Origin of the sequence: Vibrio sp. OPT24 (genome assembly GCF_015163545.1) — a bacterium.
In the GTDB taxonomy this organism is placed as follows: Bacteria; Pseudomonadota; Gammaproteobacteria; order Enterobacterales; family Vibrionaceae; genus Vibrio; species Vibrio cyclitrophicus.
In genome coordinates, this window is record NZ_JADDYI010000048.1 from 460,682 (window position 1) to 518,352 (window position 57,671).

Below are 57,671 nucleotides of genomic sequence, written 5' to 3' on the forward strand. Positions count from 1 at the left end.
CAAGCTTGCTGAGCAGTTGCTTGAGTCTATGGGCAGATTGTTTGGTGGGGTTCGTGGTGGTATCGCAATTTCGACGGTATTAGTAGGATCATTGCTTGCCGCTTCAACCGGTGTAGTTGGTGCTTCTGTGGTAGCGATGGGCCTGATTTCTCTGCCAGTAATGTTGAAATACAACTATGATAAAGGCTTAGCCTGCGGCACCATTTGTGCTTCTGGTACGCTTGGGCAAATCATTCCACCATCGATAGTTCTCATTCTATTGGGTGATGTGCTAGGTGTGCCAGTTGGTGACTTGTTCCAAGCGGCGATTTGGCCGGGCGTGATGTTAGTCGGTGCTTATATCGTGTACATATTGATATACGCGAAGCTAAACCCTGAAGCAGCTCAACCGATTGAACGTGATGACTCAATTAGTCGTAAGCAAGAAGTCATCAATGCTCTGAAAGCTATCGTACCGCCACTTGCGCTGATCATTGTTGTATTGGGCTCTATCTTCGCCGGTGTTGCTACGCCGACAGAGTCTGCTGCATTAGGTGGTGCGGGTGCTATGGTACTTGCTTTGCTATACGGTCAGTTTAGTTGGTCGATGGTGTATGACGCATCTAAAGAGACGGTAAAAGTAACGGCAATGGTCTTTGCTATCTTACTTGGTGCAACCGCGTTCTCAATGGCGTTCACTTACACTGGCGGTGATTATCTGGTTGAAGAGTGGATGTTACAGCTACCGGGTGAGAAGTGGGGCTTCTTGATTATCACCATGTTGGTTATTTTGATCCTCGGCTTCTTTATCGACTTCGTTGAGATCTGTTTTATCATCGTACCGATTATTGCACCTGTCGCTGAGTTGATGGGCATAAACATGACTTGGTTTGCTATCCTTATCGCGATGAACCTACAAACCTCATTCCTAACACCACCATTTGGTTTTAGTTTGTTCTATCTAAAAGGGGTGGCACCAAAAGGCGTAACCACTAAGGATATTTACCGAGGTGTAATGCCGTTCATTCTGATTCAAATCCTCGTGCTTGGATCACTTCTCGCTTTCCCATCTTTCTATGGAATGTGAGTGAAGCCAAGAATGTGAATGATATGTTTCAACGGTTAACGATAAATTGCTAAAATAAGACGGCTTATTGGTGTTCAATAAGCCGTTTTTTATGAGGAAAAGGAATGCCTCTAAAGGCTAAGCTGATTTTGCTGACGCTGCTCCCGTTGTTGCTTGTGACGGCGAGTATTAGTTGGATCTCGTTGCATCAAACCAAGACATTGGGTGCAAAAGAAGTGGAGATCTTCAGAGACAGCCTGATCAAGTCTCGTGAAAATGCCCTCAAAGACACTGTCGACCTCGCATTTGATGCCATCGAACATATCTACAATGATCCTGATATCCAAGAAGCCCAAGCTAAAAGAGAAGTTCGAATCATATTGTCTAAACTTAGGTATGGTTCAGATGGATACTTCTTCGCGTACGACCGTCACGGCACCAACCTCGTTCATCCAATACAACCTGAATTGATTGGAAAAAACCTACTTGAGTTACAAGATGAAGATGGCGACTTTCTTATCGAAGCACTGTTAAGGCAAGCGCAAACCGGAGGCGGATTTCATCAGTATTTGTGGCAAAAGCCATCGACGGGAGAAGTGGTATCTAAGTTAAGTTATGCGGCTTGGTTAGAACGTTGGGACTGGATGATTGGCACGGGTCTGTATATTGAAGATGTACACCAAGAAGTCGCTTCCATGCAGGCTGCGATTAACAAGAATATAGAGACCACGTTCTTTTCGATTGTGGTGATTCTTAGCGTGACAGTTGCGGTCATTATCGTGCTTACTTTGGCGATCAACATGCACGAGCATCGCATCGCCGATAATAACCTGAAGGAATTGGCCCACAAGACGGTGATGTTTCAAGAGGATGAAAAAAAGCATTTAGCGCGTGAGTTACATGATGGCATTAACCAGTTATTAGTATCGAGCCGTTGTCACTTAGAGTTGCTCGGAAACAAGTTACAAAGTGAAGACCTCAAAGCGCATCTAGATAAGTCACAGCATTCGCTGATGAGAGCGATTGAGGAGGTGAGGCATATCTCCCACCAACTTCGTCCAAGTTCATTGGATGATATTGGCTTAGAGGCAGCGTTGTCTTCTCTATTATTAGACTTTCAGGCGCACTCTGGTATTGAGGTGGAAACCTTGTTTAGTACGCAGCCAGGTCAGTTGAAATCAGAGGCGGCGACGACCTTGTATCGAGTGGTTCAAGAGTCATTGAATAACATTGAAAAGCACGCACAAGCGACTAAAGTTACGGTTATCGCGCAGCAAATTGGCAATGTATTGCAGCTTTTAATCCAAGATAATGGTGTGGGTTTTAATACCTACAAAGCGATGGAGAAACGAGGGATTGGGCTGCGTAATATGAGAGAGCGAGTTGAATTCATTGGTGGTGATTTTGAGCTGATGAGTGAAATTGGCTTCGGAACGGAAATTACCGTGTTGCTGACACTAGAGGGATTAATGAATGAGTGAAGTTATTCGAGTTGTGATCGCTGATGATCATCAAGTGGTACTGGATGGCTTTATGGCGAGATTGGAACTCGAGCCGGATATTAGCGTGATAGGTACTGCCAGCAATGGCTTAGAGGCGGTAGAGGTAGTAAAAACTCTGCGACCTGATGTGGTGTTGATGGACATTAGCATGCCTATCATGAACGGCATTGACGCAACCCATCTAATTAAAGAAGAAGACCCTGATGCGAAGGTGCTAATGTTGACCATGCATAACAACCGTGAATACATTATGAAAGTGATGCAGTCGGGTGCTGTTGGTTATATGTTGAAAGAGATTTCTGCTGAAAAGATGGTACAGGCGATCAAAACCGTGAATCAAGGTTCGACCTACTTCTGTGAAAAGGTAACTCAGAATTTGTTCACACAGCCTATTACTCCCACGCCATCCATCAAGAATCCGTTAAGTAGACGTGAAGAAGCAGTGTTGAAATTGGTCGCAAAAGGGGAGAGCAGTAAAGAGGTAGCTAAGGCGCTGAACATCAGTTATCGAACGGTTGAAACGCATAGACAAAACATTAAGCACAAGTTGGATATTCACTCTACGGCAGAGCTAGCTAAATATGCTGTTAATTCTGGGCTTGTGGAGTGATCTTACGCTAAATTACATTAAATGTGTAATTTAATTACTAAAACTGCCATTTGGACCTGATTTTTGACGGTTTTTTTAGTATTTTTGCGACAGGTTGATATGCTTCTTTTCGAAATTTAAGCGCCGAATGTAATGTTGCAAATAGTGCGCTGCAAATTAGAGAGGAAACATGGAGCCTGTAAAAGATAGGTATAGTATTGAAAATACCGATTATACAGTAGGACAAGATAACGTTCAGAAATGGGGTTTTGATGTTCATAATCCTGTATTTGGTATCAGTGCAGGAGCGATCATTATTTTCCTGCTTGCACTTCTGGTCGCTGAACCTGAAACAGCAAAAGCTGCGCTCGATGGTATCAAATGGAAAATCATCGGCAACTTCGATGGCTTCTTCATGTGGGCTGCTAACATTTTCGTGATTTTCTGTTTTGCCCTCATTGTCTCCCCGTATGGCAAGATACGTATTGGTGGCAATGATGCCAAAGCAGAGCACTCCAACCTATCTTGGATGTCGATGTTATTCGCCGCGGGAATGGGTATTGGTTTGATGTTCTGGGGTGTTGCTGAGCCAGTAGCTTACTTCACGGGTTGGTATCAAACGCCATTAGGTGTCGAAGCTTACTCACCTGAAGCGGCTAAGCTGGCACTTGGTGCAACCATCTATAACTGGGGTTTACACGGCTGGTCTATCTACGCTGTTGTTGCTCTAGCACTTGCCTTCTTCACTTTCAACAAAGGTCTGCCTCTTTCAATCCGCTCGATTTTCTATCCTATCTTGGGTGACAGAACTTGGGGATGGTTTGGCCATATCGTTGATATCGTTGCAGTACTGGCAACCTTGTTCGGCCTTGCAACATCGTTAGGTTTGGGCGCACAACAAGCAACCAGTGGTATTAACCATGTATTCGGTACCGATGGTGGTATTGGCATGCAGTTGGTTGTTATCGCAGTGGTCACTTTCTTAGCAACAATGTCAGTGGTTCGTGGCATCAACGGTGGCGTGAAGGTTTTAAGTAACGTCAACATGTTGGTTGCTTTGGGTCTACTTATCTTCGTAACGATCGCTGGTGGCCTGGCGGGTATTAAAGCAATCCCAACGGCACTCATGGGCTATATTGAAAACTTCATTCCTCTTAGTAATCCTCATGGTCGTGACGATGAAACTTGGATGCAAGGTTGGACGGTATTTTACTGGGCATGGTGGATGTCCTGGTCACCATTCGTGGGTATGTTTATTGCTCGCATTTCTAAAGGTCGTACGATTCGTGAATTCATTGTAGCTGTATTGTTCATTCCAACGACAATAATCATCATCTGGATGGCTATTTTTGGCGGAATCGCGATTGACCAAGTGGCGAACAAGGTGGGCGAGATCGGTGTCAATGGTCTGCAAGATATTACGCTTTCTCTATTCCATACTTATGATGCGCTGCCAATGAGTTCTGTGCTTTCAGTCGTTTCGATTGGTCTGATTATGGTGTTCTTCATCACATCTTCGGATTCAGGTTCGTTAGTTATCGATAGCATTACCTCTGGTGGTAAAGTCGATGCGCCAGTGCCACAGCGTGTATTTTGGGCGCTGATGGGTGGTGCGATTGCCGCGGTTTTACTTTGGGTTGGCGGTACTGAATCCATCCAAGCACTACAAGCCGGAACGGTATCAATGGCGTTACCATTCGCGTTCATATTATTGCTTATGTGCCTAAGCTTATTGCTAGGTTTACGAACTGAAAATAAATTAGTCCAACAGCAAAATGCTTTGAGTTAAAAGTATTTTTTAGTTAAAGGTCGACTCGGTCGGCCTTTTTTTCGTCAGTAGTTTGGGTAATTACGTATATTTTGTTTGAAAATTCGGCGAACTGATTCTGGTTTACTGAAAACAATAATTTAACCTGCTAAACTTCAGACATCCAAGTATTTGAATAATTGTGATAACAACTTGTACTGCTTGGATCGTTCGTTCGAGTTTTGACTAGGTCACAGGTAAATAAGGGATATTGAGGTTAATAGACCCTATTAATATTCCGTAGAGAGGGATAATGACTAAAGGTATAGATAAATACAGTATCGACAGTACGGATTACACTGTCGGTCAAGATAATGTCCAAAAATGGGGTTTTGATGTTCATAACCCAGTATTTGGTATCAGTGCGGGACTTATTGCTTTGTTCCTCATCGGTGTTCTGATTACAGATACCGCTTCAGCAAAGGCTGCACTAGATGGCGTTAAAGGCCAGATTATCAATTCGTTTGATTGGCTCTTCATCTGGTCGGGTAATATTTTCGTAATTTTCTGCTTAGGCTTGATTGTTTCTCCGTATGGTAAAATTCGCCTTGGTGGTGTTGATGCGACGGCAGATTACTCCTTTATGTCTTGGCTATCGATGCTGTTTGCCGCAGGTATGGGTATCGGTTTGATGTTCTGGAGTGTGGCTGAGCCTGCTGCTTATTATACAGGCTGGTACGAAACTCCGCTTAATGTTGCAGCGAATACACCAGAAGCGGCTAAGTTGGCGCTAGGTGCAACCATGTATCACTGGGGTCTGCATCCTTGGGCGATTTATGGCGTAGTAGCATTGTCACTTGCTTTCTTCTCTTACAACAAGGGGTTGCCTCTTTCTATCCGTTCTATCTTTTACCCAATTTTAGGTGATAGAGCTTGGGGTTGGGCGGGTCACATTGTTGATATTCTTGCTGTACTTGCAACCCTGTTTGGTCTGGCGACATCGCTTGGACTAGGTGCACAACAAGCAGCAAGTGGTATTCAACATGTATTCGGCATTGAAGCGGGCTTAGGGCTGCAAGTTATTGTGATTACTGCTGTGACTTTATTGGCGGTAGTATCAGTACTTCGCGGTATTGATGGCGGCGTTAAAGTTATCAGTAACATCAACATGCTGGTTGCCTTCTTACTGCTGATTTTAGTGGCATTAATTGGCTATGCTGTGACGCTGGGTTCAATCCCGACAACATTGATGGCATACATCGAGAACATCATCCCGCTGAGTAACCCACACGGTCGTGAAGATGAAGCTTGGTTGCACGGTTGGACTGTATTCTACTGGGCTTGGTGGATTTCATGGTCACCATTCGTAGGTATGTTTATCGCACGTGTTTCTAAAGGTCGTACAGTCCGTGAGTTCATTACAGCAGTACTTATTGTACCGACGACAGTGACTATCATTTGGATGTCAGTGTTCGGTGGGATGGCAATTGATCAAATCGTGAATAACGTTGGTATTCTTGGGCAAGACGGCCTAACGGATGTATCACTAGCAATGTTCCAAATGTTTGATGCTCTGCCGTTCGGTACTCTGCTATCAATTATTGCGGTTGTATTGGTTCTAGTATTCTTCATTACATCGTCTGACTCAGGCTCTCTAGTTATCGACAGCATCACCGCAGGTGGTAAAGTTGATACACCAGTTCCTCAACGTGTGTTCTGGGCATTCCTTGAAGGTGCGATTGCTGTAGCGCTATTGTGGGTTGGTGGTACTGAAGCAGTGCAAGCTCTGCAAGCGGGTGCAATCTCGACGGCATTACCATTCACCATCATTCTATTGCTGATGTGTGTTAGCTTGCTAATGGGTATGCGTACAGAAAAACGCTAGGCTCTAAAGCCGAAATCTATCGAAGCTTATATGCGGTAGAGCGGTAAATAGTATGAAGGCAGAAGAGGAAACTCTTCTGCCTTTTTTGTTTCTTCTTTATCATGTGTCCGCCTCTCTTTAACATATGAGATGTGATATAAATTCTAATAACCATATATAAAATACCGCCTTAAATTTGGCGAAATGCCAAGGAATTGGCATTAGCTAAGCTTATGGTTTACCTAAAATTATATTCCGATATTAAATTGTGAAATCGCTCGAATTTAATACTGATTTTGGGTAGTATGCGCGAGATTTCCCACCACTCGTGAAACTTTGACATGAAACTAACACTAAAGCAGAAGTTGATAGGTGCTAGCCTATCTGCTGTTGTGGTTATGGCAACAGCGTTGACCTGGCTATCAGCAAACCAACTATTCGAACAGACTCGCAATGGCGTATACCTACGAGCTGAAAGCGTATCTGAAGCAGCATCTGAAGGTATTAAAAACTGGATTGATATCCGTACAGATATCGCATCAGCATTTAATGACTTTTCACGAGAGGATGATGTTGTTCCTTTCCTTAAGCAAGCTCGTGTTGCGGGTGGCTTTGACGATATCTTTTTAGGTACTCCAGAAGGTGGAATGTACCGTTCACACCCTGAACGTAATCGTGCAGATTACGACCCTCGTCAACGCCCTTGGTACCAAGAAGCAAACGCTGCAGGTAAGCAAATCATCACAACCGCTTACCAAGATGCGATCACCAAAGCTCTTCTTGTAACGATTGCTGAACCGGTTCGTCACAACGGCCAACTTGTTGGTGTCGTGGGTGCTGACGTACTTATCGACCAATTGGTTAACGATGTAATCAGCCTTGATGTTGGTGACAACGCTTACGCCATGCTAATTGATGCCTCTGACGGTACATTCCTAGCACACCCAGATTCAGCGCTAAGCTTGAAGCCAGTAAGCCAGCTTTCAAACGATATCTCTATGCCTATTATCGAGAACGCAGTACGTACGGGTAGCATCGAGATTATTAAGCAACGTGGCGCAGAGAAGCTGCTTTATTTCACGAAGGTGCCTAACACTAACTGGATCTTCGCGGTTCAGATGGACAAGGCAACAGAAGAGGCGAACCACTCAACACTGCTTACTCAATTGATCACAACGGCTGTTATTATTACGTTAATCGTAATCGTATTAGTGTCTTGGTTAGTGAGCTTCCTATTCCGTGATTTGAACCGTGTTTCAGCGGCACTTGAAGAAATTGCTTCAGGTGAGGGTGACCTTACTCAACGCCTTGAGCCTAAGAGCGATGACGAAATTGGTAAGCTTGCTGAAAACTTCAACCGTTTTGTAGGCAATATGCACACCATGGTGATCAAGCTAAGCGAAGTATCTGCTGCGCTAGGCAACCAAGCACGTCAAACGGCTTCTCAAGCTGAAGAACGTAGTGCTCGTATCCAAATGCAACAAGACGAGATCAACATGGTAGCAACAGCCGTCAACGAAATGGCTGCAGCAACACAAGAGATCGCGGGTAACGCTGACCACACTGCACAGAACTCATCAGAAGCAGTTGGCGCGTGTGAGCACGGTACTGGTCAAGTGACACAGACGCAAAGCTCTATCCAAAACCTTGCTCAAGAAGTTCAAATCGCAACGAACGTTATCCTAGAACTTGAAGAGCACGGCAACAGCATCAACGCTATCTTGTCTAACATTCAAGGTATTGCAGAACAAACGAACCTACTTGCACTTAACGCTGCGATTGAAGCTGCACGTGCTGGTGAGCAAGGTCGTGGTTTCGCAGTAGTAGCGGATGAAGTTCGAGTTCTGAGCCAACGTACACACGGCTCAACGCAAGAAATTCAACAAACGATTGAGTTGCTACAAGGTACAACAGGCAAAGCGGTTAATATCATGAACGATAGCCGTACACTTGCTGAAACCAGTGTTGATGACGCAAACTCAGCCGCAGCGAGCCTAACGCAAATCCATGCAGCTGTTGAACGCATTAGCGACATGGCGACACAAATTGCTTCCGCTGCAGAAGAGCAAGCATCAGTAACGTCTGAGATCACTCGTAACACTGAAGGAATCCGTGACGTATCTAATGAGCTAGCAGACGAAGCGCACCAAGCTGCGGAACAAGCTGCTCAGTTATCTGAACTGTCTCACGAGCTAGAAAGCGAAATTAGCCGCTTCAAGCTTTAAGTACTAAGTTCTGAGCGAATAGCGATAACTTGATAGCTAAAACGACTAGCGAATAATTCGCGATAACGTTATCAAAAAGCCGAATGTGATTATCACATTCGGCTTTTTTGTGCGTTCTAGTTAAAGTTATGAACCCTAATTAGTTGTTTGGATAACCTGGGAACTTAGTTTTGAGGGCCGCGCTAGTAGGAAAGCAGTGCTCCATAAATTTCACCATCGCAGGGGCTCTAGCTTGTCGTTGTTAAGCTATTTTCTTTTTTACATCAAGGTCAGCCACCTATTGGAAGTGGAAGTGGAAGTGGAAGTGACGGGTTAAACTTGATTGAAGAAGGGTGTAGCTCAGAATAATTAAAGACACAAAAAAGCCCGAGCATAAACTCGGGCTTTGAACGGTTATCTTTATAACTGATGAAGGCGCTAGATTGCCTGACGCAGTTGGAAATAACGTCCTGCTTCGTTTAACAGTTTCTCATGAGAGCCGTTTTCAACAATCTCGCCTTGTTCAATCAGAACGATAGAATCCATCGATTCCAGACCAATCAAACGGTGCGTGATGAAGATAACCGTCTTGCCTTCGAAGTGCTTCTCGAAAAGAGTCATGATGCTTTGCTCGGTTTGCTTATCTAAGCCTTCTGTCGGCTCATCTAAAAGCAGGATAGGAGCATCATGAAGAATGGCACGTGCGATGCCAATGCGGCGCTTCTCACCGCCAGACAGTTGACGACCACCATCACCTAACCAGCTATCAAGCGCGTTGTTCTCAAGCAGCTTTTCTAGACCAACGTCTTTAAGGATGTTCGCTAAGTGATCATCGGTTGCTTCTGGTCTTGCAATCAACAAGTTGTCACGCAAAGTACCATTGAGAATGTCGACACGTTGGCTTACTACACTGATTGATTCACGAAGCTGTGATTCATTCCACTGCGTCAGTTCAACTCCCGCGATTGAGATGTCGCCTTTTTTAGGATCCCAGTAGCGAGTCAGCAGCTGAATCAAAGTCGACTTACCAGAACCTGTTTGGCCCACAATCGCAACCTTGTGCGTTGCAGGAATCGTTAGGTCAACAGCGTTCAGAACACTACGTTCAGAATCAGGGTAGTTGAACGTCACGTTTGAGAACGTAATATCAAGCGGCTTGTTGATGTCGAGTTTCTCTTCAGCAAACTGAACTTCAGGCTCCGACAGAATAACTTCGTTCAAGCGACGTGCTGAAGACAGAGTTTGACCTAAATGCTGGAACGCGCCTGCGATTGGCATTAATAGCTCAAAACTTGCCATGGTTGCGAATGCCATTAGCGCGATGAACGGGTCTGGTACATTACCACCCACGCCATCAGCCGCAAGCCAAAGCATAAGAACCAACGTCAAACCGTTGAACAGCATCAGTGCTGCTGACGCCATACCAGTTAGGTTAGCATTCACAAACTGATTCGCCATCAGCTTCTGCTGCGTTTCTAGAATCGCATTGCGGTAACGCTCTTCAGCACCAAACAGAGTCAGTTCGCTGTAGCCTTCAATCCAATCCAGAGTGGTAACACGAAGATCCGCTTTGTTTTGTGTCAGTTCACCGCCGTTACGTTTACCTAGCTTGTAAAACAAGATTGGCCAAACCAACAGCATGATCAGAAGGATAGAACCCAAGATCAAACCTAGTGAGCTATCGAACCACATCAAGAAAATAGTAAGGAAGAAGATCCCGAACACACCAACCGTCACTGGGCTTACTAAGCGCAAGTAAACGTGGTCCATTGCATCGACATCAGCAACCAAACGGTTGAGAAGGTCAGCATCACGAAGGTTCGAAATACGGCCTGGGATCAGCGGAGCTAGCTTCTTGAAGAAGAAGATACGTAAATCAGTTAACAATTTGAATGTGGCATTGTGGCTGACAACACGTTCACCCCAACGACCCGCAGTACGGCTCATTGCCAAACCACGTACGCCGCCGCCCGGTAGCATGTAGTTGAAGGTCTCACGTGCAATCGTAAGGCCTGCAACCGCAGAAGCTGAAATGAACCAGCCTGATAGCGTTAACAAGCCGATAGAAGCCGAAAGAGTAGCAAAAGCTAATAGCATGCCTAGCGATAGGCTAAACCAATGCTTTTTATAGAGTTTCAGGTAAGGCAGTAAATCACGCATCTAAATTACCCTTATTATCTTGTTGAGCTAAGTTCGCGTTAAGCATCTTTTCGAACAAACCACCCGCAGTCGATAGCTGAGAGTAATGACCTTGTTCAACCAGACCACCATCGCGCATAACCAGAATATTATCGACTGATTTAAGAGGGGCAAGTTGGTGCGTTACAAGCAGGGCTGTGCGGCTTTCAATATTGCTATTGATTCCTTTCATTACTAACTGTTCGCTACGAGTATCTAGGCTAGCTGTTGGTTCATCTAACAACCAGAACTGACCGTCTTGAATCATGGCGCGAGCCAGAGCCAAACGTTGAGATTGACCAACAGACAGGCCGCCAGAGCGATCAGAGATCATATAATCTAAGCCATGCTCGCTAACGAACTCGTTAGCAAAAGACTGCTCAAGCGCATTCTCGACAACTTGGTCAGTGATATCGAGCTTACCTAGAGTGACGTTGTCACGAATTGTACCGTGCAGTAGCAACGGGTTTTGACCAACCCAGCTAATCGTCTTACGCCAAGAGGCTAAGTCTAGGTCACGCAATTCAATGCCATTGATTTTCAAGCTTCCTTCATAAGGCATGAAACCAAGAATAGCGTTGATCAAACTTGTTTTACCCGCCCCACTTGGGCCAACTAACGCAGTCGACTGTCGAGTGTTAAGTGCAAACGAGATAGGGCCAACCAATTGAACACCTTCAGGGCTTAACACTTTTAGAGCTTGAGCTTCAATATTGATGCCTTGAGCCTGATCGAGTTGAGTGTCGCCTGATTTAACCTTAGTGATGTCTGTTTCTAAGAACTCGACAATACTTTCCGCAGCGCCAACCGCTTGTTGCTTCGCATGGTAGAAAGTACCTAAGTCACGCAGAGGTTGGTAAAACTCTGGCGCCAAGATAAGGATAAACAAACCAGCGAATAGCGTAATGCCGACGCCGTAGTGGCCAAAGTTAAGCTCACCGATGTAGGTGAAACCAAAGTAAACCGCTGTCATCGCGATAGAGATCGACGTGAAGAACTCAAGTACAGCAGAAGACAAGAAAGCGATTTTCAACACATCCATGGTACGCGTTCTAAACACTTCAGATGCACCTTTGAGTACTTCTGTTTCAGCGTTGGTGCGATCAAATAGACGGATGGTTGTCATTGACTGCAAACGGTCGTAAAAGTGACCAGAAAGACGCTGAAGCGCTTTGAAGTTTTTACGGTTGGCATCGGCTGCTTTCATACCAACAAGTGCCATGAACATCGGCACCAGTGGAGCCGTAAGCAAAAAGATCAATCCAGCTGCCCAGTTTACTGGAAACACCACAACCAAAATAATGAATGGAATCATTACCGACAGAGACATCTGAGGTAGATAACGAGAGAAGAAGTCTTGCATGTCTTCTACTTGTTCTAGCAACAGGGTTGCCCACGTACCCGCAGGTTTGCCTTTGATGTAGGCAGGACCAAGTTCGCGTAACTTATCGAGAATGAGCTGCCTAATGTAGATACGGATCTGCTCACCACAGCGATAGCCGGCGATTTCACGACCCCATGTACAGCCTGCACGGCCAACGACCGATAGTGCCAAGCCTGCGAAATGACCAACCAGTTCAGATTTATCGACATTCTCGATGATCAGCTGATGAAGAATAGAGGCGAGAAGAGCTGCTTGAGCAATTAAAAACACGCTTGAAAGTACGCCAAGGCCAATCGCAATCATAAGCCAGCGTTTCGCTAACTTACTCTGTTGCTTAAGCCACTTGTTCAAGCTGCGTTGTTTTTTCTTATCCATTATGAAGGCTTAATGATAATTATTATTTGTTGAGGGCGGCTAGTATACAAAAGAAAGCCCAGTGGATATACCGCTGGGCTCTAGGGATTTACAACAAAATGTGATGACGCCCTGCATCTATTGAGGTGAGGGCTTCGATATTTAAATCTGCAATCTCAGATTTACTTATCGTTAAGGCCATCTAGGAAGCGTTCAGCATCCAGTGCAGCCATACAACCTGTACCAGCAGAAGTGATTGCTTGGCGGTAGTTGTGGTCCATTACATCACCTGCAGCGAACACGCCTGGGATGCTGGTTTGTGTTGCGTTACCTTCAAGACCAGACTGTACGATGATGTAATCATCTTTCATGTCGACTTGGCCTTTGAAGATTTCAGTGTTTGGTTGGTGACCGATAGCAATGAATGCGCCCATTACTTCGATCTCTTCTGTTTTATCAGACTGAGTATCTTTAATACGAACGCCCGTTACGCCCATGTCGTCGCCTAGAACTTCGTCTAGCGTGCGATCAGTGTGAAGAACAATGTTGCCGTTCTCTACTTTGTCCATTAAACGTTTCACTAGGATCTTTTCAGCGCGGAACGTGTCACGACGGTGAACTAAGTGAACTTCAGACGCGATGTTAGATAGGTAAAGTGCTTCTTCAACAGCGGTGTTACCACCACCAACAACCGCTACTTTCTGGTTGCGGTAGAAGAAACCATCACACGTAGCACAAGCAGAAACGCCACGGCCTTTGAATGCTTCTTCAGAATCTAAACCTAGGTACTTAGCTGATGCACCCGTTGAGATGATCAACGCATCACACGTGTACTCGCCTGAATCGCCTTTAAGACGGAAAGGGCGGTTAGATAGGTCTACTTCGTTAATGTGGTCAAACAGGATCTCTGTTTCAAAGCGCTCTGCGTGCTCTTTCATGCGATCCATCAGTGCTGGACCCGTTAAACCTTCAGCATCACCCGGCCAGTTTTCCACTTCTGTTGTGGTTGTAAGCTGACCACCTTGCTGCATACCGGTAACAAGTACTGGGTTTAGGTTTGCACGAGCAGCGTAAACTGCAGCTGTATAGCCAGCAGGGCCAGAACCAAGAATCAATAAATTACAGTGCTTTACGTCGCTCATGAGGACTCCGAAATTGAATTTGTTTTTATTTATAATCGATTAGGATTGTATGGAAAATATGGAGGCAATAAAAGGTTAAACAAGGGTAGAAGTGTAATTAATCGTTATACGTTAGAACATAACCGAACTAAATGATGGTCTTGTAATCCTGTGTCTTAGATCAATAGCGATAAGTCAAGGAAAGTGCTCTTGCAAACAGCTATGCATATTGCTCACTTTTAGGGTCTTCTTGATCATGGTGTTTCTATAGCAGTATTTACTTTTTTGCGTATACATTGATGAGTAGAAAAACAAGAGAACCTGAATCCTATGTTTTATTTTAAAAAGTTTGAGTTAAAAGACGCTGTAAGAACTCATCAAAATTAGCGTGCAGATAAACGACCACAAGACGCACTTTTAGTATGAACGGCATGATTACAAACAGGTGTAATGTTGGTTAATACTTGAACTGTTGAGTGTTTCTCAGTTGTTATTTTTTTGTATGTGTTATTATTGATATTTATATATTGCGCGGAATTATTTGAACTCTATGCAGATTCTAATCCTTTTTATCAATGTGTTTATTGTGTGCCTGAATTCGGTTTTTGCTTCTCCGCTGCAGGTCAGCGGGGAACAATCTGTGTTAGCTAATGAAGCTGTAAGATGGTATGAAATGCCTTTGTTATCTGATCCAGTCGATTTTCCCATATTAAAAAAACACATTGAATCCTCTCCAAGGATTGAAACGATATTTGGTGGTGAAGGGGCGTTTGGGTTGAGAGTTGATTTGGCCAACTCCGATATCAAGTCGTCACAACAAATAGTTACACTCCGTGCAAACTATTTGGATCAAGGTTGGGGTTACTGGCAATCAACAAATGGTCAAGTAAGGCGAATACTTGATTTTGGCCAATTAAGTAACAAGAGTATCTTGCATCTGCATAGGCAAAGCTTCCCGTTAATATTGAATGCGGAGGAATCTGGAACACTTTGGCTCTACTTGGAAGCAAAGAAATTTCCAAAGGCAGTTAACTTCACTCTTCAACCTGAATATCCATTTTATATTCACGTTTTCCGCAACAATACGCTCACATTAGCTTCTATTACTGTCATGCTAACGTTGGGAGTTTTCGCTCTTTTTTGTTACTTTCAAACTAAACATCCAGTCACACTGGCTTGTGCTGGTTATGTTGGGCTACATGGCCTGGGATGGTTCGCCGCTTCAGGCGCTTGGGGGTACTTATTACCAAGCCAAAGCTGGAACCCAGTTTATTTTGGAATGGTATTGTTTCCGTTTGCGGTTGCTTTTTCTTGCTATTACACAAGATTATTGTTTGGATTTCCGCAGCATTTTATTCGTATTAATCTTACCTTTCAGGCCTTTAGTTGGCTGTGTGTCATTATCGGGTTTATTAATGTCTTTGCCCCGTTTTCGTTGACTTTTGTTATGTCCCATTTGATTGCGGCAATCTGGGTGCCGACAATGATAGTGACTGGCGTATTGATGGTTTATCAACGAAACTTTGTCGCTAAATATTATTTGATCGGTGGTCTTTGTTATGGCACGGCTTTGGTATATTACATTTTTGCGCATTTTGCACCATTGCCGACTCAGAGATCGACAGAAGTTATCGTTGTTGTTGCATTAGCAATAGATTGTGCCTGCATTTTATTGTCACTGACTGAATGGTTGCGGATTCAACAACATCAACATCAGAAAACCTATATCCAGTCGAGGGTGGATAGTTTAACGGGGCTTGGAAACCGGCTGGATTTTAATGATGCCAGTAAACAATTAGTACATCATTCCTATTGTATCGTTTTCATCGATTGTGATGGCCTTAAATCGATTAATGATACTTATGGTCATGATGAAGGGGATCGCTTTTTAGAATACACCAGCCGCATGATGCGAGAAAAATTTACAGACCTTGGAATGGTTTATCGAGCTGGTGGCGACGAATTTATCTGGTTGTTGAAAGTGGATAAAGAGAAACAAGTTGAGGCTCTCTATTCTCAGATTGAGCTTAGAGTGACTCAGGTGGAAGAGCAAATTCGCAGTGCTGATTGGCCTCAGTCTGGCCTCAGTTTTGGAAGCGCATCTAGTTTTGAATGTGTCAATTTTTCTGAGTGTTTGAGCTTAGCTGACCAGCGAATGTACCAGCAGAAGCGCTCGAAGAACGGTTTTAAAAATCAGTCCAGTGAAATTGAGTGTTAGCTAAATTCCCTATTTTCTAAGTGAATCGTTTTAAGTCTAGTTAACTTATTTTCGTTTTGACTTTTGGTGTAAATGTCACCAAAGGTGGCTTTTTTAGCAACCAACCTTTCAAGCTTGCTTACCCTCTCATCTGTTTTGTGTAGAACATTCCCAATCTTTATAGTCGCCTATTTTTAACGAATTCTAAGTTAGGACATAAAGGCAGACCATCATATTCCAAATAAACGCATCATTTATAATTGTAGGTTTTATTAGAAAGCACTCTATTTGAGGGCGGCCGAGTTCCCCCCGAACTCGACCTGTTCCAGACGCGCAAGCAAAGGCGTTTGGTTTCTGGCGTACTCATAAATTAACCAATTTCAGTTTGTTGTGTAAATAATCAATAGCTTGGTGACTGATAGGTAAGTCGTATTTCGCTGTGCAAAAGCATAGAAATGGATGGTGGCGAGCGTGATACCTGAACTTATGCAGGAGGCTGGTTTGTTGGAGCGCAAGGGCTGACACAATATGAAACACCACTTCCTAGTTAATAATGTCGTTAAATTTAAATTTATAGGGATTTATAACTAGCTAGTGGAGTGTGCTAGTTTTAAGAGTTGGTCATCTTTTATTCTGGTGTTATACACTGCTTTTTAATTTTAGCTTGGATTTAGTGTCTGAATTATTAAATCTGACGGGATAAATGATTGTTTAATGTTGATTTGACAAGATCTTCAAGTATCCTTTATGTAAATAAAACGTTAAATATTGAAAGTAAATTAACAATCATTAAGGAGTCGATGATGTTACATGCTCACGAAAATACCCTACATATTACCCATCTCAGTAACCATGCTGTTAAGGAGTTGTCTCCGTCATTCTCTCAGCTACCAAGCACAGAGCATGCGGATGGCCAGTTTCGATTGAGAAGATACTCGGTGGTTCAATTCAGTAATGGACAAGTCGTTGAGCAAGACAAACATAACTTTGTTCAGTCTGAAGACATTAATCACTTTCAAGGTGACGTCGTTCGCCAGTTCGAGCCGATTGAAGCGAAGATTCTAAGCAGTGAAGGCATGCAAGAAATGTGTGAACTGTTTATTGAGACCAATGGACTTGAAGACGGGCAAGAAATCGAAATCCATCAGATTCGCATTGCTGCTATTTTTGAAGAGACTCAAGTAGCACCAGAAGGTGTTCATCAAGATGGCTTTGACCACATCGCGATTATTGGTGTTACTCGCCATAACATCGTGGGTGGTGAAGTGATGCTTTATCAAGATAGCCACGAAGCACCATTCTTTAGAAAGGTGTTAGGCGATGGCGAGGTGGCAATGCTTGCTGATAGTAAGCTTTGGCACAACGCACAACCAATTCGTACCATAGACCACGGTAAGATGGGCTATATGGATGTGTTTGTACTAACGGCTAAGGATGCGCGTAATGTCCTTCACTCTTAATGATGTACGCCAACAGTTTAGTGCTTTAGGCCAATATCATAACGGCAGGCCTGTGACCTTTTTCGATGGTCCCGGTGGGTCTCAGGTACCTGAGAATGTTTTAGCTTCAATGACGGAATACCTAGGGCATTTCAATTCAAACCTAGGCGGGCACTACTTTTCTAGCCAAAAGACCACAAGCTTAATGCAGCAAGCGCGAGAAGCGGCCCAAGCACTACTCAATGCGGAGTCTTCTGGCAATGTGGTGTTCGGTGCGAACATGACATCGTTGACCTTCCAACTTAGCCGAGCGATCAGCCGCGATTGGAAAGAGGGCGATGAGGTTATCGTCACTGCGTTAGACCATTACTCAAATGTATCGAGCTGGCAGCAAGCGGCAGACGACAAAGGCGCGATTGTTCGCCAAGTTAGTGTCGACGAATCCGATTGCAGTTTGGATATGGCGCATTTTGAATCGCTGCTGAATAAGAAAACCAAGCTTGTCGCGGTGACGTTTGCTTCGAACACGACAGGTTCTATTGTCGATATGGCTAAAGTTATTGAGCTTGCACATCAGCATGGCGCTCAGGTATATGTCGATGCCGTTCATTACGCACCTCATCATTTGATCGATGTTCAGCAACTGAATTGTGATTTCTTAGCGTGTTCTGCTTATAAGTTCTTCGGCCCGCATGTCGGTATTGCTTATGTTGCGCCTCAATGGCTGCATACTTTAAAGCCTTACAAGGTTGAACCTGCAACCAATATCGGCCCAGGTCGATTTGAAACAGGAACACAAAGTTTTGAAGGCCTTGCCGGTGTGATTGCGGCGGTGGATTACTTGGCGCAGTTAGGCGATCCAGCCGATTCATTGCGTTCTCGTTTAGAGCAAAGTTACGCGCTGTATAATAAGCATGAGAGCCAACTCAGTGAATACTTCCTTAAACGCTTGTCCGATCTTGAAGGTGCAAAACTTTATGGTAAAACTGAGTTTGATTCGAATCTGAGAACCCCTACATTTGCGATTACCTTTGAAGATCACTCTCCAGAGTTCATCGCTAAGAAGTTAGGCGAGCATAATATCTGTGTGTGGAATGGACACTTCTATGCATTAGGGCTAGTGAAGCAGTTGGGTATTGAAGAGCAGGGCGTGGTGCGTATTGGATGTATGCATTATAACTCGATTGATGAGATTGACTTACTGTTCAATGTGCTTGAAGGGATTTTACGTAGCAATAGCTAACAATTTTGGCTGTTATAGAAATTAGAAAAGAGCATGCTTCTCTCAATAATATTGAGTAGGAAGTCTGCTCTTTTTGTTTCATGAACTTATATCTGTTTAGCAAAGTCTACTACGACTAAAACCGCTATTCGATTAAGCCCGTGATTGAACTAAGACAACAGCTTAACCAGAGCTGCACCTACTGCGTGCGCACTGGTTGGGTTCTGACCGGTAATCACTCGCTCATCAACAATCACAAGCTCATGCCAAGGTTGAACTTTGTTGAAACGCGCTGCGCTACGAGTAAGCGATTCTTCCAATAGGAATGGGATGTCATTGATGGTCCCAAAGTCGATTTCTTCTTCACGTGTAAAGCCTGTCACCGATTTAGAGCTTAATAGCTTCTCGCCGTTGCTTAGGACAATCGGAAGCAGTGCTGCAGGGCCGTGACATACTGATGAGATAACGCCACCATCTTCATAGTGCTTAGCGGCGATGGTTGCGAATTGCTCGTCGGTTGCTAGATCTGAAAGCAAACCGAATCCACCGGGGTAGAAGATAGCATCGTAGCTTTCTGCATTAATTTGGCTTACAGGAATCGTATTGTTGATGCGGTTCTGGAAGTCATCATCAGCCAAGATCTCGGCGTTTACTGAATCCCCTTCAATATCGGTTCCATACAGTGGACCTTTACCACCCTTGATAGAAGCGATGTCGTATTCAAAACCTGCAGCAATGATCTCTTTGAGAGCATGAGTTAGTTCAGGAGCGTAAGTACCGTTCGCTTGATCTGTATTGCCAAGTGTTGCGTGGTTAGTCACAGGTATTAGTATTTTTTTCATGATTCGTCCCTTTGAGCACGTTTGTTTGGTTTCAGCGTCGTTTTTTTGCTTTAGGTATCGTGGTTTTTATTTAGAAAACCAAAGTTTTCAATTTAGATACCGCTGTTTCGTTATCTGTAATACTAGTAGCAAACCATTTGAGTGATAATATACCGAATAGGCAAAACATTATTGCTATATAGCAATAGTTAGATATGAATTAGTCGATGTGAATTCGTTAGATGTAAGCAGGTGAAGTATGGATAGCTTTGAAGGTATTAATGAGTTTGTTGCGGTAGCAGAGTGTCACGGCTTTTCTGCGGCCGCAAAGCAGTTAGGTTGCAGTACCAGTCATGTCAGTCGCCAAGTTTCAAGGTTAGAAGAAAGGGTAGGTGTTGCCTTGCTTGCTCGTTCTACACGCATGGTAAGCTTAACTGAATCGGGTCACACCTATTATCAGCAGTGCAAAGATCTAGTTATTGGGCTGCAACAGGCAAATGAACAAGTGACCTCTCAACAAGCTCAGTTAAGTGGCACATTACGAGTGAGTGCCGCAGGCGCGTTTGCAGAAAATCATGTGGCTGCTGCGTTGATGGAATTTGCCAAAGACCACCCAGATCTAACTATAGAGATGAACTTTAATACCAAGATGGTTAACTTCATCGAAGATGGCATCGATTTCGCGATTCGATATGGTCGGTTGGATGATTCGGGGTTGGTGGCAAGAAAGCTCGTTGATCGCCCAATGGCGGCAGCAGCCAGCAAAGCTTATCTTGATCAATTTGGTACACCAGTTCACCCAGAACAGTTGAAATTACACAGTTGCATCATTGCCAACAGTGATCAGTGGCTATTTGAAAAAGATGGAAAACCGCTTAATGCAGTACGAGTGCATGGTCGCTGGAGAAGCAATAACTCAAGCGCAGTGATTAAAGCATGTGAACAGGGGCTTGGCATTGTCTACCTACCAAAAAGCAGTTTCAATGGCGCTCTTGCTTATGGAAAACTGGTTCCAGTACTAGAAGAGTATTGGGGAGCAGGAACCAGCAGTTGGATTGTTTACCAAAACCGTCGCTTTCTACCACAGAGAGCACGGCTTGCGATCGATTTTCTCGTCTCTTACTTTTCTGACTGGCAAGAATAGTTAGAAAGCGATTAAGGAAAAGAGTTTGATGCTTTCAGCGGCCCAGGTTTAGTAAACGAGAGCAAGGCTAAGGAAACGTTTACATTGATAGGTGTTATCTTTTTTTGTTTTTTGACACGCGTAACAAGATTGATGTTCTTGCTAGCTTTTGATGTCTCGTGTAAGCAATTGAATTGTAGAGAAGCGTGAAGCAGTACGATATACTAGTTGATATATTAATGTGTCTGGCGTGCGATAGATTGTGTTAAGTCGCTAGTAGGATATGTCGTTATACTCCAATTTACGAAGTATAGCTCTAGTGCGGAGTGGGCAATGTCGTCAATAAATTTCGAATCCACATACGGTGTAATAACTATTCAAGATATGAATGTAGTTAGCGTTGATGCTAATTATGCGCGTATTTATGGATACCAATCACCCGAAGAACTACTGCTTAATATAGATAGCTTTTTAGATCTTATATCAGAAGAATTTCATGTTTTAGCCTATCAAAACTACCTTGAAACGGTCAGCGGTCAACGAGATCCTCAGGTTCATACTTATACCAATGTTGATCGTAACGGTAGAGAGTTCACAGTGTTTTCTATCGACCATGTTACGGAGTGGCAGGGAAGACCTGCACTGCAAGTCACGGTTATCGATCTATCTCCTGCTATTCAGTTGCAAAATGCGGTGCGTGAGCAAGATAAGATGTATCACGATATGATCATGCAATCAGGACAGGGCATCTTGGTTCATCGAGATTTCAAACCGTTGATGGTCAATCAATCTTGGGTCAACATGCAAGGCGGCACGTCCATCGAGCAAGTATTAGAGCTAGAGTCGATTCTTGAATTGGTACCAAAACAGAATACGGATGGTATCAGTAAGCATTATCAAGCGATTGTGTCTGGTGAGTTGTCAGGAACTAGTACTGTGGTTGAAAATATAGGGTTCGACGAGGTTCACCGGTTCTTCAATATTTACGACAATGCGATTACTTGGAAAGGTCAGCCAGCGGTTCAGGTGGTGCTCGAAGATGTGACTCAAAAAGTAATGTTGGAGAAACAGTTACTTCATCAAGCGAATTACGATGAAATGACCAATTTGCTCAATCGAAGAGCGATTTACGATTGGCTGAAAGCGTATCTTGCTTCCGATAATCATGTTGTATGTATGCTACTTGATATCGATGACTTTAAATCGATCAATGATACTTACGGTCATATGGTAGGTGATGAAGTTATTTGTGCTTTGGCTAGTATTACCAAGCGTAATGTAGAGCAAGCTGGTGGTGTTGCAGGGCGTTGGGGTGGCGAAGAGTTTATCGTGTTTCTCCCAAATGCTTCTCCTCAAATTTCACGCGCAGTATCTGACCAAATTCGCCAGCAATTTAATCAAACTCAGTTTAACATCAGCAAACATGTTCGATTTAATGTGAGCGTCAGTATTGGAGTCAGTGACAGCCGATCGTGCGAAGGGAAAGTGTCCATTGATGCGCTCGTGAACTTAACGGATCAATCTCTGTACCAAGCTAAAGCGAGTGGAAAAAATTGTGTATGCGGAGAAGTGAGCACATCTTAATGTTGACTAAACATGGTTTAGTTAGGCGGCTAGCATAGAATCGTATTGATAATAAAATGCCCTTAAGCAATCGCTGAGGGCATTTTAGTTTCTATCGTCATGATAAGTTCAGTGTAATCTGGTCAAAGTTGTTTAGATTTCACCGCTTAAATGAACTCAGCTTTGGCTTATCAAAGTAGTGTCTAATAAAAGCAGTTGCTTATAAAACCGTTGGCTTACTAAGCAGAAACTTCTACTTCGTAAGAGCCAAATTTACGAATGTTAATCACACCAGTATCTAGGATTAGGTACTGGCCTTTAATACCTTGAAGTACACCAGTTACCTCTGGGTTCTTATCAAAGTTGTGCGATACAATTTTCACTGGGTGCTGTTCAACTGGGTAGCTCAATGAAGTGATGTTTTCGCTCAGAATCTCGATAGCATCGTCACCAAACTTCGCTCTGATCTCTTGGATTTTATCCTCAACCAATGGCAATAGTTCTTTGGCTTTTTCTATCAATTCCATATCGTCACCGTCGCCTTTGAGTAGCGTGCGCCAGTTAGTTTTGTCAGCAATGTGCTTTGCTAACTCAACTTCGATCAGGCCAGAAATCTGACGTGTTTTCACCTTCAAGATAGGCAGGCCTTGAGTTGCGCCTTGGTCAATCCAGCGAGTAGGTATTTGAGTATGACGAGTGATACCCACTTTAAGGCTTGATGTGTTCGACAGGTAAACGAAGTGATCAACCATGCAGTTCGCTTCACCCCACTCAGGCTCACGACAAGTGCCTTCATCGTAATGGCAAGTCTCTGGCTTCATGATGCACATATCGCAACTTGCCAGCTTTCTCATACACACAAAACAGTGTCCTTGCGAGTAGCTTTTCTTGGTTTTTTTGCCACACGAGCAGCAAAAAATATTACCGGTGTGAGAGAGGTTAATGGTTTTACCAATCAGAGGGTTTAGCTCTACAAATTCTTCACCGACAGGTAAACGGTAGGTAACCGCACCATCAAGCGAAGCACTCATTTTCTTGAGTGTTCCTTTTGCTAATAAAGACATGACATTACTCGTTGTATTTTGATTATTATTTCGTCGACTCGGATGCTCTTTAAGCAGGCGCTACGGTTAACGATGATTATGCGATGAGTATAACAAATAGAGTTTGTTTTTATACGCAATATTACTTGATTCTCGGCGTGAATAATTACCAGTCAACATGCACATGAAAATATAGTATGACATTTTGTTCTGGCGTGATATAACGTTTTTCAGTGAGTTGTTGGAATGAAGATCACTGATTTACTTAACTTATTTTATATCGTGAAATCCCAACTATAGGGACCTTAGCCGGAAGTTTAGACGTGAAGTGGATTCATAAGATTGTTATCTTTCTCGTTATCACAACGCTTGCCATTGTGCAGTATTACCGTGTGAGCGGGAGTCGTGTGATAACTGCTATTACTCCTGATAAATATGAATTTGTCGCAACTAGCGATAAAGTTGACAGGGGTATCAGTACCTCTCAAATATCTTTTAAAAATGGCCAGTATATTCTCGACTGTGAATTGAAAGAGTCTGAGTATCCGTGGCCTTATTGTGGCCTGTCAATTCGTATCAATCCAGACATTACCGCTGGCCTTGATCTTTCCCAATACCATACCTTCAGAGTCAATATTGATTATCATGCGGAAGCGGATTCTAGCGGTCGTTTGAGAACCTATCTACGCAATTATAATCCTGCTTACTCTGTATCTGATGACGAATACACGCATAAGTATAATGGTATGGAGTTTTCACCTGGTGTAGATGGCGGTGTGATTGAGATTCCTATTGCTAACCTGCAGGTGATGACATGGTGGCTTGCCGATAACGATATTGCGCTAGAACATTCGGCTCCAGAATATTCAAATGTCAATATGGTTGAATTTGCGACCGCCTCTGGAGCAAAATTAGGTCATCATCGAATTGTTATTCGCAGTATTGAATTTGAAGGATCCTATATATCAGCAGAAAGTTTGTTCTTAATCTTGCTGTTCATTTGGGTAGGCACAGGTACTGTATTTTTACTTTCTGAATTGCATCACTCACGCAAGCGTATGGTGATTGCAGAAAAAAGGCACCACCACCTTAAGAGTGTTAACCGTGCATTACGAGAGCAAAACTTTGAGTTTTCAGAGATGGCTCACCGAGATGAGTTAACAGGCATACTTAACCGACACGCGATCCGTGATTGGTTGAAGATGCAGTCTCAACAGGTGAAGCAAGGGCATGGGAAGCTAAGTATGTTGTACCTCGATATTGACTACTTCAAAAGTGTGAACGATAAGTACGGACATCAGATGGGCGACCATATTTTACGTGAGTTTAGCATGGTAGTGGGTAGCTCGATCAGCGCTACCGACAAGTTGGTGAGGTGGGGCGGGGAAGAGTTTATTGTTTTTTGTCCTGAGACAGACGCTGGAGAAGCGCAAAGAAAGGCAGAGAAAATAAGGCTTTTGGTTAGTCAACACCTATGGGTTCATGGCGACCCTCTTACTTGCAGTGTTGGTCTTGCCGAGATGAAGCAAGAGCGGGTGACAGAGACTATTGCTCGTGCTGATGAAGCTTTATATCAAGCGAAACATTCGGGTCGAAATCAGGTGTTCTTGAGTCACTAATCTGAGGTTGTTCCGATTGTGAAAAAACCATAAGTGAGTATGTGGCATCGCTATGGCTACCATTCTAAAAGCAAAAAAGGTGACGAAGAGCCACCAAAAGGTAAAAACGTTTATTTTTCTTACGATGCCCGCTCAACGCCCTCGTTCGTAGCGAATTTTGTTGAGCGGGCTGTTTTAGAAAGGCTGTATCAGGGAAACAGTAATCATCTTAGTTGGAGTATCACCAACTAGGCGTTTATGCTTACCAGAAAATCCAAGCGAACAATGTCAGAACTAGGATACAAACTAGGTTTAATACCATACCGATTCGCATCATCTCTTTCTGCTTGATGTGACCCGAGCCAAACACTATTGCGTTAGGTGGTGTCGCGACTGGCAACATGAAAGCACAAGAAGCGGCAACGGCAATTAGCGCCGATAAGATAACTGGAGACATACCTAGCGCTTCAGCAATAGTCGCAAATACAGGGACAAGCAGTGCTGCGCTTGCAGTGTTACTCGCAAATTCCGTTAGGAATACCACGAACGCTACCACCGCTAGAATCGTAAGAAGAACACCAGCTGTTTCTAAAAATCCGCTTAGAGAGTGCGCTAGGAATACACTCGTTCCTGTCGCTTTAAGAATGTTACTTAAACAGATACCACCACCGAACAGGATAAGTACACCCCAGTCCGTTGTCTTCTCAACATCTTTCCATTCAACCGCTCTAGAAGCGCCAAGTAGTACAATTGCGCCAATCGCTACCAAGCTATCGAACTTAGAGAAGCCGCCGATCATAGCATTGATTGGTTTACCGAATATCCAAAGCGTTACCGTTAGAAGGAAGATAGACAGTGTGATTTTCTTACTGTTTGTCCACTCAACAGGGGCATGGTCTAATTCGAATTTGTGGTCAAGTTTCGGCTTAGTCATGACGTACAAAATAATCATCGCGATTGGTAACAAGATCATTGAGATTGGTAGGCCAAGCGCCATCCACTCAGTGAAGCTTAGGCCAACTTCTGCCGCCGCAATAGCGTTTGGTGGGCTACCAACCAAGGTTGCAATACCACCGATTGAAGCACAGTAAGCAATACCAAGTAGCACGAACACGTAGGTGTTGCGGTCTTCACTTTGGTCGACTTTGTTCATGATACCAAGAACAAGAGGAAGCATCATCGCTGTGGTGGCTGTGTTGGAGATCCACATTGATAGACCAGCACTCACACCAAACAACATGAATACGGCGACCGACATTCTGCCTTTTGCTATCAGTAATACTTTGTCGGCAATCGCTTTATCCAACTCCTGTTTGTTCAGTGCGGCTGCCAGTGCGAAGCCACCCATGAATAAAAAGATGATTGGGTTCGAAAAATTAGCCAGTGCTGCGGGCGTATTGAACACACCAAACAAGACAGCCAATAGAGGAACAAGCAAAGCGGTGATGCTGACGTGAATCGCTTCGGTTAACCATAAAATAGCAACGAACACGAGAATACTTAAACCCGTATTCACTTGTGCTTCGAATGGTAAGGTGTTGAGCAAGAGTGCAAATAGTGTGAAATTACCAATTAATATCATGCTGTTGCGGGTAAACAACCAGTGTTTCAGTGTAGTAACAAGTGCCGTCATAAGACGCTCCTTTTGTTTATCCTCGTTTTATTGGTGTACTGACTTCATTGAGTAGTGCTTATTCTGTACGAGGTATATAGCTTGATGTAGGGTCGGACTTTGTTGGGGGAATGTTACTTAAGTTAAGAAAGGAGCGTTGGTGTGTTTTTGTGTAACAGTAGGGAAATGTGAGGCAACAAATTCAAAATGTGTAGGTTTCTACACATCGGGATCTGAAGGGTCTGTGATAGGGCTAGGAATAGGCAGTGTTTCTTGCTTAGGGCTGGGTTGAATTGGTTCTTTAGGTCCAAGGAATTTGGGTGCAGTACCAATAATATACAAATCAAGGAACGCTTTAGTTCGCGCGAACACTTCACGTAAACGTATGGTTGTTCCAGAGTGGTGAGTCGGACCTGAAACTGCCAAACATTGGGCGTGAATATCGTAAGAGCTTGCGATCAATAGTGCTCTTTCACAGTGGAATTCCTGTGTGATAATTAAAAAGTTATCGGTATCGAAGATCTTTTTGGCGCGAACAATTGAATCTAAAGTTCTGAAACCAGCGTAATCGAGATTGATGCGTTCATCGGGCACACCGGCTTTTAATAAGTCACGTTTCATTGTCCACGGTTCGTTATAAGAACGATGAGCGTTATCGCCACTCAGTAGAAATTGCTCTACTTTTTCACGATCGAATAACTCAATAGCAGCGTCAATTCGATGTTTGTAGTATTCGTTGAGTGTTCTACCTAGGTATTTACTGGTACCAAGTACAACGGCAACTTCGCGCTCTGGCACATCATCGATATGGTAGATGATGCGATCTTTTGCTTGCCATGAAACCCAATAATCAATCGCAATAACCGCAGCACTACCTACTAAGAACACGAGGAAAGCGCCAAACAGAAAACCTTGTAGTTTTTTGTAAGCTTTTTTTAAGTAGCTACGGAAAATGTGAGAATCAAATTTCACTCTCGGTATGGTCCTTTGGCTGAGCATTAATTTTTGAGTGCTCGATAATACCAAATAAAAATGAGAAAAATCAGCTAAAAAGACAAGACAGTGAAAAGAAAAAAGCCTCTGCATTGGCAGAGGCTCTAGTAAGAGTCGTTAACGCTCTTTATTTAGAATACAGTTCAATTTATTAGAACGCAGTACGCTTGTAGCGACGGTAAACCGGTTGCCAGAAATGTTGGTCAATTGCTTGTTGAAGAGCTTCATCTGTGATCTCTAACGCAACACCTTGTTCAATGGCTTTCTTACCAACGGCAAAAGCAATCTTCTTAGATACGGTGTGAATCTCTTCCAATGGTGGAAGTAACGCACCTGAACCATTGATGGCAAGTGGAGAACACGTAGCAAGAGCACGGCTTGATTCCATCAGCATCTCATCGGTGATACGTGAAGCGTTCACAGCCAATACACCAAGGCCAATACCAGGGAAGATGTAGCTGTTGTTACATTGAGCAATTGGGTAAGTAGTTCCGTTGTGAACCACTGGTTCAAATGGGCTACCTGTTGCAACAAGAGCTTGGCCATCAGTCCAACGAATAATGTCGTTTGGTGTCGCTTCAACACGGCTTGTTGGGTTCGACAGTGGGAATATAATAGGGCGCTCACAGTGAAGGTTCATCTCTTTGATGACTTCTTTGCTGAATAGACCCGGAGCACCAGATACACCAACTAATACGGTTGGTTTAGCGTGGCGAACAACGTCTAGTAGAGAGAAACCAGTACCGTCACTTTCCCAATCTTTAGTGTTAGCGTTGGTTTGAACCAAACGCTGTTGGAAATCAAGCAAGTTTTGCATGCCTTCCTGTAGCAGACCCCAACGGTCAACCATGTATACTTGAGAGCGAGCTTGTGCATCGCTGATACCTTCAGATACCATTTGTGCGATGATCGCTTCTGCAATACCACAACCTGCAGAACCCGCACCTAAGAAGGTTATTCGTTGATCTGACAGTTTGCTGTTTGCTGCTTTACATGCTGCAAGTAGAGAACCAACCGTTACCGCTGCTGTACCTTGGATATCATCGTTGAAACAACAGATGCGATCTTTATAACGCTCAAGTAGAGGCATTGCGTTCTTTTGTGCGAAATCTTCGAACTGAACTAATGCATCTGGCCAGCGACGTTGAACCGCTTGGATGAACTCTTCAACGAATGCGTCGTAGTCGGCACCTGTAATACGAGGATGACGCCAACCCATGTACATTGGATCTGCAAGACGTTGAGGGTTGTTAGTACCCACATCGAGCACGATTGGTAGCATGTAAGCTGGGCTGATACCGCCACAAGCTGTGTAAAGCGCTAGCTTACCAATTGGAATACCCATGCCACCGATGCCTTGGTCTCCCAAACCAAGAATGCGTTCACCGTCCGTAACCACGATAACTTTAACGTTGTGGTTTGTCGCATTATTCAGTAGATCATCGATACGATCGCGATTCGGGTATGAGATAAACAGACCACGGCCACGACGATAAATATTTGAGAAGTTCTCACATGCTGCGCCAACTGTTGGCGTGTAAATGATAGGCATCATTTCAGAGATGTGGTTTTGAACTAAACGATAAAAAAGCGTTTCATTAGTGTCTTGGATGTTACGTAGGTAAATATGCTTATCCATATCACTTTCGAAGTTACAATATTGTTTGTATGCACGTCCAACTTGCTCTTGGATTGTTTCGGTTGTTTCCGGTAACAAGCCTTCAAGGTTGAAAGAACTGCGCTCTTCAGCAGAGAATGCGCTGCCTTTGTTAAGAAGAGGGGTACTTAGTAAAGCAGGACCAGCATAAGGGATATACAGAGGGCGTTTATCGTTGTTCATTGGATGCCTAATATGGGAGAAAGGGTAACTGAAAAATGATAACGGTTTAGTTATTCAATTGTAAATAGTTTCCCTCCGATCTGAGCAAACAAAATGATATTCTTACCTAAGTCCCACACTTATCGAATTTGAATGCCATAATTCGTTATACTTTGCTCACATTTTTTCGCGACGCTTCCTTTTTATGTCTCTACTTCCCATCGATTCTTATCAAAATGCATTCCACGATCAAATCGGCAGTTCTCACCTCGTAGTCGAAGCAGAAACCGGATCGGGCAAATCAACACGTTTACCGGTGTGGGCGTCTCAGCATGGGCGAGTACTTGTGGTAGAGCCAAGACGAATCGCCTGTACGTCATTAGCTAAATACCTCGCACAGCAATCGGGTGAGAAGTTGGGTAGCAAAGTCGGCTACGCCATTAAGCTTGAATCTGAATATAGCGAGCAAACCGATGTGGTTTTTGTGACTCCCGGAATCGCATTGCGTTGGTTATCTGAAGATGGACTTGCTAGTTTCGATGTCATTGTGGTGGATGAATTTCACGAGAGGCGCTGGGATATTGATCTGCTGGTGGCGATTCTGAAACAAAAAGCGAGTCATCGTTTGGTGATCACTTCTGCCACCATTGAAGGTGAGCGCCTTGCTCACTATCTGAATGCGAATCGAATAAGCTGTGAAGGCCGAACTTATCAAGTTGCTATTGAAAATAGGGCGAATGAATCAAGAGTATTACCCGATATTCGACATCTAGAGCAACGTATTGCTGAAGAAGTGAATCACCAACTGATCGCTTCTCGTGGCGATATTTTGGTTTTCCTGCCGGGTAAAAAAGAGATCGTGCATTGTGAGCAAACCTTGGCAAAGAATCCAGATATCCAAGTTGTTAAATTGCATGCATCAGTGAGTGATAAAGAACGAGGTTTAGCGCTCTCTGGTCGTAATATCGATACTAAAAATGACGGCGACAGTTTACGAAAAGTCATTTTGGCGACCAATGTTGCTGAAACCTCACTAACTATACCCGACATAGGTGTGGTGATAGATTCAGGGTTAGAAAGACGCACCGTTCAACGAAACGGAAGAACGACACTGATGCTTAAATCGATATCACGAGCGAGTGCCAAGCAACGAGCTGGCCGCGCGGGTAGGGTGATGGATGGTGTCTGTGTTCGTCTATATGGCGAGCATGCGGCGTTAGAATTAGTCACACCACCTGAACTGCAACGTGAAGAATTAACAGAACCTATGTTGGCCGCGGCATGTTGTGGTGCTCCGCTTGAGAGCTTGTCCTTCCTTGACCCTATTCCAGAGAAGTCATTAAATAGCGCGACTCAAACCTTGCTTACGATGGAGGCGATTAATACCGACCATCAAATTACCGAGCATGGAAAGAAACTTTACCCGCTGCCAATTGATGCCTTGTATGCCGATATTGTTACTCGAATTAAAAACAAAGCATTAAAAGAGGCGATGGTGGATCTCACGGCAGCGCTTTCAGTTCCGGCTCGTCTATACCAATTACCTAATAATGCAGACCATTTGGAAGCACTCGCTCAACAAGAGAAAGAAGGATGTGATTTATCCCTGTTAATTCAGATTGTACGCGGTCGTGATTATCCACATTTAGAAATAGATAAGCAGGCATTGAATGAAGCTCAAGGGTTGGCGACGCAAATGCGTGAGGTGTTTGAGCTTCCTCAGTTAGAAGTCGCGTCACGTTTCCAACGCATTGAACTGCTTAAGACTATTGTTAATTTACATCCTGAGCTCGTGTTTGTGCGCCGACTGAAGAGGAAAGAAGCCTTTGCCAACGGGATGTTAGAAGTAGTACTCGGTCGCCAGAATCGTTTCCCTGACAATGCGCAAGCTATGTTGGTGTTGGACACTCACAGCTTACCGGGTCGTGGTGTGAAGCAAACACTGATCTTAGCTACGACCACTGCGCCTATTCCTTTAGAACTCGTTGTTGAAGCAGATTTGGGTGAATGGCAGCAAAGTGAAACCGTGGTCAATGACGAGGGCGTGTTTACTGAAATGGCATTGGTGTACGCTGGCCGCACGATTACGACTAAGCTGGTAGAGGCAGAAGGACCGTTGTCTTTAAAGCCTATCGTTGATCTCGTGGTAAGCGGTGCTCAGCTTCCTGGTTTTGCAGAGGCCCGTACTCAAGAGATTAAGCATTGGCAGCTTTACGTCAAACTCGGGCTAGATGAGCAGACTCAATTTACACCAGAGATCGAGCAATTGAGCTTTGAACTATGGCTTATAGAACAACTGGAAGTGTTAGGCGTGACGGATGTCAGCGAGCTGGAAATGTTTGAACATAACGACATTCCCTTTGATGGTATACCTGCTTGGCTGTATAACGAGTTCTCAGAAAAATATCCGTTTTCATTGTGCCTTGCCGACTTGCAGCTTGAGGTGGAATACTTGACTGGAAGGAAGCTGATTTACGTGCATTATCAATCGGGTAGTCGGAAGTTATCACCAAAACGCTGGGAGTTGCCTACATGGTCTGGATGGCGTATTCAGTACAAAAAAGCGAGCCGAATAATTGATATAAAATAGATGGATAAGTTTTATCTCTAAAATATTAATCAAATAGGCGCATATATTATTTTTCAGTGCTTATTATGTTACGGTTTTGATTTTTATATGCCTTTTTAACCAATCAAAAGGTCATAAAAGACTATTCTTCTATATCCTATTGCTATAAAGAAAAAGTTGATAGATATTGAGTATATTGTGTTGCCAAAGTGTCGGGGGACATCATGGATAAACAGGAAGAAACGCGTGTAGAGTTCGATTACACAACATTTCTTGGCGCCTCATGCAGTAAAAAGTGGACTTTTCTGGAAGCTCTTACCACAATTGCGCCAGTGTTCAGTACCGTCTGGCGAGATAGCATCAAAGAGTTGGGCACCCCAGAAGATCGTTTATGGCAGATGGCATTGAAATCAATGTCTACACGTAAAAGCGATGAATCAAATATTGTTACCTTGCTTAAACTTGCCAAACTAGAAGGGATCAACGAACTCAAAGTTGTGATGCCTTATTCTCTTGAAGAAGAGCAGATCGAATATATCGAATCACGTAGTCACTTAATGATTGCGGGAAATACTGGAGAAGAGCTTACCATTAAGCTTTAGCGACCAGTTTCAGCCATCAGTTTTAACCTACACTAAAAGTGTTCGGCAACTTATCAACAGACATAAAAAGGGCCTCAATGTTGAGGCCCTTTTTGTATCCAAGCTGTATTAGTCATCTAGCGTAATTAATCGATCAGTCCGTAGTCGGCACGTAATACATCGATGATCTCTTGCTTAGGGTTTTCACTCAGTACTATCTCTGCACCGGTGATTTTCGCTGCGATATCAAGGTAAGTACGAGAAAGAGACATCAATGCATCCAAAGGAAGTTCATTGTCACGAGCTAGAGCTTCACGTTCTGGCATACGCTCTTTGTTCAACAGAATGTCTGCATCAGGAAAGTAGTTAAGTAAGAACTGACGGAAACCTTCTTTTGAGTTCTCGACGATGTTGCCTTTGTTGTATTCTTGAGTATCCCAAATACGAGATGAATCAGGTGTACCGACCTCATCCATATAGATAAGCTTTTCTTTACCTTGAGCATCGTTTACATAACCGAACTCAAATTTAGTATCAACAAAGATTTGATCGACGTTTGCGAGTGCTTGGCTAATTACGTTGAAGCCTTCTTTTAGAAGTTTTTCGTAATGCGTAATGTCACTGGCTTGAGTAAAGTTGAACGCAGCGAAGTTGTCTTCGATGTTGTTACGTGTGATGTTCACATCGTCAGCTTCTGGTACGCCAGGGATGCCTTTCAAAATCCCTTTTGTTGAAGGTGTGATCAGCAGTTCAGGTAGCTTCTTGTCTTTCTCTAGGCCTTCAGGCATCTCGATGCCGCAGAATTCACGTTCGCCGTTTGCGTATGCACGCCACATTGAACCTGTGATGTATTGACGACAAATCGCTTCAATCATTACTGGACGAGCTTTTTGAACAATCCATACGAATGGGTGAGGGATATCAAGAATATGACTGTCAGCAAGCCCGTTGTCTTTAAACAATTTGAACCAGTGATTAGAGATAGCATTCAGAGCTGCTCCTTTCCCCGGAACACCTTTAAGATTCCCTTCACCGCGCCAGATACAATCAAACGCAGAGATACGGTCACTGATCACCATGATGGCTAAAGGCGCATCCGGTGCTACGTCGTAGCCTTTGTCTTTAATTAGTCGTTGGCTATCTTCTTCAGTTAACCAGTAGACTGAGCGAACTTTGCCGCTGTGGACAGGTTTGTCAGTACGGATTGGTAGGTCATCATTTACGGCAAGAACTTGATCAGCAAGGCTCATTTAGACATTCCTATCTTTTATCAAACGTCATACAGAGAAGTGCGGTGTGCACATGATTAGACGGGCATTATACCCAATCTAGTCTTTGCTTCCAGAGAAAAAGCAATCGATTGCTAAATCTATTAATCAAATAAAAACCCCCCGCCTAACGACCCGCTTAACAATTGGCGAATTGTAGGGCAGGGGAAGGCAGTCTATTGGCTGTGTTTTGGAGCTATGTTATCGAGCTATGTTTGTTAGCTAAATTGTTAAGCGAGGTGGCTTAGTGAATGCGTTCTGAATTGTCATCGATGAAGAACACTTCGCATTGAAAGCGTTGTCCTAACATTCTTAGATACTGTTGGCTGAATGAGTCGATAGAAGCACTTGCAACGATTGCGCTCGCATTCTTAGAGCGAATAGCTTTCTCGACTGTTTCTACTTCAGTCATTTGGTGAGAGGCTTTCATATGAATAACGCGGTCACAGCAAACATTATGTTGCTTCAACTGCTTAGCGGATGGTCTCGGTGTTTGAGCCGTAAACAGTAACCACTGATGTTGATTGGACAGCAACGCCATTCTAGCGAACAACGCTTCCTCGTTTGAATTTTTGCTTTTACGAGAAACTGATGTAAATACGCAGTGAACTAGCGGGCTAGAGTGTTGGGCTTTAACGTGTGCTTGAATCATTTTGCTGTCCTTATATACATGCTGTATGTGTATACAGTAGTTTTAGTTGCTTATAAGATCAAGCATTTTTTGCGGGATTATTGGACGATTCCTATTGGTAATATAGGTGGTTTTAATTTAAGTTGTTGAAAATAATAGGTAAATTAAATTTGAATGAATTTTCTATTTTGTCTCAGAAATTGAAAAAATGTGATTTCTATACAGATGTATACAGTGGTTTTTACAGAAAAGTACTGTATATACCTGTGTAGAAGATAAGAAGACAAATCCCAGATACAAAAAAAGCGCCTTAGGCGCTTTCTTATATTTCAATGTTGTTGCTTATCTTAATGTGGCTTGGGAGAGTTTTGTTCTCATCTCCATTTCACCAATATTGAACTGGCGAACATCAATGGTTGCAATGTCATTGCACTCTTTACATGCATGATGACACTTACCATCTAGGTAATCGTGCTTTTTAACTAGGCTTGGCTTTTTGCACCAATCACAAACGCCTTCTACTGTGAACATATTTTCTCCTCACCTGTATACGTCAGGTGTATTTTCGGCGCAAATTATGACATAAGTAAGCCCCATTAGTTAATAGTTTGTTACCTGTTTTTGAGAAGGGGATCGATTGCAACACTAATAAAATCGATATATTTGCGAATTGGAAAGCCAAAGGTGTGTGGTTGTTTACGGTTTTGTAACATTTTGTAAGATGGTTTTTAGCGCATTGTTCAAACGTTTCATTTCTTCGTCACATCCATGACCATCCGGATGATAGATCTTAGAGAGCTGCTTGTATCGGGTTTTGATATTTTTTTGATCAGGAATCGAGCTTGGCGTGTACCCGAATAACGCGCAGGCTACCTGCAAGTTATTCAGACCTTTGCTGTTTTTTTGTTTTTTTAATTCGTTGTAAATGGTTTGAAGCTGACGCTTTTGTTGCTTAATGGTCAAATCTTTCGAGCTAATCTGTGCTTCAAGTGTCTGTTTTTGCTGACCCAATTCACCCGATTTCAAAGTCAGTCTTTTTTTAGATATGACCAGCGTCATGATGATACTGGCAATTGAAATCAACAGGGCCAAGGCTACACCAATCAGATAGTCCGAATGCGTTAGGTTAGAACGGATAGCCGCCTTTTTAGAGGACTGAACTGTGCTAGCTTCAGCATTGACGTTGTCATTAAGCTGCTCAATTGAAGAGATCTGCTTTGCACGTTGTTGATTAAATTGTTCTTCTAGAATGCGATTGTAGCCCTCTTCTGCGTCAGAATTGTCTTTCAAAGCAGCTTCATACCATAGCTGTGCGGCATCTAATGGCTGAAGGAGATCTTCATCAACTGAGGACTCATAGATCTTAGCCGCCTCAAAGGGGGCACGCTTGTTGCCTTGCAGTGCCGCTTTGATGAACCATTCTAAAGCGAGCTTGCTATCTTGCTCTATTCTTGTTCCTGCCAAGTACCATTCGCCAAGTCTAAATTGTGCATCTGGATTGCCATTGTCCGCTGATTGCGAGTACCAATAGAATGCGTCGTCGATATTTTGAGGCACATTAATTCCCAGCTCATACGCTTGAGCTAATTGATACTGAGAAGCTGGGTCTTGAGGTTGTGAGTTCAATGAGAGTTGAGCATGAGCTAAATTTGGGGCGATCAGTGTTAGGGCTAGAAATAAAGTTCTAAGAAGTGACGATGACCAGAAGTTGGATAAGATAAGCAAAAGATAAGTCTCGTAAAAAAGCCCAGTGCTGATGTATCAGTATGAATACGCTATGTGGCTGAGTGTTAAGTCGCAACGCTTAAAATAAACCATACGACTGACAAGCAACTATATAGTGGTTAATTCAATAGATAAAGGTTACTGGGCTTTAATCGTGCTACTTAAGCGGCAAGATTTGAATTTCTACGCGACGGTTACAAGCACGACCTTGAGACGTGTTGTTGTCACATAGAGGGTAACGTTCGCCGTTACCACGAGCGATGGCACGGCCTGCAGCGACATCTTGAGAAATCAAGAATGCGCGAACCGATTCAGCACGACGCTCAGAAAGAATTTGGTTAGTTGATTCACTGCCAGTGCTGTCTGTATGGCCGTCGATCACGAGGCTTGTGTCAGGGTATTCAACTAAGATACGAGCAACACCGCGTAGTGTGTTGTGAATGCTTGATTCTAAAGCGTAAGAGCCCGAATCAAAACCGATCCCATTTTCTAGGCGAAGCAGGAGTTGGTTCTCACCAACACGTTCCACTTGAACGCCAGAGTTCATGAGCTCTTCACGAAGTGCAGCTTCTTGTTGGTCGAAGTAGTAACCAATACCACCACCGACAGCCGCGCCACCTGCAGCGCCGATCAATGCACGCTTGCGGCGATCTTTAGAGTCGTCACCTGTTGCAACACCAGCTACTGCACCAGCGATAGCACCAATTAGAGCACCTTGAGTTGCAGAGTTCGTCTCAGATTCACCCGTTGTCGCATTTTGGCGTTGAGTTGCCTGACACCCCGTTAAAGCGACAGTAAGCGCTAGGGCTAAAGTGATTTTTTTCAACGTATTTCTCCATCATGTACTTCTGTCAAACCTATGGGTAACGAATGACAAGCATAGTCCTGTAAATATTAATAATGGTTTTATCAATACGTTGAAGCAATGTAAAGCGGCTCTATGATTTTGTTATCTTTTTAGCAGCCTGGGCCCCGGCAACTGGTCTATTAACAGACAATTTACGACCTTTCTTCAAGCCAACTTCATAATCAGCGGTGAGGTTTTTCATCGCTTCTCTTAATTGTTGCTTGAAGGTCTCACGGTCGATATTTTTGAATTCTTTATCGATGTAGTTATTGATCTTGTTGTTTGATTCATCGTCTGGAGTAATGGTTGGTAGCTTTTCCAGTGCGCCTTCAACCCAACCAGAGACAAATGAATTCACACGACGTGTCACTTCAAGCGACCCTGTTCCAGAACCAGCAAAGCTATTTCTGAATTGGCCTGTATGTTCATTTAGCTCGCGATAAATAATATCGAATGCGAATGCAGCAAAGATAGCGCGATCCGCTTCACCTATAAACTCCACTCGTTTAAGGCCTTTGTGATTCAATAACACCGCCTCTACGCCAAACTTGGTGTTAATACCGCGAATAACACGCAGCAGTGTAGAACTGATATTTGCAGGTAGCAGGTGAGAGGATTGAGTCTTTCCCATCTTGATAAATTCAATATCGTCTTTTTCGAGACCATATTTCAGCATCAAGTTATGCGCCATTTTTATCGCATTGGCAGCTTCATTGACGTTCGCAGAATTTCCAAGCTCAAGACACTTGGCAATTTTCTTTAGGGCTTTTTTCTTATCCATCGACTACTTAATCATTACCGCAAATTTTTAAAAGTCCGACATTTTACATGTTTTGGCGGTTAACAGCAAAGTCAAAAGTCATTTGTCGGTGTGTGGCCATCCGCTATTAAGGAGGGTAAAGGCGGCTTTTGAAGAATACAAAAACGCCATCAAGTGTATTGATGGCGATAGTGACCCGATTTTCTGGATTAACTAGTACTTTCGCAAACTAGATACCAAGTTCATCGAGTAGATCCGCTGCAGAATCATTGCCTGAGTTTTGTGCTGGCTTGTTGGTTTCTTGCATTTTCTTCTGAGTCGCCTCAAGAATGCTATCTGGGCACTCGTCTTCAGTGATTTCAAATTCTTCTAATTGGATGAATTCCGTCTTATCCATTGCAAGCTCAAGATAGAAGATGTTGTTGTTTGCAGTCGAGAAGGTCACACGACGGGCTTGTGGACGATCGAGGTTGGTATCAACAGAAAGGTTTACTTGTTTATTCAGTGCCAGCATTTTCGGTTGGTTCTGCGTGATGTTAGTTTGCAGTTCCTTACGGATTTTGTTGGTGAAATCACCGACAAGTTGGTTCATCAGCTCGCCCAATACATCACCCACTTCGTCTGAAGTATGCAGTACCGCCAGTTCGTCTTCAGGCATGCCCATATTACGCATGTAGTTGGTATAGATCTCTAACGCGGCTTTCGACGTAAAATTGATGACAACAAGACCAGAAAAGCCACCGTCAAATAAGACGAAACAACCAAAGTCTGGCTTCAGACTTGTCTTGTTGATCTTTTGAACCATAGCTGAATAGGACACCTGAGAAGCCGTCGCTGAAGTGAGTACGCTTGAGACTGATTGGCATAGCTTAAGAAGAATATCTTCAGTTGTGACTGTTTTGTTTTTTTTCATTGTGATGTGCTCATGGAGATGTCTTAAACAAAATGTTATTCAGTATATTGTGACTGAATTAAGACGAAAGTGACTATTTCTCCATTCTTGCACTGAGATTCTGATTTGATCACCTTTTTATATGATCTTAATAGTAGTAAAGTGACGAAATTCAAAGAAAATTATTAAAAATCTCAGATAACCCAATGCTGATAGGATCAGCGAAGTAGGGGCAGGAAGCAAATGTTACCAAGACTTCAACTCAATGCTGATGTCGATCCAGTTGTCGTACGCTTTTTAGATGAACTAAAAACAGCGGGCTTTACTGGCGACATTGAATCTCAATATTCTAGCCGTTTGGCTGTGGCGACTGATAACAGTGTTTATCAACAGTTGCCGCAAGCGGTCATCCTTCCCAAGACAACAAACGATGTTGTGTTGATCGGTAAAGTGGGTGCTAAATCCACTTACGAGCGTGTGACCTTTTCCCCTCGTGGCGGTGGTACCGGAACCAACGGACAATCTTTAACAAAAGGTGTCGTGGTTGACCTATCGCGTTACATGAATCAAGTTCTTGAGATAAACGAAAAAGAAGGCTGGGTCAGAGTTCAGTCTGGTATCGTTAAAGATCAATTAAATGATGCTGTACGCCCCTATGGTTACTTTTTCTCGCCAGACCTTTCTACCAGTAATCGAGCAACTTTAGGTGGTATGATCAACACCGATGCGTCTGGCCAAGGGTCGTTGAAGTACGGAAAAACGTCAGATCATGTATTGTCATTGCAAGCGGTGTTTGCGGATGGCTCATGTCTTGAATCTGATTTATCACATGGCTTACCTACTGAAGGTGAGTTTGCCCATAATGCACTTGCCGTTACTGAAGCCGTGTGTCGAGATAAGCGTGCTCAGATCCTCAATAAATTCCCTCCGTTAAACCGCTTCCTTACGGGTTACGACCTGAAGAACGCGATTAGCGAACAAGATGATAGCTTTGATCTTACACGTGTACTGTGTGGCGCAGAGGGCTCATTAGCATTCATTACGGAAGCAAAATTAAACCTAACGAAGATTCCAAAAGCGCGGACATTGGTTAACGTGAAATACAATACGTTTGATTCAGCGCTGCGTAATGCTCCGTTCATGGTAGAAGCGAAAGCGTTGTCTGTAGAAACGGTAGATTCAAGAGTATTGAACCTAGCGAAGCAAGATATCGTTTGGCACACCGTGAGCGACCTGCTGATGGATGTTCCAGATAAAGAGATGCTTGGCATCAACATGGTTGAGTTTGCAGGTCAAGATGAAGCGGAAGTTGAACAACAAGTTCAAGCGCTAACTGCACAGCTTGAAAGTATGGTAGAAACCGAAGAAGCGGGTGTGATTGGCTTCCAAGTGTGCAGCGACTTAGCGAGCATAGGTCGAATCTACAACATGCGTAAAAAAGCGGTGGGTCTATTAGGTGCGGCGAAAGGCCGAGCTAAACCGGTCGCTTTTGCTGAAGATACCTGTGTTCCACCGGAAAACTTGGCGGACTTCATCTCTGAATTTAGAGTGCTGCTCGATTCAAAAGAGCTGAACTACGGCATGTTTGGTCACGTTGATGCGGGCGTATTACACGTTCGTCCGGCACTTGATCTGTGTGACCCGATGCAAGAAGCACTGATGCACGAAGTCTCTGATGAAGTGGTTAAGCTGGTGGCGAAATACGGCGGCTTGATGTGGGGTGAACACGGTAAAGGTTTCCGTTCTGAATATGGGCCAGACTTTTTTGGTGAAGAGCTGTTTACTGAGTTAAGACGTGTTAAAGCAGCGTTTGACCCGCACAACAAGATGAACCCAGGCAAGATCTGTACGCCATTAGAAAGCGACGCTGAATTGGTGAAAGTCACCGATACCAAGCGTGGCTTCTACGACCGCCAGATCGACGTACAAGTTCGTGACAGCTTCAAACAAGCCATGGAATGTAATGGTAACGGCTTGTGCTTCAACTACGATACTAGCTCGCCAATGTGCCCTTCGATGAAAGTCACGGCTGACCGTCGTCATTCACCAAAAGGCCGTGCAGGTTTAGTAAGAGAGTGGTTGCGTCAGCTAACGGAACAAGGCGTCGATATTCTCGATTTAGAGCAAGAAGCGCTGAAGGACAATACTCCGGTCAAAACCATGGTGGAACGTGTTCGCAATACAATGAACAAACGCCATGAATATGATTTTTCTCATGAAGTTCACGAAGCGATGAATGGTTGTCTCGCATGTAAAGCGTGTGCGAGCCAGTGTCCGATTAAAGTTGATGTTCCGAGCTTCCGTTCTCGATTCTTAAACATTTATTACTCACGCTACCAACGTCCTGCAAAAGACTACTTAGTCGCTAACATTGAAACCATGCTGCCGCTAATGGCGAAAGCGCCAAAGGTTGTTAATGCTGCCTTGGGTCAAAAGTGGATACAAACCGCAACAGCGAAAACGGTTGGTTATGTTGATGCACCACTGATGTCGGTGCCTACACTTAAAAATCGCCTAGCGAGCGAAGAGCTGCAACTGTTCGATCTTCAATATCTAGAAGGGCTCTCTTCTGAGCAGAAGAAACAGCACGTGTTGATCGTTCAAGACCCGTTTACTAGCTTCTATGATGCAGAAGTTGTTGAAGACTTCGTTACTCTGGCTCAAAAGCTTGGTAAAACCCCTGTGTTACTGCCATTCAAGCCGAATGGTAAAGCACTGCATATCAAAGGCTTCTTAAGCCGTTTTGCTCGTGAAGCTAAATCGACCTCTGATTTCTTGTCGATGGTGGCTGATATCGGCATTCCTTTAGTGGGTGTCGACCCTGCACTAGTGCTTTGCTACCGTGATGAATATGTCGAGATCTTAGCTGATAAACGTGGTGATTTTGATGTACTGACAGTCCATGAATGGTTACTGCCATCGTTAGGTGATTTTGAAGCGCGCTCTGCAAGTGAAGAAGTTTGGTACTTGTTTGCTCACTGTACTGAGAAAACCAAAATGCCGAACGCAGAAAAAGAGTGGGGCACTATTTTCAAGCACTTTGGTGCTGCGTTAACCAGTGTTCCTGTCGGCTGTTGTGGTATGGCGGGTACTTTTGGCCACGAAGTGGATAAGCTACAAATGTCGAAAGACATATACGGTTTAAGCTGGAAGCCTCAAATGCAGGACTTACCAAAAGATCGTTGCTTGGTGACAGGTTATTCCTGCCGCAGCCAAGTGAAGCGTTTTGAGGGTGAGAAGCTTGCCCACCCATTACAGGCGCTTGCCAAAATTCTTTAAACTATTTAGCCCAGCAATTGCTGGGCTTTTTTCTAAACTAACAATGGAATTGTTAATAAGGAAAGCTATGAGATTTCTAGAGTTAAAACTCCCACCCGTTGCTCTGTTTATATTGGTATTCATCGCATCTTATTTTAGTGCTCATCAGCTGAGTGCAGGAATGGTGTTATTACCTTACAAGTTCATCGTTTTAGGGCTCGGAATTGCTTTGAGTGGCGTAGTTGGGTTGGCAGGTATATGGGAGTTTCGAAAACAGAAAACCACCGTTAACCCGATTAAAATTGAAACCGCTTCTTCAGTTGTGGACAGTGGCATTTTTGGCTACACACGCAACCCTATGTATCTAGGGTTATTCATACTACTGTTTTGCTTTGGCTATTTCTTCCAAAACCTGTTCAGTGTTTTATTCAGTTTTGTATTCGTAGTTTATATGAATCAGTTCCAGATTAAGCCAGAAGAGCGCGCTCTAGAGCAATTATTCGGAGCTGAATATGTTGATTATAAACAAAAGGTTAGACGCTGGATCTGATGTAAATTTTAATACAATTAAGTAAATAAATAGGAACTGTTATCATTTAGTTGAGCTTCATCACAAAATAATATAACTAATGTTTCATATTGCGTTTTTATAAAATAGCCTGCGCGTCATTATTAAAATATATAAAAGGCTAGGTAATAAAATGGTTCAGGCTAAATGGTTGTCGTTAGGTATCTATGCAGTGAGTCTGTCTTCAACGTCGGTGTTGGCAGATGTTTCAGCTCGAATTATAAACGGTAAAGAAGCGACAGAGGGAAATTGGCCATTTATGGCTGCGTTAGTCTCAAGGAACGTGAGCGCTTATGACGGTCAGTTTTGTGGTGCGAGTTTCATTGGTGAGCGATATGTATTAACTGCCGCTCACTGTGTGGAAGGTAATGGTCGTGAAGATCTAGATGTGGTGATTGGTGTATCAAATCTTTCTGCCTCTCAAGCTGCACAACATAGATACGCTGTTGATAATATTTATGTACATGAATATTACAACTCTGCAGCGACAAGCAATGATATCGCCATTATTGAGCTCGTAGAAAAGCCAGTTGAGTCTGTGGTTAATCTCGTTGATGGTTATGTTCGCGGTAACCTGAATGATGGTCAAATGCTAACGGTCATGGGCTGGGGTGATCAGGACGCATCTGATAGATATTCGTCGAAGAGTGAACTGTATCAAGTCAATGTTCCCTTAGTTAACCAGTACCAATGTACTAGTGTCCCTCACAGTGGGTATGCCTTTATTGGTAGTGATGCATTCTGTGCGGGATACAGTGATGGCGGTTATGACTCTTGCCAAGGTGACAGTGGTGGTCCAATTGTTGTCTCGACTAATGGAACTTATGAACAACTGGGTATTGTGAGCTGGGGTAAAGGATGTGCAGAGGCTAACGCTTACGGTGTCTATACTAATATTAGCCACTTTGATGATTGGATTGATGAGCAGAAAACAGGGTTTAGTTACCGTCAAATTGAAATGCTAGGTGCAAAATTATTGGCTCCTATTTCACATACCTTTAAATTCACAAATAAATCTGATCAAAACATGCAAGTAAACAGTGTCTATCCAATTTCTGGTAATGATACTGATATAACAGACAATGGATGTAGCACCTTAACTGCAGGGCAAAGCTGTGAAGTTATGGTTAGCTACAATCTAAATTCAATTGGTGAACATGAATTTGGTATTAATGTAGATACTGACTTATTGGTAGGCACGGTTACTTCAACGGCTTCTGTTATCGGGGTAAGATCTGTAAATAATAGTGTGAACTCTTATGTCAACGTACCTAACAGTGGTGTCTACAACACGCAAGCTTGGATTACCGAAGGTGATTTTTTGGCCTCACCGTCGATTAGCCACGGTACATCTACAGCGCTTATTGTTGAAGGTATCCCTTCTGGTACGGTTTCGTTTGACCTAAATGCATCGTCTGAAGCAGATTATGACTTTGTTGCGGTTTATATTAATGGCCAACAACGTGATAGTGCCTCTGGTGAGTTTTCTGGCTCGTTGAACCTACCGCTGGTTAGAGATACTAACAATAGTTTTATGATTGAATATGTGAAAGATGGCTCCGTTTCTGGTGGGGACGACAGAGTTACGATTACTAACTTTGCCTATACCGATGAGATAAAAATATCTAAGTCTGAAGGGACACAGAACGCAAAAAGCTCAGGTGGTGGCAATGGTGGTTCACTGGGGTGGCATTGGTTATTAGTTCTTTTTGGTGGTTTGATTGCACGTAAATCGTTTTCACAACTAAGGTTTAAAAGATAACCAGTGAAAATATAACTTGATAACTATGTCCTAACTCGAAAGTTACGCACTACATAAAAAAGCCCAGCTTGAGGATATCAAGCTGGGCTTTATTGATCTTGTTCTAGAGCTTATTTACATCGAGATGTGTAAATAAGGATGCTGATTAAGCGGCAGCTGCGAACTGAGCTAGAAACATCTCTTTACGCTCGTTGAAGCGGTTTACTAGGTCGTCTACAGAAGCTTGGTCGTATGGCTTAAGGCCACTTGCTACCATGCGTTTCACGCCTTTACCGACAACTTCGCCGTCTTCTTTGAAATCAAAGTTCAGTGTCACGATGCCACGCTTGCCTTCAACATCAAAAGTCGCACCTGAGAATTCAACTTCTGGGTGAGATAGGTCTAGGCGAGTAAATTCAACTTCCATGCTCTCGTAAATCACAAGAGGGCGTTGGCAGTTGATCATCATCTGTTGCTCTTCCATAAGAGGAACCATGATGTGTGGGAAGTTCATACCAGAGAACTTAACGTAGTTTGTTACTACGTGTTCGATGAATGCTTGATCGTGGCTCTTTTCACCTTCACAAGACATGTGTAGGTACTCTTTGCCTTTCTCGTCAACCAGTGAGCTTTCTTTCTCACACTTGTTGTCAACGCTAAGCGCAATACCGTTCCCCACCATACCAGAAAAATCAAAACGCATTTTTTGGCTGATGCCTTCTTTTTGTAGAAGCACTGCAAACAAAAGATCGCCAGGCACGCAGAAGCGCTTGTTGTCTTCATCGTGAATTGGGTTGAAGTCAGCGGCTACTTTTTTAGCAAAGTGGCTAGCTTGTTCACGAGTGAATTGAAATTGATTGTCTTCAGTTGAAAAGTAAGGTGTCAGAAACATAGTATCGCTATTAGTCATCAAATCTGGGGGGGATTATAGCTAACTAACTTCGTTCTAATGGTCTATCCAGTTAACTTTGCTTATATATCAGTCAATTAGATAAATACGTTGGATGGTATGTGACGATTTTAAGGGAGATATGGCCTTTGGCTCAATGCAACAAGGGCCAATTAATAGCCCTTGTTTATATGATACTTTAATTAGTGTCGACTAAAGTATTTTAAGTACTAGAAACTGCACAAAGTACCTTCTGGCATTAAGTGGTTATGAACGGATAATTTGAGTAACAGGTTAGCTTGCTCAATATCTGGAGCAAAATATCGGTCTTTGTCGTAGAAACTCACTTTCTCACGCAGAATCTGCTTCGCCTCTTCCACACGAGGAGAAGATAGATTAGGCGCTCGGAAGTCTAGCCCTTGTGCTGCTGCTAAATATTCTACTGCCAATATTCCACGGGTGTTTTCAGCCATGTATCTAAGCCTACGCGCGGCAAAGGTGGCCATTGATACGTGGTCTTCTTGGTTGGCAGAAGTAGGTAGGCTGTCTATTGACGCCGGATGAGCCAAGGTTTTGTTCTCACTTGCCAATGCTGCAGAGGTAACCTGAGCAATCATAAAGCCAGAGTTCACGCCGCCGTTATCGACCAAGAAAGGTGGAAGTTTGCTTAGCGCGCTATCGATTAGCAGTGCCATTCTTCGTTCTGACAAGCTGCCTATCTCAGCGATTGCTAGTGCCAGGTTATCGGCTGCCATTGCGACGGGTTCGGCGTGGAAATTACCACCTGAAATGATGTCACCATCGTCAGCGAAAACCAGCGGGTTGTCGGATACTGAGTTCGCTTCAACATTTAAAATTTCAGCTGAATTGCGAATCTGCTGTAAGCAGGCACCCATCACTTGAGGCTGACAACGCAGCGAGTAAGGGTCTTGAACCTTTTCGCAGCAAGTATGTGATTCACCAATCTCACTCTTTTGATCAAGCATGTGACGGTAAGCAAGTGCTGCATCCATTTGGCCACGATGACCACGAACGCGGTGTATACGAGGGTCAAACGGACGACGACTACCTAGCGCTGCTTCTACAGACATCGCACCACACACGGTTGCAGACGCAAACAAGTCTTCAGCTGCGAACAGACCTTCTAATGCAAAGGCGGTTGATGCTTGTGTGCCGTTTAACAGCGCTAAACCTTCTTTAGGCGCTAGTGTGATAGGTTCCAAGCCAGCGATTTGCATTGCTTCTAAGCCTGTGATGATTTTTCCGTTGTGACGTGCTTGGCCTTCACCTAGTAGAACTGTACTCATGTGTGCAAGGGGAGCGAGATCTCCAGAAGCTCCTACTGAACCTTTCTGTGGAACACATGGGTAAACCTGCGCGTTCACTAGATCGATAAGAGCATTGATAACCTTGAGTCGGATACCCGAGTAACCACGAGACAAGCTGTTAATCTTAAGTACCATCATCAAGCGCACAGTTTCATCAGACATGAATTTACCGATGCCGGCAGCGTGAGAAAGTACGATACTTTTCTGTAGTACTTCTAAATCTTCAGGGGCAATTTTGGTATTCGCTAATAAGCCAAAACCCGTGTTGATGCCATACACTGTGCGATCTTCAGCAATCACTTGTTCGACAACGTGCATGCTCGCTTCAATATCAGGGATTGCTGCTGGATCGAGTGATAAATTTACAGGGCTGCGGCTAATCTTACGCAGTTCAGGTAGGCCTAGAAGTCCTGGTTTAAGTAATAAATTCAACATGTTTTCTCCAGACATTAAAGGCGACGAAGTTCTTCGTTTAGCATAGGTAAATCAAGCTTCTGCTCTTTAGCACACTGCTTGGCAATATCGTAACCCGCATCAGCATGACGCATAACGCCAGTTGCTGGGTCATTGTGAAGTACACGAGCAATACGCTGTGATGCATCTTCACTGCCGTCACAACAAATCACCATACCTGAGTGTTGTGAGAAGCCCATGCCAACGCCGCCACCATGGTGGAGAGAAACCCATGTTGCGCCGCCTGCAGTATTCAGCAGAGCGTTCAATAGAGGCCAATCTGAAACGGCATCTGAGCCATCCATCATGCCTTCTGTTTCGCGGTTAGGGCTTGCAACAGAACCTGAATCTAGGTGGTCACGACCAATAACAACTGGTGCTTTCAGTTCACCATTTTTCACCATTTCATTGAATGCTTGGCCCAAACGTTCACGGTCTTTCAAGCCCACCCAACAGATACGAGCTGGTAAACCTTGGAACTGAATGCGTTCACGCGCCATGTCTAGCCAATTGTGTAGATGTGGGTTGTCTGGAATCAGTTCTTTTACTTTTTGATCTGTTTTGTAGATGTCCTCTGGATCGCCAGAAAGAGCAGCCCAACGGAATGGACCGATGCCTTCACAGAATAAAGGACGAATATAAGCAGGAACGAAACCTGGGAAATCAAATGCGTTTTCCACGCCTTCTTCAAGTGCCATTTGGCGAATGTTGTTGCCGTAATCTACAGTCGCAGCGCCACGGTATTGAAGATCTAGCATGGCTTGTACTTGAATCGCCATAGATTGCTTAGCGGCTTTCACTACTTTCGCTTCATCAGCTAAACGTTCTTGAGCCGCTTTTTCCATTGTCCAACCTTGAGGTAAGTAGCCGTTCAGTGGATCGTGGGCAGAGGTTTGGTCAGTCACTACGTCAGGCGTGATGTTGCGTTCAACTAACTCTGGGAATACATCAGCAGCGTTGCCTAATAGGCCAACAGAGATTGGCGTGTCTGATTCTTTAATCATTGTCATCGCTTCATCTATGCTGGTGGCTTTTTTGTCTACATAGCCAGTACGCAAGCGGTAATCGATTCGTGATTCATCGCATTCAACCGCAATCATTGAGAAGCCAGCCATTGTTGCAGCGAGAGGTTGAGCACCACCCATGCCGCCAAGACCACCCGTTAGAACCCACTTGCCGTTAGCTTCACCTTGGAAGTGCTTCTTCGCGATTGCAACAAATGTTTCGTAAGTACCTTGAACGATGCCTTGAGAGCCAATGTAGATCCAGCTGCCTGCTGTCATTTGGCCGTACATCATCAAGCCTTCTTTATCGAGCTCGTTGAAGTGCTCCCAGTTCGCCCAGTGTGGAACAAGGTTAGAATTCGCGATCAGTACGCGAGGTGCGTTTTTATGAGTCGGGAACACGCCCACAGGTTTACCTGATTGAACAAGTAACGTTTGGGCGTCTTCTAAACGCTCTAATACTTCAACAATCTTGTCATAACATTTCCAATCACGCGCAGCTCGACCAATACCACCATACACAACCAGTGCATGTGGGTGTTCTGCCACATCAGGGTCTAGGTTGTTCATCAGCATACGCAGTGGTGCTTCTGTTAACCAAGATTTAGCGCGCAAAGTGGTGCCATGAGGTGCGCGAATTTCGCGAGTCGTGTCGAGACGAGGGTCACTGTTGTGGTGTTCCGTCATTTTGGAATTCCTTCTGTTTCACGTTATATCGTTGTAGTTGTAGTTGTAGTTATCGGGTATAGCTGGATTAGTCGCTGGCCATTGCACTGGCTATATCCCAACACAAACGTGCCGCCAACCGAGCTGTTTGGCCATCGATGTCGTAGTCCGGGTTGTATTCCGCAATGTCCGCGATAATGAGTTTTTCACTGTGTTTGAAAATCTGTTCTAGAAAAGGAGCGAGTGCTTCATAGCTCACGCCTCTTGCCGCTGGTGCACTTACGCCCGGTGCAGTCGCAGCGGGGAACACATCAAGATCAATAGTGAGATAGAGGTAATCACACTCAGTGATGAATTTTTGCAACTTAATGAGTTGAGCGACTTGGTTAACTTGGGTCATGTTGCGGTCGTGTTCATACCAAACGCCCAGTTGGTCAGCTTTATTAAACAGCGCTTTGGTATTACTAGCGGCACTCACGCCAAGGCAAGCGTATTGGAATGGCCATTGATGTTTGTGGCAGTAATCGCTGATTTGATTAAAAGGCGTACCTGAACTGGGTTTAACATCTGCAATGTCGCTTTCAAATTCACGAAGATCAAAGTGAGCATCAAAGTTAACGATGCCGATCTTAGGTTTCTGTTCTGGCTGATCTTTATCAAGACGTTCTGCTTTATCTAGGTTTTCCACTTTATGTAAATGTTCAGCGAGGCCTTGGAACGATGCCCAAGCAACTTCGTGACCACCGCCAAGGGTAATCACTTTGTTGGTTGCTAAAGCATTGGCAATCACAGAAGCACACTGTTTTTGACTGACTTCAAGTTGGCCATCATTGCACTCGATATCACCAAGGTCTGCGATGTGAGCGTCACTGTGCCAAGCCATATTGGCCAACGCTTGGCGAATCAGGTTGGGGGCTTGTTTCGCGCCTACGCGTCCTTTGTTTCTTGCAACGCCTGCATCGCTGGCAAAGCCGACCAAAGCGATAGCGCCATCAGTAAGCTCGTTACTTAAATCACTACTTTGCACTTGTTTAGTAATGTGATGTACGCGTGTGCCGAGTGCGCCATCTTCAAGGTCATTGCGTCCCGTCCACACAAAGTTATGTACGGTTTCTGCGTTCTTTTGAATGCTGTTGGACTTAGATTGAGTCATGACACACCTCGCCATTAACAATACGTTTATGCAGATGAGGAACACCGACTTGATAGCTTAGATCTGCAGGGTGCTCGATATTCCAGATAGCCAAATCAGCGGCATAACCAACTTCGATTTTGCCTTTGATTTGTGAGTCGCCAATGGCTGCCGCAGCGTTACAAGTTACACCGCGTAGCGCTTCTTCAGGCGTTGTGCCAAATAGGGTGCAGCTCATGTTCATCATCAGTGTTAAATCAGCAAAGGGAGAAGTGCCGGGGTTTAAGTCGGTCGCGATCGCCATTGGAATGTTGTGTTCGCGAAGCAGGGCGACTGGCGGCTGTTGAGTCTCTTTAAGGAAATAGAAAGCACCGGGAAGTAAAGTGGCAACTGTGCCTGATTTCGCCAGTGCTTTGACTCCGATTTCATCAAGGTATTCAACATGGTCAACAGAGAGTGCGCTGTATTTTGCTGCAAGCGCACTGCCACCCATATTCGAAAGTTGTTCAGTGTGGCCTTTAATCGCGAGCCCGTGTTCTTGGGCTGCTGCAAATACACGTTCGGTTTGTTCTAGATTGAAGCCGATAGATTCGCAGAACACGTCAACTGCATCGGCGAGTCCTTGCTCTGCAGCTTTAGGAATGATCTCTTGGCAAACCAGATCGATATAGCTGTCCGGTTTCTCTTTATATTCTGGTGGAATAGCATGGGCAGCAAGGAGAGTGGTCGTGATCTTAATACGGCGATGATTCTCTAACGCTTTGGCTGCACGCAGCATTTTGAGCTCATCTTCAAGTGTTAAACCATAGCCAGATTTTACTTCGATGCTGGTTACGCCACTTCTTAGCAGACCATCAAGTCTCGGCAAGGCCATTTCAACCAGTTCGGATTCTTGCGCTGCGCGTGTTGCAGTGACTGTCGCTAGAATGCCACCGCCTTGCTTGGCGATGTCGGTGTAAGACACACCATTCAAACGCTGCTCAAACTCGTTGGCGCGATTACCCGCAAATACGAGATGAGTATGGCAATCAATTAACCCAGGTGTTACTAGCTTGTTTTTGCAGTCATAGGTGGCGTAATCCAAAGAACCATCAACACTTACTTGTTCTAATTCAGAAGCAAGTGCGCTTTTGTTTGAACAAGATATGGACACGATCTTACCGTCTTCGATAACGATATCTTGAGGGGAAGAAGGCTGATAACCATCGGCTCCCGAACTCATGGAGACCACTCGTGCGTTTTTGAGGATCAAATTCATAATCACCTAGATCTTTGCTAAACATTAAATGTATATACAAATAAATAGGCTAAACGCTGACCCGAATCAAGTTGATGTTGCAAAAATGTGATCGGCGATCAGGATGATGTTCTTTAATCTAGAAGTATCTTGGAGCTTAATTTGTACTTAGAGCCAGGATGGTAGAGCAATGCAAAGCTGATTAGGCGCTCTTTGCTCCATGTTCTTCTATTCAAAAGAAGGCAAGGCTCTGATTCAGATAGCTTAAGTGACGTTCTGATTTGTAAGTCTGGAATAATGGCTTCAACTGTGTGCTCGATAGCACTTAACGGGCAGCTTTTTGAAAGGTATTCATTGGGTGTCGAGGTTGAAAAGTCTTGCTCTAGATATTTTGGAGTGGCTTGAGAGTTCACCCAGCGCGCTTCCAATTGAATCGGTGTGTTGTCAGCAAAGTGAATGATTTCACTATAGAATACTTCGGCATTGATCATCACACCTAGCCGTGTGGCGGTGCTTTCATCAGCCTTGATGCTCTTGTGCTTGATAACTTGACTAGCATACGTTTGGCCTCGATCTTTGATCTCTTGCGCGATGTTGTTGATATCAAGTAGGGGAGACTGCGCTTTTTCATCTGGTTCACAAACAAAAGTACCTAGCCTTGGTTTCCTAATGAGCTTGCCTTCAGACACCAGATCTCGAATGGCTTTATTGACCGTCATTCGACTCACATTGAACTGCTCTGTGAGTTCGAGTTCTGTGGTTATCTGGTAACCCACTGGCCAGTGACCACTGGTGATATTGTCGTCTATGAACTGTTTTATCTGAAGGTAGAGCGGCGCTTTCGACATAATGAAACCTTATTTGACTATACAAATAGAGTAACGGAATTTTTCACGATTTCAACATTTCCTCGGGCAATGTGACGTTATTCAACATAGATGGGGCAAATTGCTTGATTCTGTGAGGTAAGTGTCGCAAATTGTCACGCAATAACTATTCGTAAATCAGATAATTAGAAAGGGAAATAATATGTTTAAGAAATTAAAGGCTTCGTTGGGCATCGGTGCAGCAAAAGTTGATACCGTCTTAGATAATATTGAAGTTTTCCAAGGTGGAGAGTTGTCTGGCAATGTTCACATTGTTGGCGGCGACGTTGAGCAACAAATTGACCTGATCAACTTGGTTCTCAACACAGAAGTTAAAGTAGAAACAGAAGACAGCACCAGCTACGAAACCTTTTCATTGGGTCGTATTCAAGCCGTAGAACCTTTCGTTATCCAACCGGGCGAAACCAAACTGGTTCCATTCCGTCTTAAGTTAAATGACGAAACGCCAGTCACCGCCTTGAACGCACAAATGAACCAATGCCATGTGTGGGTAGAAACTAACCTAGATATTGGCTTCGCGATTGACCCTAAAGACCGTGACTTTATCTCCGTACACCCACTGCCAACAGTTGCTAAAATCATCCAAGGTGTTGAGGCATCGGGCATGGCCATGGTGAAAGCAGACGTAGAGAAGGGTTTCTTAAAAGGCAACAGCTTTGCTTCTCGTTCGGGCTGTTATCAAGAGATTGAATTTCGCAGTGGCGGTTTCATGAACAAAAAAGAGATCGAGCTGTCATTCATCGTTGAAGGTTCAATGGTTCACTGCCTAGCAGAAATCGACCGCTCAATGAGCTTCCGTGGCGACCAATACATTTCATTCAGCTTACCAGCAAACGCGGCTGACTCAGATATCCGCAACGCTGTATCAAGAATCATGAGTGCGTAGTTCCCTTTCTGTTAGTAGTCGCTTTTTTCTATTAATAGAGACAACATAGACTCCCTAAGCCGAACCCAAACGTTCGGCTTTTTTGATTTTACTCTGTCGACCTGAAACGTGTTTACCACTGATGACGATAGGCCAATTGGAAGGCAACATCGGTTGAGTTGTCCATGTTGAAGATGTTCTCGATAATGGATATCTCGATAGCTGAACGTTGCATGAGATAACGATAGCCAAGCATCATTTCATTCGCGGCTTCTGAAAACTCTGTGTCGCCATCTTCTGCACCTTCATACCATCGATACTCTAGGTGTAATTCATGGTTTTCAAATAACGTAAGCTGATAGCCTCCCATCCATGACCATGTCGTTTTCTTATGTGAAAAGCTATTTTCCACCTCTCGACTGGACTGATTCGCCACCCCCAAGCTTGTATAGAAGGTATTGATGCCTAGCTGGTATGCATAGTTGAATTGAGCGCTTTGCTCGTTGCTGCTTCCTTCGAAGGCGCCGTGGCTGACATTGTTGTGATACAGAGATACGCCAAAAGACAAGCCGTGGTTTTCTATATTTATGATCTGATATTGAGTGTAGAGCGTGAAAGCACTTGTCAGAGTGTCGCCAGAGAAGTCGCTAATATTGATGCCGTGATCTGGCGCGTAAACATCAAATTGGTGTCTGTCCTTACGATCTCGGCCAGCTTGGTCGATGCTAAATAGATCGTGATAGTTGATGGTGATTTTATCGAGATGATTATTGGCAGCATATAGCCAACGGTAATTGAGCTCGACTTGCCATGCAGTCGTTAGTTGCCATTTCAATCCTGTTTGAAGTTGGTTCTGGTAATAGTCTAAATGATAGTCGTGGGAATTGGCCCATATACTGGCCGCGGTTAAGGCGCCAAATACTTCAATTTTATTCTCTTCGAGTGGGAAGCCTGAGCGAAGTGTTGGGGTATGACGCATTGATTGTAATGGTGCTTGAGTATAGCTGATTAAGGGGCCGTAATTTTTGTTGGCCGATGTCGCGGGAGCATACATAACTGCGGCTACTATTAACGATAAAGTTGGTATGAACGATATAAAAGTAGTCTGTGTTCCCATATGCATTTCATCCGCATTCCATTGCTTCTATATAGCTTAGTTCTAAATACCGAATTCGTGGGGTCTAAGTCGGAATACATAAGGTGCAATAAATAAGACGAAACAACAAATTAGGGCAGCTCGATTTTAAAGGTGGCTTGAAGGAGAGGGGAAGCCGCTGGTTAGCACGATGAGATCTCATGTATTGGGCCTATGGGAGAGTCGAGAGGCTCTCTCTGTCATTGTCATTTCATATAATTTCGTTACAATGTTCGGCTACTCACAAATGGGGCATCTGTATTTGCTTCTATGTGGGTATCTTTATTATGCATATATCTCCGATCAACATACTTGTTGGTTGAAAAACATATATTAAACATTTTCATGTGTTGCTTGGTGTGCAACACCACTGTAAAGGACAAATAATGCCAATTATTACTCTTCCTGACGGTAGTCAGCGTCAATTTGACAACCCTGTATCAACTCTAGATGTTGCCCTATCAATCGGTCCTGGCCTTGCGAAAGCAACCATTGCTGGTCGTGTAGACGGCGAGCGTGTTGATGCTTGTGATCTTATCGAAAACGATGCAAGCCTAGAAATCATCACTGCTAAAGATGAAGTTGATGGCCTTGAGATCGTTCGTCACTCTTGTGCTCACCTTTTAGGTCACGCGATTAAGCAGCTTTTTCCAGAAGCGAAAATGGCGATCGGTCCTACCATCGATAACGGTTTCTACTACGATATCGACCTTGAGCACTCTCTAACGCAAGAAGATCTAGAAAAGATTGAAAAGCGCATGAAAGAGCTAGCGAAGACCAAATATCAGGTTGTTAAGAAGAAAGTTAGCTGGCAGGAAGCGCGTGACGCATTCGAAGCTCGCGGCGAGACTTACAAAATCGAAATCTTGGATGAGAATGTTTCTAAAGACGATCGTCCAGGCCTGTACCATCATGAAGAATACATCGATATGTGTCGTGGTCCACACGTTCCACATATGGGCTTCTGCCAACACTTCACGCTACTTAACGTAGCGGGTGCTTACTGGCGTGGTAACAGTGACAACAAGATGCTTCAACGTATCTACGGCACTGCATTCCACGATAAGAAAGCGCTTAAGGCTCACCTAGTGCGCCTAGAAGAAGCGGCTAAGCGTGATCACCGTAAAATCGGTAAGCACTTAGATCTATTCCACATGCAGCAAGAAGCACCAGGCATGGTGTTCTGGCATCACAACGGTTGGACTATCTTCCGTGAGCTAGAAGTATTTATTCGTCAAAAACTGACTGAGTACGATTACCAAGAAGTTAAAGGCCCATTAATGATGGACCGTGTTCTTTGGGAACGCTCTGGTCACTGGGATAAGTACGCTGAAGCGATGTTTACTACTTCTTCAGAGAACCGTGAATACGCTATCAAACCAATGAACTGTCCTGGTCACGTTCAAATCTTCAACCAAGGTTTGAAATCTTACCGTGATCTACCGCTACGTATGGCTGAGTTCGGCTCATGTCACCGTAACGAGCCGTCTGGCGCACTTCACGGCATTATGCGTGTTCGTGGCTTCACTCAAGATGATGCTCACGTATTCTGTACTGAAGACCAAGTTCAACAAGAAGTTAAAGCTTGTATTGAAATGGTTTACGATACTTACACAACTTTCGGCTTCGAAAGTATTGTTGTTAAGCTATCTACTCGTCCAGAACAGCGTGTAGGTTCAGACGAAATGTGGGACCGTGCAGAGGCTGACCTTAAGCAAGCGCTAGAGGCAATGGACATTGCATACGAGATTCAAGAAGGCGAGGGTGCGTTCTACGGACCTAAGATTGAATTTACTTTGCATGATTGTTTGGACCGCGCATGGCAATGTGGTACAGTGCAGCTCGATTTTGCATTACCAGAACGTTTAGGTGCAACTTACGTAGGTGAAGATAACGAGCGTCACACGCCAGTTATGATTCACCGCGCGATTTTAGGTTCACTAGAACGCTTCATCGGTATTCTTATTGAAGAATACGCGGGCTTCTTCCCAACGTGGTTGGCGCCAGAACAAGCAATTGTTATGGGCATTACAGACAAACAGTCTGAATATGTACAAGAAATTGCGAAAAAACTGCAAAAAAGTGGATTTAGAGTCAAAGCAGACTTGAGAAATGAGAAGATTGGCTTTAAAATCCGCGAACATACTTTGAAACGTGTACCGTTCATGCTTGTGTGTGGTGACCAAGAAATGGAAGCCGGCGAAATTGCAGTACGTACACGTAAAGGTAAGGACCTTGGCAAATTTAAAGTGGATGACTTTATTTCATACATCCAAGCCGAGGTTTCAAGCCGTAAGCTCAATCTGGAGGAATAGCTATTAAAGGCGGAAGACGTGGCCAACAACCGGCCAAACAAAACCAGCACCGTTTAAACGGTGACATTCGTGGCGTTCGTGAAGTGCGTCTAACTGGCGCAGACGGCGAAGCTGTTGGTGTAGTAACAATCGCTGAAGCGATGGAAGCTGCAAATGAAGCTGGTATGGATCTTGTAGAGATCAGCCCTAACGCCGAGCCGCCAGTTTGTCGTGTGATGGACTACGGTAAGTTCCTCTTCGAGAAGAGCAAAGCTGCGAAAGAGCAGAAGAAAAAGCAAAAGCAGGTTCAGATCAAGGAAATTAAATTCCGACCTGGAACTGATATTGGAGACTATCAGGTAAAACTACGCAACCTGACTGGTTTCCTTGAAGACGGCAACAAAGTGAAGGTAACAATTCGCTTCCGTGGCCGCGAAATGGCTCACCAAGAAATCGGTGTTGACGTTCTTAATCGTTTGAAAGTAGATACTGAAGAATTTGCAGTTGTCGAATCTTTCCCAACGAGAATTGAAGGTCGCCAGATGATCATGGTGTTGGCCCCTAAAAAGAAGTAATTAACGGCTTTGCAAGTAATTAAACCCTGCAGCCTCAGGTTGCGGGGTTTTATTCGCCCTAATTACTATGTTATTAACAACTCAACAATGCGGAGTTATTCATCATGCCTAAGATGAAAACCAACAAAGGTGCTGCTAAGCGTTTCCAGAAAACTGCTGGTGGTATTAAGTTTAAGCACGCTGGTAAACGTCACATCCTGACTAAGCGTACTACTAAGAACAAGCGTCAGCTTCGTCCGAACTCGATCCTTCCTAAATGTGAAGTTGCTCAAGTTCTACGTATGATGCCATACGCTTAATTCTTTTTAGTTTATAAATTCGTTTAGTTTAGGAGAAGCATAATGCCTCGCGTAAAACGTGGTGTACAAGCTCGTGCACGTCATAAGAAAGTTCTAAAACAAGCTAAAGGTTACTACGGAGCACGTTCACGTGTTTACCGCGTAGCTTTCCAAGCAGTTACCAAAGCTGGTCAATACGCTTACCGTGACCGTCGCAACAAGAAACGTCAATTCCGTCAACTTTGGATTGCACGTATCAACGCGGCATCTCGTCAAAATGGTCTATCTTACAGCCGTTTCATCAATGGCCTTAAGAAAGCATCTATCGAGATCGACCGTAAGATTCTTGCTGACATCGCAGTATTCGACAAAGCAGCATTTGCTGTTCTAGTTGAAAAAGCGAAAGCATCTCTATAATTTAGAGTTAGCTTAAAGGTTTAAGAAAAGGAGAACTTCGGTTCTCCTTTTTTATTGCTTCTAATTTGACTTTTAAAGACTCCCAACTCCTTCCTTCGTCAGTCTTGGGAATGACGAGATGAACTTCCGCATCTAATTTTTATTCGCTTGAACAGGCATTCTGGTATATAAACATCTACCTATTCTTTAATGTTAAGCGACCGAATAAATGAGCGCACCTACCACTATGACGTTCTTCGAACGTTTTGAAGCC

General features: G+C 43.9%; 45 protein-coding genes (2 of these 45 running past the window's edge). 23 read left to right on the plus strand and 22 right to left on the minus strand.

Annotation, left to right across the window (positions count from 1 at the left end; genetic code table 11):
* From IQO02_RS11855 to IQO02_RS11880, 6 genes are all read left to right on the plus strand, one after another.
* A protein-coding gene (locus tag IQO02_RS11855) for a TRAP transporter large permease (protein ID WP_010438172.1) crosses the window boundary here: on the plus strand, nt 1-1,066 show its 3' portion. 218 nt of this gene lie to the left of the window's left edge; only the last 1,066 of its 1,284 coding nucleotides appear in the window; the start codon falls outside the window, past its left edge; the stop codon is at nt 1,064-1,066.
* 104 nt (nt 1,067-1,170) lie between these two features.
* Nucleotides 1,171-2,526 (plus strand): cache domain-containing protein, encoded by a 1,356-nt coding sequence (locus IQO02_RS11860; protein ID WP_010438173.1) that lies wholly within the window; start codon nt 1,171-1,173, stop codon nt 2,524-2,526.
* Nucleotides 2,519-3,157, plus strand: coding sequence for a response regulator transcription factor (locus IQO02_RS11865; RefSeq protein ID WP_016769284.1), 639 nt, complete (start codon nt 2,519-2,521; stop codon nt 3,155-3,157). The genes IQO02_RS11860 and IQO02_RS11865 overlap by 8 nt, the downstream gene beginning before the upstream one ends.
* A 169-nt stretch (nt 3,158-3,326) precedes the next feature.
* The gene (locus IQO02_RS11870; RefSeq protein ID WP_065099557.1) at nt 3,327-4,925 is read left to right on the plus strand and encodes a BCCT family transporter; all 1,599 of its coding nucleotides are present in this window, start codon (nt 3,327-3,329) and stop codon (nt 4,923-4,925) included.
* A 271-nt stretch (nt 4,926-5,196) separates the two neighbouring features.
* A complete protein-coding gene (locus IQO02_RS11875) occupies nt 5,197-6,768 on the plus strand; it encodes a BCCT family transporter (RefSeq protein WP_010438176.1) in 1,572 nt (523 codons plus the stop codon).
* 320 nt (nt 6,769-7,088) lie between these two features.
* On the plus strand, nt 7,089-8,972 hold the full coding sequence (locus IQO02_RS11880) for a methyl-accepting chemotaxis protein (RefSeq protein WP_016788533.1): 1,884 nt from the start codon (nt 7,089-7,091) through the stop codon (nt 8,970-8,972).
* 417 nt (nt 8,973-9,389) lie between these two features.
* On the opposite strand, the gene cydC is transcribed toward IQO02_RS11880, so the two are convergent.
* The 3 genes from cydC to trxB form a co-directional block, all read right to left on the minus strand.
* Nucleotides 9,390-11,111: a heme ABC transporter ATP-binding protein/permease CydC gene (gene cydC / locus IQO02_RS11885; RefSeq protein ID WP_016792955.1), complete on the minus strand. Its 1,722-nt coding sequence runs from the start codon at nt 11,109-11,111 to the stop codon at nt 9,390-9,392.
* Nucleotides 11,104-12,888, minus strand: coding sequence for a heme ABC transporter permease/ATP-binding protein CydD (cydD, locus tag IQO02_RS11890; RefSeq protein ID WP_016768362.1), 1,785 nt, complete (start codon nt 12,886-12,888; stop codon nt 11,104-11,106). The genes cydC and cydD overlap by 8 nt, the downstream gene beginning before the upstream one ends.
* Before the next feature lie 161 nt (nt 12,889-13,049).
* The gene (gene trxB, locus IQO02_RS11895) at nt 13,050-14,009 is read right to left on the minus strand and encodes a thioredoxin-disulfide reductase (RefSeq protein ID WP_010438193.1); all 960 of its coding nucleotides are present in this window, start codon (nt 14,007-14,009) and stop codon (nt 13,050-13,052) included.
* A gap of 529 nt (nt 14,010-14,538) precedes the next feature.
* Here trxB and IQO02_RS11900 point away from each other — a divergent pair.
* From IQO02_RS11900 to IQO02_RS11910, 3 genes are all read left to right on the plus strand, one after another.
* Nucleotides 14,539-16,206: a GGDEF domain-containing protein gene (locus IQO02_RS11900; protein ID WP_010438195.1), complete on the plus strand. Its 1,668-nt coding sequence runs from the start codon at nt 14,539-14,541 to the stop codon at nt 16,204-16,206.
* Between the two features lie 782 nt (nt 16,207-16,988).
* Nucleotides 16,989-17,645: a 2OG-Fe dioxygenase family protein gene (locus IQO02_RS11905; RefSeq protein ID WP_016768359.1), complete on the plus strand. Its 657-nt coding sequence runs from the start codon at nt 16,989-16,991 to the stop codon at nt 17,643-17,645.
* Nucleotides 17,629-18,867 carry a cysteine desulfurase-like protein gene (locus IQO02_RS11910; protein ID WP_016783894.1) on the plus strand — a complete coding sequence of 413 codons (1,239 nt, stop codon included), beginning with the start codon at nt 17,629-17,631 and terminating at the stop codon, nt 18,865-18,867. Before IQO02_RS11905 ends, IQO02_RS11910 begins: the two co-directional genes overlap by 17 nt.
* 149 nt (nt 18,868-19,016) lie before the next feature.
* On the opposite strand, the gene IQO02_RS11915 is transcribed toward IQO02_RS11910, so the two are convergent.
* Nucleotides 19,017-19,688: a type 1 glutamine amidotransferase domain-containing protein gene (locus tag IQO02_RS11915; protein ID WP_010438200.1), complete on the minus strand. Its 672-nt coding sequence runs from the start codon at nt 19,686-19,688 to the stop codon at nt 19,017-19,019.
* A gap of 238 nt (nt 19,689-19,926) precedes the next feature.
* On the opposite strand from IQO02_RS11915, the gene IQO02_RS11920 reads away from it, so the two are divergent.
* Complete coding sequence (locus IQO02_RS11920) at nt 19,927-20,811, plus strand: LysR family transcriptional regulator (protein ID WP_010438203.1); 885 nt, start codon at nt 19,927-19,929, stop codon at nt 20,809-20,811.
* A gap of 363 nt (nt 20,812-21,174) precedes the next feature.
* Complete coding sequence (locus IQO02_RS11925; protein ID WP_016783896.1) at nt 21,175-22,374, plus strand: GGDEF domain-containing protein; 1,200 nt, start codon at nt 21,175-21,177, stop codon at nt 22,372-22,374.
* A 218-nt stretch (nt 22,375-22,592) separates the two neighbouring features.
* Here IQO02_RS11925 and IQO02_RS11930 read toward each other — a convergent pair whose 3' ends face one another.
* Nucleotides 22,593-23,417 carry a DUF2797 domain-containing protein gene (locus tag IQO02_RS11930; RefSeq protein WP_010438207.1) on the minus strand — a complete coding sequence of 275 codons (825 nt, stop codon included), beginning with the start codon at nt 23,415-23,417 and terminating at the stop codon, nt 22,593-22,595.
* 302 nt (nt 23,418-23,719) lie between these two features.
* Here IQO02_RS11930 and IQO02_RS11935 point away from each other — a divergent pair, with 302 nt between their 5' ends.
* A complete protein-coding gene (locus IQO02_RS11935) occupies nt 23,720-25,015 on the plus strand; it encodes a GGDEF domain-containing protein (RefSeq protein ID WP_010438209.1) in 1,296 nt (431 codons plus the stop codon).
* A 241-nt stretch (nt 25,016-25,256) separates the two neighbouring features.
* On the opposite strand, the gene IQO02_RS11940 is transcribed toward IQO02_RS11935, so the two are convergent.
* The 3 genes from IQO02_RS11940 to IQO02_RS11950 form a co-directional block, all read right to left on the minus strand.
* Nucleotides 25,257-26,627 (minus strand): SLC13 family permease, encoded by a 1,371-nt coding sequence (locus IQO02_RS11940; protein ID WP_010438212.1) that lies wholly within the window; start codon nt 26,625-26,627, stop codon nt 25,257-25,259.
* Nucleotides 26,628-26,825: 198 nt separating this feature from the next.
* Nucleotides 26,826-27,578, minus strand: a complete 753-nt coding sequence (locus IQO02_RS11945) for a SanA/YdcF family protein (RefSeq protein ID WP_010438215.1) — start codon at nt 27,576-27,578, stop codon at nt 26,826-26,828.
* A 172-nt stretch (nt 27,579-27,750) separates the two neighbouring features.
* Nucleotides 27,751-29,439, minus strand: a complete 1,689-nt coding sequence (locus IQO02_RS11950) for an NAD-dependent malic enzyme (protein ID WP_102282747.1) — start codon at nt 29,437-29,439, stop codon at nt 27,751-27,753.
* A 184-nt stretch (nt 29,440-29,623) separates the two neighbouring features.
* Here IQO02_RS11950 and IQO02_RS11955 point away from each other — a divergent pair, with 184 nt between their 5' ends.
* A complete protein-coding gene (locus IQO02_RS11955; protein ID WP_016768355.1) occupies nt 29,624-32,008 on the plus strand; it encodes a helicase-related protein in 2,385 nt (794 codons plus the stop codon).
* 203 nt (nt 32,009-32,211) lie between these two features.
* Nucleotides 32,212-32,589, plus strand: a complete 378-nt coding sequence (locus IQO02_RS11960; protein ID WP_010438222.1) for a hypothetical protein — start codon at nt 32,212-32,214, stop codon at nt 32,587-32,589.
* Nucleotides 32,590-32,714: 125 nt separating this feature from the next.
* Here the strand turns inward: IQO02_RS11960 and IQO02_RS11965 are convergent, their stop codons facing one another.
* The 7 genes from IQO02_RS11965 to IQO02_RS11995 all read right to left on the minus strand — a co-directional run bounded on the left by IQO02_RS11965 (nt 32,715) and on the right by IQO02_RS11995 (nt 38,712).
* Entirely contained in the window at nt 32,715-33,818 is a 1,104-nt protein-coding gene (locus tag IQO02_RS11965) for a phosphoribosylaminoimidazolesuccinocarboxamide synthase (protein ID WP_010438225.1), read from the minus strand.
* 262 nt (nt 33,819-34,080) lie between these two features.
* On the minus strand, nt 34,081-34,488 hold the full coding sequence (locus tag IQO02_RS11970; RefSeq protein WP_010438229.1) for a SulA-like leucine-rich domain-containing protein: 408 nt from the start codon (nt 34,486-34,488) through the stop codon (nt 34,081-34,083).
* A 321-nt stretch (nt 34,489-34,809) separates the two neighbouring features.
* Entirely contained in the window at nt 34,810-34,998 is a 189-nt protein-coding gene (locus IQO02_RS11975; RefSeq protein ID WP_010438232.1) for a hypothetical protein, read from the minus strand.
* A 165-nt stretch (nt 34,999-35,163) separates the two neighbouring features.
* On the minus strand, nt 35,164-36,192 hold the full coding sequence (locus IQO02_RS11980; protein WP_016797509.1) for a J domain-containing protein: 1,029 nt from the start codon (nt 36,190-36,192) through the stop codon (nt 35,164-35,166).
* Nucleotides 36,193-36,349: 157 nt separating this feature from the next.
* The gene (locus tag IQO02_RS11985; protein WP_010438238.1) at nt 36,350-37,018 is read right to left on the minus strand and encodes an OmpA family protein; all 669 of its coding nucleotides are present in this window, start codon (nt 37,016-37,018) and stop codon (nt 36,350-36,352) included.
* A 112-nt stretch (nt 37,019-37,130) separates the two neighbouring features.
* Nucleotides 37,131-37,820, minus strand: coding sequence for a DUF2786 domain-containing protein (locus IQO02_RS11990; RefSeq protein WP_010438241.1), 690 nt, complete (start codon nt 37,818-37,820; stop codon nt 37,131-37,133).
* Nucleotides 37,821-38,028: 208 nt separating this feature from the next.
* Entirely contained in the window at nt 38,029-38,712 is a 684-nt protein-coding gene (locus IQO02_RS11995) for a DUF3334 family protein (protein WP_010438244.1), read from the minus strand.
* Between the two features lie 222 nt (nt 38,713-38,934).
* On the opposite strand from IQO02_RS11995, the gene IQO02_RS12000 reads away from it, so the two are divergent.
* The 3 genes from IQO02_RS12000 to IQO02_RS12010 all read left to right on the plus strand — a co-directional run bounded on the left by IQO02_RS12000 (nt 38,935) and on the right by IQO02_RS12010 (nt 44,279).
* Entirely contained in the window at nt 38,935-41,970 is a 3,036-nt protein-coding gene (locus tag IQO02_RS12000) for an FAD-binding and (Fe-S)-binding domain-containing protein (RefSeq protein WP_102282748.1), read from the plus strand.
* A 67-nt stretch (nt 41,971-42,037) separates the two neighbouring features.
* Nucleotides 42,038-42,499, plus strand: coding sequence for a methyltransferase family protein (locus tag IQO02_RS12005; RefSeq protein ID WP_016768273.1), 462 nt, complete (start codon nt 42,038-42,040; stop codon nt 42,497-42,499).
* A 151-nt stretch (nt 42,500-42,650) separates the two neighbouring features.
* Nucleotides 42,651-44,279, plus strand: a complete 1,629-nt coding sequence (locus IQO02_RS12010; RefSeq protein ID WP_102282749.1) for a trypsin-like serine protease — start codon at nt 42,651-42,653, stop codon at nt 44,277-44,279.
* Nucleotides 44,280-44,424: 145 nt separating this feature from the next.
* Here IQO02_RS12010 and IQO02_RS12015 read toward each other — a convergent pair whose 3' ends face one another.
* From IQO02_RS12015 to hutC, 6 genes are all read right to left on the minus strand, one after another.
* Entirely contained in the window at nt 44,425-45,150 is a 726-nt protein-coding gene (locus IQO02_RS12015; protein WP_010438254.1) for a DUF3581 domain-containing protein, read from the minus strand.
* A 227-nt stretch (nt 45,151-45,377) separates the two neighbouring features.
* A complete protein-coding gene (hutH, locus tag IQO02_RS12020; RefSeq protein WP_010438256.1) occupies nt 45,378-46,910 on the minus strand; it encodes a histidine ammonia-lyase in 1,533 nt (510 codons plus the stop codon).
* 14 nt (nt 46,911-46,924) lie between these two features.
* Nucleotides 46,925-48,619, minus strand: coding sequence for a urocanate hydratase (gene hutU, locus IQO02_RS12025; RefSeq protein ID WP_010438259.1), 1,695 nt, complete (start codon nt 48,617-48,619; stop codon nt 46,925-46,927).
* A 67-nt stretch (nt 48,620-48,686) separates the two neighbouring features.
* Nucleotides 48,687-49,751, minus strand: a complete 1,065-nt coding sequence (hutG, locus tag IQO02_RS12030) for a formimidoylglutamase (protein ID WP_010438261.1) — start codon at nt 49,749-49,751, stop codon at nt 48,687-48,689.
* Nucleotides 49,738-50,988 (minus strand): imidazolonepropionase, encoded by a 1,251-nt coding sequence (hutI, locus tag IQO02_RS12035; RefSeq protein ID WP_010438264.1) that lies wholly within the window; start codon nt 50,986-50,988, stop codon nt 49,738-49,740. The genes hutG and hutI overlap by 14 nt, the downstream gene beginning before the upstream one ends.
* Before the next feature lie 113 nt (nt 50,989-51,101).
* A complete protein-coding gene (gene hutC, locus IQO02_RS12040; RefSeq protein WP_010438267.1) occupies nt 51,102-51,815 on the minus strand; it encodes a histidine utilization repressor in 714 nt (237 codons plus the stop codon).
* Nucleotides 51,816-51,996: 181 nt separating this feature from the next.
* Between hutC and IQO02_RS12045 the strand changes: the two genes are divergently transcribed.
* The gene (locus tag IQO02_RS12045; RefSeq protein WP_010438271.1) at nt 51,997-52,740 is read left to right on the plus strand and encodes a sporulation protein; all 744 of its coding nucleotides are present in this window, start codon (nt 51,997-51,999) and stop codon (nt 52,738-52,740) included.
* Nucleotides 52,741-52,852: 112 nt separating this feature from the next.
* Here IQO02_RS12045 and IQO02_RS12050 read toward each other — a convergent pair whose 3' ends face one another.
* Nucleotides 52,853-53,836 carry a DUF3187 family protein gene (locus IQO02_RS12050; RefSeq protein WP_102282752.1) on the minus strand — a complete coding sequence of 328 codons (984 nt, stop codon included), beginning with the start codon at nt 53,834-53,836 and terminating at the stop codon, nt 52,853-52,855.
* A gap of 404 nt (nt 53,837-54,240) precedes the next feature.
* Here IQO02_RS12050 and thrS point away from each other — a divergent pair, with 404 nt between their 5' ends.
* The 5 genes from thrS to yqfB form a co-directional block, all read left to right on the plus strand.
* Entirely contained in the window at nt 54,241-56,169 is a 1,929-nt protein-coding gene (gene thrS / locus IQO02_RS12055; protein ID WP_010438276.1) for a threonine--tRNA ligase, read from the plus strand.
* 2 nt (nt 56,170-56,171) lie between these two features.
* Entirely contained in the window at nt 56,172-56,723 is a 552-nt protein-coding gene (gene infC / locus IQO02_RS12060; RefSeq protein ID WP_077680304.1) for a translation initiation factor IF-3, read from the plus strand.
* Nucleotides 56,724-56,827: 104 nt separating this feature from the next.
* The gene (gene rpmI / locus IQO02_RS12065) at nt 56,828-57,022 is read left to right on the plus strand and encodes a 50S ribosomal protein L35 (RefSeq protein WP_004738430.1); all 195 of its coding nucleotides are present in this window, start codon (nt 56,828-56,830) and stop codon (nt 57,020-57,022) included.
* A gap of 42 nt (nt 57,023-57,064) precedes the next feature.
* Nucleotides 57,065-57,418, plus strand: coding sequence for a 50S ribosomal protein L20 (gene rplT / locus IQO02_RS12070; RefSeq protein WP_004733517.1), 354 nt, complete (start codon nt 57,065-57,067; stop codon nt 57,416-57,418).
* Between the two features lie 208 nt (nt 57,419-57,626).
* A protein-coding gene (yqfB, locus tag IQO02_RS12075; protein WP_016787141.1) for a N(4)-acetylcytidine aminohydrolase crosses the window boundary here: on the plus strand, nt 57,627-57,671 show its 5' portion. 273 nt of this gene lie beyond the right edge of the window; the window shows 45 of its 318 coding nt (coding positions 1-45); its start codon is at nt 57,627-57,629; its stop codon lies off the right edge, out of view.

What these genes read in the sequence shown, in the direction of transcription:
- IQO02_RS11860 (WP_010438173.1), top strand. Translation starts at nt 1,171, where the DNA reads ATGCCTCTAAAGGCTAAGCTGATTTTGCTGACGCTGCTCCCGTTGTTG.
- IQO02_RS11865 (WP_016769284.1), top strand. Translation starts at nt 2,519, where the DNA reads ATGAGTGAAGTTATTCGAGTTGTGATCGCTGATGATCATCAAGTGGTA.
- IQO02_RS11870 (WP_065099557.1), top strand. Translation starts at nt 3,327, where the DNA reads ATGGAGCCTGTAAAAGATAGGTATAGTATTGAAAATACCGATTATACA.
- IQO02_RS11875 (WP_010438176.1), top strand. Translation starts at nt 5,197, where the DNA reads ATGACTAAAGGTATAGATAAATACAGTATCGACAGTACGGATTACACT.
- IQO02_RS11880 (WP_016788533.1), top strand. Translation starts at nt 7,089, where the DNA reads ATGAAACTAACACTAAAGCAGAAGTTGATAGGTGCTAGCCTATCTGCT.
- cydC (WP_016792955.1), bottom strand. Translation starts at nt 11,111, where the DNA reads ATGCGTGATTTACTGCCTTACCTGAAACTCTATAAAAAGCATTGGTTT.
- cydD (WP_016768362.1), bottom strand. Translation starts at nt 12,888, where the DNA reads ATGGATAAGAAAAAACAACGCAGCTTGAACAAGTGGCTTAAGCAACAG.
- trxB (WP_010438193.1), bottom strand. Translation starts at nt 14,009, where the DNA reads ATGAGCGACGTAAAGCACTGTAATTTATTGATTCTTGGTTCTGGCCCT.
- IQO02_RS11900 (WP_010438195.1), top strand. Translation starts at nt 14,539, where the DNA reads ATGCAGATTCTAATCCTTTTTATCAATGTGTTTATTGTGTGCCTGAAT.
- IQO02_RS11905 (WP_016768359.1), top strand. Translation starts at nt 16,989, where the DNA reads ATGTTACATGCTCACGAAAATACCCTACATATTACCCATCTCAGTAAC.
- IQO02_RS11910 (WP_016783894.1), top strand. Translation starts at nt 17,629, where the DNA reads ATGTCCTTCACTCTTAATGATGTACGCCAACAGTTTAGTGCTTTAGGC.
- IQO02_RS11915 (WP_010438200.1), bottom strand. Translation starts at nt 19,688, where the DNA reads ATGAAAAAAATACTAATACCTGTGACTAACCACGCAACACTTGGCAAT.
- IQO02_RS11920 (WP_010438203.1), top strand. Translation starts at nt 19,927, where the DNA reads ATGGATAGCTTTGAAGGTATTAATGAGTTTGTTGCGGTAGCAGAGTGT.
- IQO02_RS11925 (WP_016783896.1), top strand. Translation starts at nt 21,175, where the DNA reads ATGAATGTAGTTAGCGTTGATGCTAATTATGCGCGTATTTATGGATAC.
- IQO02_RS11930 (WP_010438207.1), bottom strand. Translation starts at nt 23,417, where the DNA reads ATGTCTTTATTAGCAAAAGGAACACTCAAGAAAATGAGTGCTTCGCTT.
- IQO02_RS11940 (WP_010438212.1), bottom strand. Translation starts at nt 26,627, where the DNA reads ATGACGGCACTTGTTACTACACTGAAACACTGGTTGTTTACCCGCAAC.
- IQO02_RS11950 (WP_102282747.1), bottom strand. Translation starts at nt 29,439, where the DNA reads ATGAACAACGATAAACGCCCTCTGTATATCCCTTATGCTGGTCCTGCT.
- IQO02_RS11955 (WP_016768355.1), top strand. Translation starts at nt 29,624, where the DNA reads ATGTCTCTACTTCCCATCGATTCTTATCAAAATGCATTCCACGATCAA.
- IQO02_RS11960 (WP_010438222.1), top strand. Translation starts at nt 32,212, where the DNA reads ATGGATAAACAGGAAGAAACGCGTGTAGAGTTCGATTACACAACATTT.
- IQO02_RS11965 (WP_010438225.1), bottom strand. Translation starts at nt 33,818, where the DNA reads ATGAGCCTTGCTGATCAAGTTCTTGCCGTAAATGATGACCTACCAATC.
- IQO02_RS11970 (WP_010438229.1), bottom strand. Translation starts at nt 34,488, where the DNA reads ATGATTCAAGCACACGTTAAAGCCCAACACTCTAGCCCGCTAGTTCAC.
- IQO02_RS11975 (WP_010438232.1), bottom strand. Translation starts at nt 34,998, where the DNA reads ATGTTCACAGTAGAAGGCGTTTGTGATTGGTGCAAAAAGCCAAGCCTA.
- IQO02_RS11990 (WP_010438241.1), bottom strand. Translation starts at nt 37,820, where the DNA reads ATGGATAAGAAAAAAGCCCTAAAGAAAATTGCCAAGTGTCTTGAGCTT.
- IQO02_RS11995 (WP_010438244.1), bottom strand. Translation starts at nt 38,712, where the DNA reads ATGAAAAAAAACAAAACAGTCACAACTGAAGATATTCTTCTTAAGCTA.
- IQO02_RS12000 (WP_102282748.1), top strand. Translation starts at nt 38,935, where the DNA reads ATGTTACCAAGACTTCAACTCAATGCTGATGTCGATCCAGTTGTCGTA.
- IQO02_RS12005 (WP_016768273.1), top strand. Translation starts at nt 42,038, where the DNA reads ATGAGATTTCTAGAGTTAAAACTCCCACCCGTTGCTCTGTTTATATTG.
- IQO02_RS12010 (WP_102282749.1), top strand. Translation starts at nt 42,651, where the DNA reads ATGGTTCAGGCTAAATGGTTGTCGTTAGGTATCTATGCAGTGAGTCTG.
- IQO02_RS12015 (WP_010438254.1), bottom strand. Translation starts at nt 45,150, where the DNA reads ATGTTTCTGACACCTTACTTTTCAACTGAAGACAATCAATTTCAATTC.
- hutH (WP_010438256.1), bottom strand. Translation starts at nt 46,910, where the DNA reads ATGTTGAATTTATTACTTAAACCAGGACTTCTAGGCCTACCTGAACTG.
- hutU (WP_010438259.1), bottom strand. Translation starts at nt 48,619, where the DNA reads ATGACGGAACACCACAACAGTGACCCTCGTCTCGACACGACTCGCGAA.
- hutG (WP_010438261.1), bottom strand. Translation starts at nt 49,751, where the DNA reads ATGACTCAATCTAAGTCCAACAGCATTCAAAAGAACGCAGAAACCGTA.
- hutI (WP_010438264.1), bottom strand. Translation starts at nt 50,988, where the DNA reads ATGAATTTGATCCTCAAAAACGCACGAGTGGTCTCCATGAGTTCGGGA.
- hutC (WP_010438267.1), bottom strand. Translation starts at nt 51,815, where the DNA reads ATGTCGAAAGCGCCGCTCTACCTTCAGATAAAACAGTTCATAGACGAC.
- IQO02_RS12045 (WP_010438271.1), top strand. Translation starts at nt 51,997, where the DNA reads ATGTTTAAGAAATTAAAGGCTTCGTTGGGCATCGGTGCAGCAAAAGTT.
- IQO02_RS12050 (WP_102282752.1), bottom strand. Translation starts at nt 53,836, where the DNA reads ATGGGAACACAGACTACTTTTATATCGTTCATACCAACTTTATCGTTA.
- thrS (WP_010438276.1), top strand. Translation starts at nt 54,241, where the DNA reads ATGCCAATTATTACTCTTCCTGACGGTAGTCAGCGTCAATTTGACAAC.
- rpmI (WP_004738430.1), top strand. Translation starts at nt 56,828, where the DNA reads ATGCCTAAGATGAAAACCAACAAAGGTGCTGCTAAGCGTTTCCAGAAA.
- rplT (WP_004733517.1), top strand. Translation starts at nt 57,065, where the DNA reads ATGCCTCGCGTAAAACGTGGTGTACAAGCTCGTGCACGTCATAAGAAA.